37 protein-coding genes and 1 rRNA gene (1 of these 38 running past the window's edge) are annotated in these 45,302 nt (G+C 50.7%); 21 read left to right on the top strand and 17 right to left on the bottom strand.

Annotated elements, in window-relative coordinates; all coding sequences use genetic code 11:
• From rrf to CHB92_RS10030, 13 genes are all read left to right on the top strand, one after another.
• Positions 1-86, top strand: a 5S ribosomal RNA gene (rrf, locus tag CHB92_RS10090); the annotation flags it as partial.
• Between the two features lie 399 nt (positions 87-485).
• Positions 486-2,480: a BatA domain-containing protein gene (locus CHB92_RS10085; protein ID WP_089319066.1), complete on the top strand. Its 1,995-nt coding sequence runs from the start codon at positions 486-488 to the stop codon at positions 2,478-2,480.
• 1 nt (position 2,481) lies between these two features.
• Complete coding sequence (locus CHB92_RS10080) at positions 2,482-3,738, top strand: dihydroorotase (RefSeq protein WP_089319065.1); 1,257 nt, start codon at positions 2,482-2,484, stop codon at positions 3,736-3,738.
• 71 nt (positions 3,739-3,809) lie between these two features.
• Positions 3,810-4,319 carry a DUF4199 domain-containing protein gene (locus CHB92_RS10075; RefSeq protein ID WP_089319064.1) on the top strand — a complete coding sequence of 170 codons (510 nt, stop codon included), beginning with the start codon at positions 3,810-3,812 and terminating at the stop codon, positions 4,317-4,319.
• Positions 4,320-4,347: 28 nt separating this feature from the next.
• Positions 4,348-4,866 carry a DUF4199 domain-containing protein gene (locus CHB92_RS10070; RefSeq protein WP_089319063.1) on the top strand — a complete coding sequence of 173 codons (519 nt, stop codon included), beginning with the start codon at positions 4,348-4,350 and terminating at the stop codon, positions 4,864-4,866.
• 3 nt (positions 4,867-4,869) lie between these two features.
• Entirely contained in the window at positions 4,870-5,844 is a 975-nt protein-coding gene (locus CHB92_RS10065) for a glycosyltransferase family 2 protein (protein WP_089319062.1), read from the top strand.
• Positions 5,844-6,986 (top strand): glycosyltransferase, encoded by a 1,143-nt coding sequence (locus CHB92_RS10060; RefSeq protein ID WP_089319061.1) that lies wholly within the window; start codon positions 5,844-5,846, stop codon positions 6,984-6,986. The genes CHB92_RS10065 and CHB92_RS10060 overlap by 1 nt, the downstream gene beginning before the upstream one ends.
• A gap of 148 nt (positions 6,987-7,134) precedes the next feature.
• Positions 7,135-7,893, top strand: coding sequence for a hypothetical protein (locus CHB92_RS10055; protein ID WP_089319060.1), 759 nt, complete (start codon positions 7,135-7,137; stop codon positions 7,891-7,893).
• Between the two features lie 63 nt (positions 7,894-7,956).
• Positions 7,957-10,725, top strand: coding sequence for a TonB-dependent receptor (locus CHB92_RS10050; RefSeq protein WP_089319059.1), 2,769 nt, complete (start codon positions 7,957-7,959; stop codon positions 10,723-10,725).
• Positions 10,725-11,876: a DUF4249 domain-containing protein gene (locus CHB92_RS10045; protein WP_089319058.1), complete on the top strand. Its 1,152-nt coding sequence runs from the start codon at positions 10,725-10,727 to the stop codon at positions 11,874-11,876. The genes CHB92_RS10050 and CHB92_RS10045 overlap by 1 nt, the downstream gene beginning before the upstream one ends.
• 13 nt (positions 11,877-11,889) lie before the next feature.
• Positions 11,890-14,340: a hypothetical protein gene (locus CHB92_RS10040; protein WP_144266294.1), complete on the top strand. Its 2,451-nt coding sequence runs from the start codon at positions 11,890-11,892 to the stop codon at positions 14,338-14,340.
• 157 nt (positions 14,341-14,497) lie between these two features.
• The gene (locus CHB92_RS10035; RefSeq protein WP_106219096.1) at positions 14,498-15,016 is read left to right on the top strand and encodes a GNAT family N-acetyltransferase; all 519 of its coding nucleotides are present in this window, start codon (positions 14,498-14,500) and stop codon (positions 15,014-15,016) included.
• Positions 15,017-15,119: 103 nt separating this feature from the next.
• A complete protein-coding gene (locus CHB92_RS10030; RefSeq protein ID WP_089319055.1) occupies positions 15,120-15,902 on the top strand; it encodes an NAD(P)H-binding protein in 783 nt (260 codons plus the stop codon).
• A 41-nt stretch (positions 15,903-15,943) separates the two neighbouring features.
• Here the strand turns inward: CHB92_RS10030 and CHB92_RS26290 are convergent, their stop codons facing one another.
• Positions 15,944-17,149 (bottom strand): sensor histidine kinase, encoded by a 1,206-nt coding sequence (locus CHB92_RS26290; protein WP_089319054.1) that lies wholly within the window; start codon positions 17,147-17,149, stop codon positions 15,944-15,946.
• 257 nt (positions 17,150-17,406) lie between these two features.
• The gene (gene purB / locus CHB92_RS10020; protein WP_089319053.1) at positions 17,407-18,759 is read right to left on the bottom strand and encodes an adenylosuccinate lyase; all 1,353 of its coding nucleotides are present in this window, start codon (positions 18,757-18,759) and stop codon (positions 17,407-17,409) included.
• Positions 18,760-19,106: 347 nt separating this feature from the next.
• Between purB and CHB92_RS10015 the strand changes: the two genes are divergently transcribed.
• Positions 19,107-21,092, top strand: coding sequence for a biosynthetic peptidoglycan transglycosylase (locus CHB92_RS10015; RefSeq protein ID WP_089319052.1), 1,986 nt, complete (start codon positions 19,107-19,109; stop codon positions 21,090-21,092).
• Between the two features lie 95 nt (positions 21,093-21,187).
• Positions 21,188-22,246 carry a bile acid:sodium symporter family protein gene (locus CHB92_RS10010; protein ID WP_258178997.1) on the top strand — a complete coding sequence of 353 codons (1,059 nt, stop codon included), beginning with the start codon at positions 21,188-21,190 and terminating at the stop codon, positions 22,244-22,246.
• A 90-nt stretch (positions 22,247-22,336) separates the two neighbouring features.
• Here CHB92_RS10010 and CHB92_RS10005 read toward each other — a convergent pair whose 3' ends face one another.
• The 8 genes from CHB92_RS10005 to hemG form a co-directional block, all read right to left on the bottom strand.
• Positions 22,337-22,657, bottom strand: a complete 321-nt coding sequence (locus tag CHB92_RS10005; protein ID WP_089319051.1) for a DUF3817 domain-containing protein — start codon at positions 22,655-22,657, stop codon at positions 22,337-22,339.
• 111 nt (positions 22,658-22,768) lie between these two features.
• Positions 22,769-23,881, bottom strand: coding sequence for a chorismate mutase (locus CHB92_RS10000; protein WP_089319050.1), 1,113 nt, complete (start codon positions 23,879-23,881; stop codon positions 22,769-22,771).
• Positions 23,868-25,058 carry a pyridoxal phosphate-dependent aminotransferase gene (locus CHB92_RS09995; RefSeq protein ID WP_089319049.1) on the bottom strand — a complete coding sequence of 397 codons (1,191 nt, stop codon included), beginning with the start codon at positions 25,056-25,058 and terminating at the stop codon, positions 23,868-23,870. The genes CHB92_RS10000 and CHB92_RS09995 overlap by 14 nt, the downstream gene beginning before the upstream one ends.
• Before the next feature lie 3 nt (positions 25,059-25,061).
• Positions 25,062-25,937 (bottom strand): prephenate dehydratase, encoded by an 876-nt coding sequence (locus CHB92_RS09990; RefSeq protein ID WP_089319048.1) that lies wholly within the window; start codon positions 25,935-25,937, stop codon positions 25,062-25,064.
• A 308-nt stretch (positions 25,938-26,245) separates the two neighbouring features.
• Positions 26,246-27,337: a chorismate mutase gene (locus tag CHB92_RS09985; protein WP_245842439.1), complete on the bottom strand. Its 1,092-nt coding sequence runs from the start codon at positions 27,335-27,337 to the stop codon at positions 26,246-26,248.
• A 330-nt stretch (positions 27,338-27,667) separates the two neighbouring features.
• Positions 27,668-28,612, bottom strand: a complete 945-nt coding sequence (locus CHB92_RS09980; protein WP_089319047.1) for a TerC family protein — start codon at positions 28,610-28,612, stop codon at positions 27,668-27,670.
• A 186-nt stretch (positions 28,613-28,798) separates the two neighbouring features.
• Positions 28,799-29,533, bottom strand: coding sequence for a polyprenol monophosphomannose synthase (locus tag CHB92_RS09975; protein ID WP_089319046.1), 735 nt, complete (start codon positions 29,531-29,533; stop codon positions 28,799-28,801).
• A 17-nt stretch (positions 29,534-29,550) separates the two neighbouring features.
• Positions 29,551-30,897: a protoporphyrinogen oxidase gene (hemG, locus tag CHB92_RS09970; RefSeq protein ID WP_089319045.1), complete on the bottom strand. Its 1,347-nt coding sequence runs from the start codon at positions 30,895-30,897 to the stop codon at positions 29,551-29,553.
• Positions 30,898-31,016: 119 nt separating this feature from the next.
• Between hemG and CHB92_RS09965 the strand changes: the two genes are divergently transcribed.
• Positions 31,017-31,547, top strand: coding sequence for a D-glycero-alpha-D-manno-heptose-1,7-bisphosphate 7-phosphatase (locus tag CHB92_RS09965; RefSeq protein WP_089319044.1), 531 nt, complete (start codon positions 31,017-31,019; stop codon positions 31,545-31,547).
• Between the two features lie 46 nt (positions 31,548-31,593).
• Here the strand turns inward: CHB92_RS09965 and CHB92_RS25785 are convergent, their stop codons facing one another.
• Both CHB92_RS25785 and CHB92_RS09960 read right to left on the bottom strand, forming a co-directional pair.
• The gene (locus tag CHB92_RS25785) at positions 31,594-31,758 is read right to left on the bottom strand and encodes a hypothetical protein (protein ID WP_179223004.1); all 165 of its coding nucleotides are present in this window, start codon (positions 31,756-31,758) and stop codon (positions 31,594-31,596) included.
• Positions 31,759-31,850: 92 nt separating this feature from the next.
• A complete protein-coding gene (locus tag CHB92_RS09960) occupies positions 31,851-33,245 on the bottom strand; it encodes a type III PLP-dependent enzyme domain-containing protein (RefSeq protein ID WP_089319043.1) in 1,395 nt (464 codons plus the stop codon).
• Positions 33,246-33,409: 164 nt separating this feature from the next.
• On the opposite strand from CHB92_RS09960, the gene rocF reads away from it, so the two are divergent.
• From rocF to CHB92_RS09940, 4 genes are all read left to right on the top strand, one after another.
• Positions 33,410-34,396 carry an arginase gene (rocF, locus tag CHB92_RS09955; RefSeq protein WP_089319042.1) on the top strand — a complete coding sequence of 329 codons (987 nt, stop codon included), beginning with the start codon at positions 33,410-33,412 and terminating at the stop codon, positions 34,394-34,396.
• On the top strand, positions 34,396-36,186 hold the full coding sequence (gene argS, locus CHB92_RS09950) for an arginine--tRNA ligase (protein ID WP_089319041.1): 1,791 nt from the start codon (positions 34,396-34,398) through the stop codon (positions 36,184-36,186). Before rocF ends, argS begins: the two co-directional genes overlap by 1 nt.
• A 129-nt stretch (positions 36,187-36,315) precedes the next feature.
• A complete protein-coding gene (locus CHB92_RS09945; RefSeq protein WP_089319040.1) occupies positions 36,316-36,918 on the top strand; it encodes a glutathione peroxidase in 603 nt (200 codons plus the stop codon).
• A gap of 107 nt (positions 36,919-37,025) precedes the next feature.
• Positions 37,026-37,958, top strand: a complete 933-nt coding sequence (locus CHB92_RS09940) for a 1,4-dihydroxy-2-naphthoate polyprenyltransferase (RefSeq protein WP_089319039.1) — start codon at positions 37,026-37,028, stop codon at positions 37,956-37,958.
• 131 nt (positions 37,959-38,089) lie between these two features.
• Here the strand turns inward: CHB92_RS09940 and CHB92_RS25495 are convergent, their stop codons facing one another.
• From CHB92_RS25495 to CHB92_RS09920, 5 genes are all read right to left on the bottom strand, one after another.
• Positions 38,090-38,443 carry a hypothetical protein gene (locus tag CHB92_RS25495; protein WP_144266293.1) on the bottom strand — a complete coding sequence of 118 codons (354 nt, stop codon included), beginning with the start codon at positions 38,441-38,443 and terminating at the stop codon, positions 38,090-38,092.
• A 163-nt stretch (positions 38,444-38,606) separates the two neighbouring features.
• Positions 38,607-41,069, bottom strand: coding sequence for an outer membrane beta-barrel protein (locus CHB92_RS09935; protein WP_089319038.1), 2,463 nt, complete (start codon positions 41,067-41,069; stop codon positions 38,607-38,609).
• A gap of 364 nt (positions 41,070-41,433) precedes the next feature.
• On the bottom strand, positions 41,434-42,045 hold the full coding sequence (gene pncA, locus CHB92_RS09930) for a bifunctional nicotinamidase/pyrazinamidase (RefSeq protein WP_089319037.1): 612 nt from the start codon (positions 42,043-42,045) through the stop codon (positions 41,434-41,436).
• A gap of 58 nt (positions 42,046-42,103) precedes the next feature.
• Positions 42,104-42,571, bottom strand: a complete 468-nt coding sequence (locus CHB92_RS09925; protein ID WP_089319036.1) for a hypothetical protein — start codon at positions 42,569-42,571, stop codon at positions 42,104-42,106.
• A 146-nt stretch (positions 42,572-42,717) separates the two neighbouring features.
• A complete protein-coding gene (locus CHB92_RS09920) occupies positions 42,718-44,121 on the bottom strand; it encodes a DEAD/DEAH box helicase (protein ID WP_089319085.1) in 1,404 nt (467 codons plus the stop codon).
• A gap of 705 nt (positions 44,122-44,826) precedes the next feature.
• Between CHB92_RS09920 and CHB92_RS09915 the strand changes: the two genes are divergently transcribed.
• A protein-coding gene (locus tag CHB92_RS09915; protein WP_089319035.1) for a YebC/PmpR family DNA-binding transcriptional regulator crosses the window boundary here: on the top strand, positions 44,827-45,302 show its 5' portion. The gene runs 286 nt beyond the window's last position; only the first 476 of its 762 coding nucleotides appear in the window; it begins with the start codon at positions 44,827-44,829; the stop codon falls past the right edge of the window.

Here is a 45,302-nt window from a genome sequence, read left to right as displayed (position 1 = left end):
CCTCTTCCCATCCCGAACAGAGAAGTTAAGCCCGGACGCGCCGATGGTACTGGTGTCACAGCCGGGAGAGTAGGTGGCCGCCAACCCCAACAACCAGCACCCCCTCCGCCAATGCGGCAGGGGGTGTTTGCTTTTATAGCCACCTGGAAAGGACCGGTACCCGCACTGGGAGAGGATACAAACGGACGCTTGTGCTAATAGCTGTATTTTGCAAGCCGTTTATACCGAGATCTAAAGATATTTTTAAAAAGCCAAGTTTGTATTGTCCACAGCTTCGTGTGCTCTTTTCGGCTCGTGCCATATGATTGTTGGAGATGATAAAGGAGCAGTAGACAAAAGCAGGAAAAGTTCGGCTTAAAATAAGGGGTTGCTATAACAAGTGCCAAGTACGTGGTTGCCCGCTTCGCATAAAAACAACTGCAGCACGTTTATAGTATAGGTAAAGCGCAACTTGCTTTTCCTTTCCACACTCTATACATTGTGCTATGGCTCTACTGTACCCTTCTTTCCTGTATGCTCTTGCTGCTGTGGCAGTACCTGTTGTACTTCATCTGGTGCAGTTAAGAAGGGCTAAGCGGGTAATGTTTAGTAACGTTAGGTTTATTCAGGCCTCCAAAGATCTTACAGCTAGCCAACGTAACTTAAAGCAACTACTCATTCTCCTGTGCCGGGTATTGTTTATTATATTCCTTGTCTTAGCCTTTGCACAACCTTTTTTACCTGCTGCCGAGTCAACTGCACCTGTTGATGCTTCTAATGTGGCCATTGCTGTGGATAACTCTTTTAGCATGCAGAATGTGCATGAAGGGCAGGACATTCCATTGGTAAGCGCCGCCTCAGACCGTGCGAAAGGAGTTGTAGAACTGTTTCCTGCCTCTACCTCATATACTTTATTTACAGACGGTACAGCGAAGGGAGCCGCTCAAGCCACTGAGGCAAAAGCGTACCTGGATGAATATGCCTTTTCTTCTCGCTCAGATGTCTTACCGTCTGGATCAAGAGATAAAGCATCACACCTTTTTTTACTTTCTGATTTTCAGAAGAGCACCTTTAAGCCTTCAAAATTAAAACAATACGACAGTAGCACTCAAATTCACTTACTACCGTTGGCTGCAGCTGGTACAGCTAACATAGCCGTAGACTCTGTGTATTTGGAAGATGAGTTTATTCGTCCTTCTGGTGATAATATCCTACACGTACGCGTCACAAATACGGGAACAACGGCTGTGGATAATGTTCCGGTAAAGTTATTTATAGAAGATCAGCAGGTAGCGGTCCTGAGTCTGGACTTACCACCACAGCAGCAGACAGAAGCAGTCCTTAACTTTAAGTTTAATGGTACAGAAACAAAGAGGGCGTATGTGTCAGTAGAAGACTACCCAGTCGAGTTTGATAATACCTATTTTTTTGTTTTATCTCCCTCTGCTCCTATCTCTATAACTGAAATTACCGATGCGGTTCATGCCAGTCCCTTGCAGCGCCTGTATCAGAACGAGCCCCTCTTTTATTATACAGCTTATTCCACGGATAATATCAACTTTGCAGAGGCAGCGGCATCTGACATCCTCATATTAAACGGAGTAACAGACTTCAATGCGGCCTTAGCCACTACAGTGTCTAATTTTGTACAAGATGGAGGCACGGTGGCCCTGATACCACCTGGAACTGGAGACAAAGGAGGATACGCTACGCTATTCCAGAACCTAAGCATTTCAGGAAGATTTACGGGAGGTGGTAGCAAAACAAACATAAGTGCACCAGATCCTAACAGTCCTTTTTTCAGAACGATTTTTTCCGACTATGATCCCCAAATGCGAATGCCAGAGGCTTCCCGCGCATTGGCCTGGAGCAGGGCCTCAGAAGACATACTAGAGTTTAGAGGGGGGGCGCCGTTTCTATCACGGTTTGATAGAGGGCGGGGAAGCATTTATGTGCTAGCCTCTCCCTTAGAAGAAGAATACAGCTCTCTGGCAAACCACGCGTTGTTTGTTCCCATCATGTATAAAATGGCGATCAGTAGTTACAAGCAGGAGCAAGCCTTGGCTTATTCTATTGCCGATAATACCATTCAAGTGCCTGCTTTGGGCAACAAGCGCAAAGAGGGGGTGTATAAGTTGCAGAAAGACAGCCTGGCATTAATACCAGAGCAGCAGGTTAGAGGAGGTAAGCTCTATTTCAGTCCTCCTGCCAGCATGCAGGAAGCAGGCTTTTATACTTTGCAGTTGCGCGACTCTGCCTTAACAACGTTGGCCTTTAATTACGGAAAAGAGGAGTCGTACCTGGAGCAGTTTTCGCCGGATGAGTTACGAGAGCTGATAGGCGAGGGCCACTCTAATGTGCATGTGTACGACTATGGAGACAGCTTTTCTGTGAAAGGAGAATTTGAAAAAAGATATTTTGGCGTAAAGCTTTGGAAATATTGCCTAATATTGTGTCTGTTTTTCCTGATGGCCGAAATAGCACTTATTAGATTCCTCTAACATGAAAGTACTTCTCCGAGCAGCAACTATCTATAACCCCCAATCAAAGTTTCACTTACAACAGCAAAACATCCTTATAGACAAAGGCTTCATTGCCTACATAGGACCAGACGAGCAGGAAGCCGATAAAGTCATTGCGGCGGAGGGCTTATGTGTATCTGCCGGTTGGGTGGACTTGCATGCCTTTGTGGGCGAGCCTGGTTTAGAGTTTAAAGAAGACTTTGAAACTGTAGCTGCTGCTGCGGCGGCTGGTGGCTTTACCGGAATTGTTTGTTTACCGAACACAGAACCTGTGGTGCAAACAAAGGGAGCCGTTAATTTTATCAGAAACAGATCACAGCAACTGCCTGTCACTTTATTGCCCACAGCAGCTATCACAGTGGATGCACATGGCAAGGACCTGACCGAAATGATAGACCTGCAGCAGGCAGGAGCTGTTGCCTTTACGGATGGTACCAACCCCCTGCAGGGGGCAGACGTTTTGCTGAAGGCCCTGCAATATGTGCAAATGTTTGATGGCTTGCTCATGAACAGACCGGAGCATACCCGCCTGACAGAGAACGGACAAATGCACGAGGGGGAAGCAAGTACACGCCTTGGCCTAAAGGGCATTCCCTCATTGGCAGAAGAGGTAATGGTAACCAGAGACCTGCAGCTGCTGCGGTATACGGGTGGCAGGCTACACTTCTCTTTGATATCTACAGCACCAGCCATTGAAGCTATTCGGCAGGCCAAGGCAGAAGGTTTGCAGGTGACCTGTGATGTAGCCAGCTATCAGGCAGCGGTGACAGACGAAACAATCGTGCCTTTCGACACCAATTATAAAGTGACTCCTCCTTTTAGAAGCGAGGTGGATGCGGATGCTATCAAAAAGGGCCTTCAGGACGGTACAATTGATGCGCTGGTATCGGCCCACATGCCACAGGACGTAGAGGCCAAAAAACTCGAGTTTGACCTGGCGGACTTTGGCATCATTAACCTGGAAACAGCTTTTGCAGTGGCCTGCACTACCTTAGCGCTGAGTACTGAACAGCTCGTGGAGAAGTTCTCTACCAACCCCCGCCGTATCCTGCGTTTAGAGGAACCCCGCATTGAAGAGGGACAATTGGCCAACCTGACGCTTTTTAACCCGTCGCAAACCTGGGTGCCTACTGCAGAAGAAAGCAAGTCGAAGTCTAAAAACAGCCCATTCCTGGGGCAGGAGCTGAAGGGGCGTGTGCTTGGCACGATTCATAAAGGGCAGGTCGTACTGCATTAATCTTTTTTATATATTTAGATAGAGGGGAGGCAGAGGCCAGAAAGGAACTGCGCTTTCCATGAGAGGTAATAATGTTTAACCAAACTATCATAAGGGTAGGCGTACGCTATGGCGTATTGTGCGGCATAGCTTGTTTTGTATTAGTACTGGCGCTGTACTTTATAGACATGAATCCGTTTGGGGATATAGGCCGCATCACCTACCTGCCAATCCCTGTTTTTATATTCCTGGCCATCCGGTATTTCAAGCTTTTTAACGAAGGCGACTTGAGCTTTGGTAAAGGCTTCCGGGTAGGGCTATCTGTGGCTTTTTATACGGCCTTATGCACAGGCATGCTCGTGTTCCTCTTTATCCTGCTGGCAGGGCCGCAAGTGATACAGAACCACGTGGCCGAAATGAAGGCACTCCTGGATGAAACGCGGGAAGAGCAGGTAAAAGTAATAGGAGAAGCCTTCTTTGAGCAAGGATATAAAGCGTTGGATTCCATCACGCCCAGTATGCTGGCAGCCGATGATTTTGTGAGACGAGTGGTAGTGGGAGGGGTGTTTGCGTTAGTGGCGGCGGTGTTCTTCCGTAAGTAGTACACGTAAAACTTATAAAACCAATACCATGACTGAGAAAGAACCTTCTGTTGTTTCCGTTGCCTTTAAGTATGGCTTTATATTTGCCCTGGTAGGCGTGATCTACTCCCTTATTCTGATGGTGTCGGATTTGGGGGATAACCGCTGGCTGAGTAGTCTGGCCTACCTGATCCTCATTGCTGGCATTGTGGTGGCCATGAAGAGCTATCGAGAAGATAACCATGGCTACATGTCTTATGGGCAGGGGCTGGGCATAGGCACTATTGTGGCGGCCGTGTTTGGCTTCCTGAGCGGGCTCTTTACCTGGCTTTACACGGAGTTTGTGGATACGGAGTATATGGCCCGCATGATGGAAAAGCAGCGGGTGCAGATGCTGGAGCAGGGGTTGAGCGATGAGCAGATCGACGCCGGGATGGCCATGGCCGAGAACTTTCAGGGCCCGCTGACCATGATCCTGGGGGCTACGTTTGTTACGTTAATAATTGGTTTTATCCTGTCGCTGGTTATTTCTGGTATTATGAAGAACAGCCGGCCGGAGTTTGAATAGAAGATGCAATATCAATATGATATCTCGGTAGTGATTCCCCTCTTTAACGAGGAGGAGTCGTTGCCGGAGCTTGTGCGCTGGATAAAGCGGGTCATGCATGCGCATGAGTTCTCCTACGAAGTGATACTTGTTGACGACGGCAGCACCGACCACTCTTGGGAGGTAGTGACAGCCCTTGGCGCCGAAGACAATACCGTGAAAGGCATTAGTTTTAACCGAAACTATGGGAAGTCTGCCGCCCTGAATGAGGGCTTCCGCCGCTGTTCAGGGGAGGTGGTGATTACCATGGATGCCGACCTGCAGGACAGCCCGGAGGAAATCCCCGGCCTGTATGACATGATCAAGCGCCAGAAATATGACCTGGTAAGCGGCTGGAAGAAAAAGCGTTTCGATCCGCTGAGCAAAACGATTCCTACGAAGTTTTTTAATGCTGCTACCCGCAAACTGTCCGGCATACAACTACACGACTTTAACTGTGGTCTGAAAGCCTATCGCCAGCTGGTGGTAAAGAGCATCGAAGTACACGGGGAGATGCACCGCTATATCCCGGTGATTGCCAAATGGCATGGCTTTACCCGCATAGGCGAGAAAGTAGTACAACACCAGGAGCGGAAGTACGGCTCCACAAAGTTTGGCCTGGAGCGCTTTGTTTACGGCTTCCTGGACCTGCTCTCCATTACCTTTGTCAGCCGCTTTAAAAAACGCCCCATGCACTTCTTCGGCACCATGGGCACAATCATGTTTGTAGTGGGCTTAGGCATTACCATTTGGATCATCCTGCAGAAAATGATTGGGATATATCAGGGAGTGCGGGTACGCGATGTGGTAGACCAGCCCATGTTCTTCCTGGCACTCGTAACCGTGGTTCTGGGAGTACAACTGTTTCTGGCAGGCTTCCTGGCCGAGATGATTGCCATTGCCTCCAACAAACGAAACGAATACCTGATCCGGGACAAAGTAGGCCACTTAAGAAGGTAATGGGACGACGGGTCATCATCGTCGGACCGGCATACCCACTGCGCGGAGGAGGCATGGCCACCTTCAACGAGCGCCTGGCTTATGCCTTTCAGGAAGCCGGCGATGAGGTAGAGATTGTTACCTTTAGCCTGCAGTACCCGTCCTTTTTGTTCCCTGGCAAAAGCCAGTATTCAGAAGAACCAGCCCCTGAAGGTCTCCGCATTAAGGTGCTGATCAACTCTGTGAACCCCATCAGCTGGTGGCGCACGGGCAACTATATCCGCAAGCAAACCCCTGACCTGGTTATTTTCCGCTACTGGCTGCCCTTTATGGGACCTGCACTGGGTACTATTGCACGCATCGTCCGTCAGAACGGGGGCAGCCGTGTTTTGGCCATCACCGATAATGTAGTACCGCACGAGCAGCGCCCCGGCGATGTGCCTTTCACCAGATATTTTCTGGGGGCTTGCCATGGCTTTATTACGATGTCTAAAGCCGTGCAGCAGGACTTAAAGCAGTTTGCTCCCCAGAAGCCAAGCTTGTACCTATTCCATCCCCTGTATGATAACTTTGGGGAGGCCGAGACAAAGCGAGCAGCCTGTAAAGCCCTTCACTTAGATCCACGCTATAACTACATCCTGTTCTTTGGCTTTATACGTGCTTATAAAGGCCTGGACCTGTTGCTGCAGGCCATGGCAAGTCCGCTGCTGCAAGAGCGTAAAGACTTGAAGCTCATTATTGCCGGGGAGTTCTACGAGGACGAAGCCCCTTACCGCCAGCTAATAAACCAGCTGCGCTTACATGACCGCCTGGTGCTTCGGACGGATTTTATTCCGAATGCCGAAGTGCGCCACTACTTCTGTGCAGCCGACCTGGTGGTGCAGCCTTATAAACATGCTACGCAGAGCGGGGTAACACAAGTGGCCTATCATTTTAACAAGCCCATGGTGGTAACGAATGTTGGCGGACTAGCCGAACTGGTGCCTGATGGGGAGGTAGGGTATGTGGTAACGCCTGAACCGGAGGATATTGCCAATGCCATCTCACGGTTTTATCATGCTGATGCGGCAGGCAATTTTTCTCAAAATATAGCCACTTACAAGCAGCGCTTTAGCTGGGCACACTTCGTGAGGGCTATCTGGGACCTGGCAAGCCAGGTGTGAGTTCTTTCAGGCTCTACTCCTTCAGTGGGCTTCCTAAAATATCTTTAAATTGTTTTGTTTAAACTTTTTGTTTGTTGGTGTCAATCCGCTACCTTACTAATTGTTTAAACACTATGTCTGAATATGTTTCAGGCAAAAACACCCTTACATGAAGATCAGGATACTCCTCGGTTTGTTGTCCTTGTGCAGCGGCTTGTCTATAGCGCCATCCTTCGCACAGGCTGTAGAGCCAGACACCGCTTTTTTGCGCAGTGCTGTTAAGAATGCGGTTGCTCTATACCGGCAGTCCATCGGCAAGCAGGCTCATTTGTATAATGGGTTAGAGTATGTCGATCATCGGAAACACTACTTTGAGGGGCATCAGTTCTTAGATTCAAACGAGTTTAGCCAGGGTGCCGTGTTTTATGAGGGGGGATGGTATGAGCAGGTGCCCATGCTGTATGATCTGGTGACAGACGAGATAGTCATTAAGCATGAGGACAGTGGCCTGAAGCAGCGGCTGATTTCAGAGAAAGTGGATACCTTCAGTCTCTACGGGCACACCTTTGTACGCCTGGGCAAAGACAAGTCAAGTAGCACTTCCTTACCACCAGGCTTTTATGATCTCATCCACAGTAATAAAACAAAGGTGTTGGTGAAAAGAACCAAGAGCCCGCAGCAGAAGGCAACCAGCACCGGGATGGAGGGATGGTTTGACGCAGGGGAGAAGTATTATGTATGGAAAGAGGGCACCTACACACAGGTGTCAAGAAAAGGGTCTGTCTTAAAGGTATTTGAGGACAGGAAGAAAGCGTTACAGAAGCACCTGAGAGCGCAGAAAATAAAGTATCGGAAGAATCGGGAAGAGGCGATCCGCGAGTTGGCAAGCTTCTACGACGGCCTGGAGGCGCAAACATCTGCGGAGTAACTGTTTCCTGGTACATCTCTTCATTACTCATTCTAAGCTATTGCATCATTTTACCCTGCCTATATGCCCCATTTTTACCGACGTTTCCTTTTTCTGATAGCTTTCCTTGGTTGCTGCCTGCAGGCGCATGCCCAACAGGCACCCTTGGTGATTAGCGGAAATTTCACGCATGTTTCCTTCGATGCCTTTGTGCAGACAGTGGAGGACCAGACAAGCTACCGTTTCTTTTACGACCCTGCAACAGTAGACAGCCTGGAAGTAAACCTGCAGGTACAGAAGCAGCCCCTAGAAAAAGTGCTGCAGCAGGTGCTGGCTGGGACAGCGCTAAAGTTTGCCATTAGTGGCACAAACCAGGTGTTTATAACAAAGGGCAGCCCGATACAGGTGGCTTTGCCGGACGGGTTCTTTGAGAGAAGGGCACCAGAGGCCGTGCAGTATGTAGCCCCACCGTTAGCCCAGGCAGGCAAGCAGAGCAAGAAAAAAGCAGCCTCTGAGTTAAAGCTTTACGAGATAGGGGTAAGGCGGGAGAACCCTACTGGCAAGGCAAGCTTAGCGGGTTACCTGCGGGATGCCAAAACAGGGGAAGCCCTGATTGGCGCATCGGTATACATTGAGTCTCCCCTGATTGGTACCACCTCAGACCAGTATGGATATTATGCCCTCACTTTGCCGGTGGGCCGGCACCAGCTGAACATCAAGGGCATCGGCCTGAAAAATACCCGCCGCCAGATTATGCTGTATTCTGACGGAAAGCTGGACATTGATATAGAGGAAGACGTGCGCTCCCTGAAAGAGGTGCTGGTTGAGGCAGAGAAGGATAAAAACGTGTCGGGCCTGCAAATGGGCGTGGAGAAGCTGGATATCCGTACCATCAAACAAGTGCCAACGGCCTTCGGTGAGGCCGATATCCTGCGGGTAGTGCTCACCTTGCCCGGAGTAAAGTCAGTAGGAGAGGGAAGTACCGGTATGAACGTACGGGGTGGCTCCACAGACCAAAACCTGATCCTGTTTAACGATGCCACTATTTACAACCCCTCGCACTTGTTCGGCTTTTTCTCTGCTTTTAACCCCGACGTGCTAAAGACGGTAGAGCTGTATAAAAGCGCGGTGCCAGCCAAGTATGGCGGGCGCCTGTCATCGGTGCTGGAAGTGACTACCCGAGAGGGTAACAAAAAGCAGCTGACTGGTTCCGGCGGCATTGGTCTCTTAACAAGCAGGCTGACCCTGGAGGGCCCTATCGTGAAGGACAAGACTTCGTTTATTATCGGTGGCCGTTCCACGTACTCCAACTGGCTCCTGAAGCAGTTGCCGAACAAGTCCTATAATAAAAGCTCAGCCTCTTTTTATGACCTGAACGGGCAGGTGACGCATGAGATAGACAGTAAAAACACCCTCTACCTGTCAGGCTACCTGAGTAAAGATAAGTTTAAGCTAAGCGCTGACACGCTGTACCAGTTCTCGAACCGGAATGCGAGCATTAAGTGGAAACACAACTTCCATAACAAGCTGTATGGTGTACTGACCGGTGCGTACAGTCATTACGATTATGCCGTGACCAGTGAGAAGAACCCGGTAAATGCTTCTGAACTAACGTATGGTCTCAACCAGGCCAACCTGCAGGCCGACTTCAGTTACTTCCATAACGCAAAGCATACCGTAGACTTTGGGGCAAGCTCCATCTTATACAACATTGCGCCGGGTAGCTTAAAGCCTTACAGCGATGAATCGCTGATCGCCGCTGATGCCCTACAAAGGGAAAGGGCCGTAGAAAGCGCCCTCTATGTTTCAGACCGCATCGACTTTAGCCGTCGCTTATCGTTATCGCTTGGTCTGCGCTACTCATTCTTTAACGCCATGGGCCCACGGGAGGTATTTGCCTACGCCCCGGGCGCCCCACGGTCAGAGGGCTCTGTGCAGGACACCCTCTCTTATAAAGCAGGGGATTCCTTTGCCTCTTACCACGGGCCGGAGTATCGCCTGTCAGCAAGACTGGGGCTAACCGATAACTCCTCTGTGAAGCTTAGCTTTAACAGGCTGCGGCAGTACATCCACATGCTGTCTAACACTACCTCCGTGTCTCCAACAGACATCTGGAAGCTGAGCGACTCCAACATCAGGCCGCAGGTAGGGAACCAGGTAGCCCTGGGCTATTACCAGAACTTTAGAGCGAATACCATCGAGTTCTCTGTAGAGGGCTATTACAAGACCATGCAGGACTTTCTCGATTATAAGAGCGGGGCTACGCTGGTAATGAATCACCATATCGAAACAGACGTGGTAAATGCAGAGGGTAAAGCCTACGGGGTAGAGCTGATGCTGCGTAAAATGACGGGTAAACTAAATGGCTGGGCAAGCTATACCTATTCGCGCACCTTGGTGCGGGTAAACAACCCCGAAGCAGCTGAGGTCATCAACAATGGCGAGTACTATCCAAGTAACTTCGATAAGCCGCATGACTTTACCATGGTGAGCAACTATCGCTTTAGCCAGCGTTTCAGCACGTCCCTGAACTTTACCTATAGCACGGGCAGGCCTATTACCTTGCCACTGGCGAAGTACTATGATGGCAATGTGCAGCGTATCCTTTACTCTGACAGAAACGCGTATAGGGTGCCGGACTATTACCGCGTAGACTTTGCCATGAACATCGAGGGGAACCACAAGGTGCGGAAGCTGGCGCACAGCTCCTGGACCCTGGCCGTTTATAACCTGACGGGCCGCAGAAATCCTTACTCCATTTACTTTAAATCAGAGGACGGAAAGGTGAAAGGGTACAAGCTCTCTATTTTTGGCAACCCTATCCCTACTGTTACCTACAACTTCAAATTCTAATGAGCATGATTATCCTGAACTGGAGAAAGAGCGTTTTTTGGGTCCTGATGTTACTGTTAAGCAGCTGTGTGGAGCCCTATGAGCCAGAGGTGATACAAGCCAGGAACAGCTTTTTGGTGGTGAGCGGCTTCCTGAACGTGAACGGGCCGACAACTATTCAGCTGTCGCGCACACAAAATCTGTCGGACCAAAGCATGCCCATTTTTGAGGAAAGAGCGAGCGTTTTTATCGAAGAGGAGCAAGGGGGGCAACACAGGCTGTGGGAGCTGGGGAGTGGTACCTACACAATTAGCGGTTTAGACCTTAACGTTGGCAGCAAGTACCGCCTCTTTATCCGGACGGCCGCTGGTAAAGAATATGCATCAGACTACGTAGCCGTAAAGCAGACACCGGCTATAGACGAGGTGAGCTGGGAGGCAGGCAGTGAGGGACTGGAGATATTTGTCAGCACACACGACCCTAAAAACGATACCTGGTACTACCGGTGGGAATACGAAGATACCTGGGAGTACACCTCTGCCTACGATACCAACCTGAAGTTTGTGAACGGGGAGGTTGTCTACAGAGAGTATGGGGAACTGGGCATCTACCGCTGCTGGCGAACAGAAGCGTCTAAGACAATCAAGCTGGGTACTTCTACCAAACTGAGCCAGGATGTGATCCATGCCTATCCACTGCTGTCCGTGCCTTCCAACTCTTCCAAACTGTTGTATAAGTACAGTGTGTTGGTAAAGCAGTATGCGCTCACGCGGGAGGCCTACCAGTACTGGGAAACGCTGAAGAAAAACACGGAGAGCATCGGCACCTTGTTTGATCCTTTGCCATCGCAGCTGACGGGTAATATTCATAGCCTTAGCGATCCCTCAGAACTTGTAGTGGGCTACATTGCGGCTTCTTCGGTTCAGGAGAAAAGGCTTTTCGTTAGCAATGACGAGCTTCCGAAAAATTGGAGGGGAACATACCCTACCTGCGTGCTGGATACCATTCCGGTAGCGGAAGCTCCGGACTATTTTGAGACGGGCTATAACATGCCGGTGGGAGAGATTATGCCGCCTATGGGAACCGTGGTGACGGACTATACCTACGCCAAAAAAGAGTGCGTAGACTGCCGCTTGTTCGGCACTAATATCAAGCCTGATTTTTGGGAGTAATAAAGCCTGCCTTGTGAGAAGAACTAATATACCAAAAGAAAGAGCAAGTACCCGTGCAGCCTGTGTACGGATGGTCAGCTGTTTTATCTTAGGCCTCGCCAGCACCGTGCAGGTGTTTGCCCAAGACGGTGCTATAAAAGGCATCCGCCAGAGCTTTGACTCCTACCGCAAACACGCCTTGCAGGAAAAGCTGTACCTGCATATCGACAGACCTGCCTATGTGTGCGGAGAGACCATGCGGTTTAAGGTATACAACGTAGACGGTACCCTGCATCAGCCGTTGAGCATGAGCAAAGTGGTGTATGTGGAGGTGCTCGACGCCGCTCAACAGCCCGTACTCCAGGGGAAGGTAGCGATGGAAGAAGGGACGGGCAACGGCTCTTTTGTACTGCCCGTTAGCTTAAACTCCGGCAACTATACGGTAAGGGCCTATACTAATTGGATGAAAAACTTCAGCCCGGAGTTTTACTTTCAGAGCCCGGTAACGATTGTGAACACATTCCGAAACCAGGAACAGGAGCGGCATGTTGCACAAAAGCCTGGCACTTATGCTTTGCAGCTTTTCCCGGAAGGCGGTAACCTGGTGGCGGGAGTGTCTGGGAAAGTGGCTTTTAAAGGGGTAGACACGCGCACAGGGGAAGGAACAAGCTTCGAGGGAGAACTGCGGGACCAGGATGGAAATTTGATCATTACCTTCCAGCCACTGAAGTTTGGCATCGGACATTTTACATTTACGCCGGAGCGGGATCAGGTGTACACGGCTTTACTGAAGATAGACGGGAAGCAAGTGGCCGCACAAAAATTGCCCCAGGTGTATGTGCAGGGCTATGGCCTACAGGTAGAGGACCTGAACGACAGGCAGCTAAAAATAACCCTGGCTGCCCCAGCCTTGCCAGCTGAACAGGTCTACCTGCTGGGCCATGCCCGGCAAATGATCGCCACCAGTGCCTCCGGAACGCTAACGCCTGCAACTCCCGCTACCTTTCTCGTGGACAAAAGTGCGCTGGCAGATGGGATCACACATTTTACGGTGTTTAACAGTCAGAAACAGCCAGTCGCGGAGCGCCTGTACTTTAAGCGCCCCACAAAGGAGCTACACCTAAAGGCGAGTACAGAAAAGAGCAGCTACGCCACCCGTGAGAAAGTAAGCCTGGAGCTGATGTCAGAAGCAGTTCCGGAGCATCCGGCCTCTGCTAACTTGTCGCTTGCCGTTTACCGGCTCGACTCCCTAGCCACGGTGCCCCCAGCAGCTATAGATGCTTACCTGTGGCTGAGTTCTGATCTGAAAGGGATCATCGAAAACCCCTCATATTACTTTGATACGCAGAACCCGGATGCAGACGAGGCACTGGACAACCTGATGCTTACCCACGGGTGGAGCCGTTTCCGTTGGGAGGATATCCTAAATGGTAAAGAACCTGCCTATGAGTATGTGCCGGAGTATGCCGGTCATTTAGTGCGGGGCAAGGTAACAGATAATGAGACAGGGGCTATCGCAAGCGGGATAAAAGCTTACCTGGCAGCGCCAGGTAAGCACATCCGGATGTACAACGCGACCAGCGACGAGAAAGGGCGGATACAGTTTGAACTGAAAGACTTCTACGGTCCTAAGGAAATTGTGGTCCAGACCAATACCCAGAGAGACAGTACCTACCATCTGGAGATCTTCAATCCTTTTTCGGTGCAGTACAGCCCACTGGAGCTGAAAGAGCTAGACCTGACGGAGCGTTTGCGGCAGGCCTTAACAGAACGGCACCTGGCGGTCCAGGTGCAGCATGCTTATCAGGAGAAGTACCTGAACCTGTTCAGAAACCCGGGTGTGGACAGCGTGGCATTTTATGGGAAGCCCAACGAGCAGTACAAGCTGGACGACTATACCCGCTTTAAGGTAATGGAAGAAGTGATGCGCGAGTACGTGCCGGGGGTACAGGTGCGCAAGCGCAAAGACGGCTTTCACTTTATGGTAAAAGACAGCCCGAATGGCAACCTGTTCTATGATAATCCGATGGTGCTGCTGGACGGCGTGCCTGTTTTCGATATTGATAAAATCATGGCCTTTGATCCTCTGAAAGTGAAACGGCTGGATGTGATGACGGGGAAATACTTCAACGGCCCCCTCACATACAGCGGGCTTGTGAGTTATGCCACTTATAACGGCGACCTGGCTGGCTTTCAGCTTGATCCACGTTCCTTGCTGCAGGAGTACGAGGGGCTGCAGTTAGAGCGCGAGTTTTATGCGCCTGTTTATGAGGAAGCGCTGCAACAGCAAAGCCGCCTGGCCGATTTCCGGAACCTGCTGTATTGGGCACCGGACATTCGCCTGCAGGCAAACAGTGGTGAGAAGTTAAGCTTTTATACCTCGGATCAACCGGGCACTTATGTGGTGGTGGTACAGGGTGTTTCTAAAGACGGGCGTACTGGTAGCAAGACCTTTACCTTTAAAGTAAACCAACAGCCCCTCTAAGCCCGGCAATAGACGCTTCTGCCCCCTATAGGCATCGTCCAAGACAAAAAAGGGGCTACTATACATAGCTAAAACAAGGCAGGTCCTGGTAATTCTACCAGGACCTGCCTTGTTTTTAGGCGCACTTTTATCAACTTCGCGCTTCATTACAATAGAGATGATCAGGATTTACAGGCAGGAAGAACTGGGGCAGCAGCTAAAGACCAGTTTGCAACACCAAATAACAGAAGCCTTCGGACAGGTCCCTTTCGTGCAGGAGCGTGTGTGGGCCGAGCCGGATTGGGTGATGGTGAAACATGAGCAGGATGCTGTGGCTACTTTTTATGGGGTGGTGGTACGGGAGGTAAGCATGGACGGGCAGAGCTACAGGATTGCCGGCATCAGTAACCTGATTACACCACACGCTTTCCGGGGCAAGGGTTATGCCTCTGAGCTGCTTTCTGAAACACGCGACTTTCTCTTTAAAGAGTTAGGCTGTGTTTACGGATTACTGCTTTGTGCCGACGCCCTGCTTCCTTTCTACAGCCGGTTGGGTTGGTACAAGCTGGAGGCAAGACTGTACTACGACCAGCCTTCCGGCAAGCAGCTTTATGACTCCAATGTCCTGCTGTTAGCACCGTCTACTCAGGCGGCGGGCTATCCGCAGCACATCGACCTGAATGGATTGCCCTGGTAATTGCTTTGTGTCGTGCCCACCTTGCTTCCTGTCTGTAGGAGAGCTAACCGTACCTGACGATTCCCTTACTTGCCTCCTCTAACGCTCAAAGCACAAAGAAACGATGACCCAGGATAACTATACGCTGGTAATGGGAGCCTCCGGAAACATTGGGGGCAAAATAGCACAGGAACTGCTGGCACTAAAAGCAAGCATTGGGGTGGTAGGCCGTCATGAGGCACGACTAAAGCAGTTTGAGGCACAGGCCGATCTGTGGGTAGGGGAGTTTGGAGATGATGCCTTTTTGCAACATGCTTTGAGCAAAGCAAGCAGCCTTTTCCTGACAGTGCCTGATGAGTTCCTGATAGACCCTGCCACGACTGCTCAACGCCTGGGGCGCTTGCTGAAAGACTCACCTGTTACGCACATCGTGAACATCAGTAACTGTGTTGTCCAAAAAGGGGGAGTAGCTACTCGCCTGGTTGCCCTGGAGGAAGAGCTGAATAAGCTGAAAGGCCTAAACCTGATACACCTGCGGAGCGGGAACTTCTTTGAGAACCTGAACTGGGGCTTGCATACCCCTTATCGGCCTGATTTACAGCTACCCTATATCTCCTCTTATGAAGTAGCCCACATAGCGGCGTATCACTTGTATAAACGGGACTTTGAGGGGCAGGTGGTAGAGGTACTCGCCGGGGAGCGGGACTACTCAATGCAGGAGTTGGCCGCCGCCGCAGGGATAGCCTACCAGCAGTTGCCGTACACGCCAGAGAACATATCTTTCTACAAGCCCTTTAATGAGGGCGACTTTGAGGTAGCGGCCAGAACGGGGAGAGGCACAGCTGCTTCTCTAAATGAAAAGTTTACCCTGGCGTACTTTCTGCAGCATGACCTGCGGTTAAACTAAACCAGCTTAGCTTCCAGGAGTAGGAAAAGGAGTGGCAACTTCTAAGCAGGCCAGGTAAAGAAAAAGGTGCTGCCCCGGCCCAAGTCAGAGTCGATCCAGATGCGACCTCCCTTGTCTTCCACTATTTTCTTTACGGTGGCCAGGCCAATACCGGATCCTTTGGTGCTGTTGGCATCGCGGAGCAGGCGCTCATACATGCCAAAGACTTTTTCGTGGTGCCGTGGCGCAATGCCAGGGCCATCGTCCCGTACCTGGAACGTATAGGTGTTTTCTTGTTTCGCTGCCTGCACCCAAAGATTTCCCTTGCCTGTGTGGTGGTACTTAAAGGCATTGGAGATGAGGTTAGCAAACACCTGTTGCAGGAGCACTTTCTCCGTCTGCAGGGTTGGTAAATCCGGGGCCAGGTGCACGTGGAAGCCCTGAGAGCCACTGTGGTTCTCCAGGATTCCCTGTAACAGTCTCTGTACGTTTACTTCCTCTTTCGGCAGGTCCTGTACCTGTGCGAAGGCATACTGTAGTAAACCCTCTATGATATCCTGCATGGCGTCTGTCCGCTCTTTAATCAATTGCAGGTTGTCACTCAGGCCCGAATAGTCCTGCGCTTCTAAGTCGTCCTGAAGCCACTCTGTGACGGAACTGATGTTCATCACGGGCTCTTTAAGGTCGTGCGAGACCATGTGCACAAACTGGTCTAACTTTTTATTTGCTTCTTTCAGCTGTTGCTTCTCCTTCTCTAGTTCCTGCTGCTTCAGGCGCAACTCAAAGTTTGCCACTACCTGCTTGGCAAGTACGCTCAAGGCGTACTTCTGCTCTTCTGTAAGTGTCTTAGGTACTGTATCAATTACGCACAGTGTACCTAGTTTATGCCCGTTAGAGGCAACGAGTTGGGAGCCTGCATAGAACCTGATGTTTGGAGAGCCTGTTACTAGCGGGTTATCCTGAAAACGCGTATCGGTCATGGCATCTTTTACCTCAAAGATCTCATCCTCCAGGATTGCATGCTGGCAGAAGGAGATAGAGCGGGGCGTTTCAGGTACGTCAACACCTGTCCTGGATTTAAACCATTGCCTGTCGTGGGTAATGAGGGTAATCAGTGAGATGGGCGTACCACAAATGAGGGAGGCAAGCGTGGTGAGCTCATCAAACTCCTGTTCAGTAGGGGTGTCTAGGATGTTATAGGCTGCTAAGGTCTTTAACCTCTCCTGTTCTTGTATGTCGCTTGGCTGCACTTTGTCCTCATTAACCATTTCTTAATTTCACCTCTTCTTTTAGCTACAAGCATATAGCAAGCTAGAATAGTACTACTTATAAGTAGAAACGCATGGGATGGTTGCATTAGTATATACGCCAAAGGGCAGGTAAAGGGGCAAACGTGGGCACAGGAGTTAGGAAAGGCCTTTGAAAAAAGTGACAACACAGACAGGAGCTATTCTTTATGCTTTATAAAAAGCAAAGGTCCCTGGAAATTCGTTTCCCAGGGACCTTTGTTACATGGAGCTCTTTGTTATACCAGGTCTACCCCCGTGTAGTTGAAAGGTGTAATGTTCTTTAGCTCCTGCTTTACCTCCTCATTCACCTCCAACGTATCGATAAAGCTGTGGATGCTTTGTTCGGTCATTTTCTCATTCTTGCGCGTCAGGGCCTTCAGAGCCTCATACGGCTGTGGGTACCCTTCACGGCGCAATACCGTCTGGATGCCTTCTGCCACCACGGCCCAGTTATCCTCCAGGTGCCGCTGCAAGGCCGCTTCGTTTAGTTCGAGCTTGCCGATTCCTCTTTCCAATGATTTTAAGGCCACCACAATGTGGGCCAGCGGTACGCCCACGTTGCGCAGCACAGTAGAGTCCGTCAGGTCGCGCTGCAGGCGCGATACCGGAAGCTTGGCCGAGAGGTGCTCCAGCACCGCATTGGCGATGCCCAAATTGCCTTCTGCGTTCTCAAAGTCAATGGGGTTCACCTTGTGGGGCATGGCGGAGGAGCCGACCTCGCCGGCTTTGATCTTCTGTTTAAAGTACCCCATGGAGATGTACTGCCACACATCGCGCGAAAAGTCCAGCAGAATGGTGTTCAGGCGTTTTAGGCCATCAAAGTAGGCTGCCAGGTTATCGTAGTGCTCAATCTGCGTGGTGTACTGGCTGCGTTGCAGGCCCAGGGCTTGCTGTACAAAGCGGTTACCGAAATCCGGCCAGTTAACTTGTGGGTATGCTACATGGTGGGCATTGAAGTTACCCGTAGCACCGCCGAATTTGGCTGAGAAGGGCACCAGGCCCACTTGCTGCAATTGTACCTCCAGGCGCTCCGCGAAAACCATAAACTCCTTGCCCAGGCGGGTAGGGGAGGCGGGTTGCCCATGCGTGTGGGCCAGCATCGGGATATCCTTCCAGGTCTTAGCCAGTTGTACGAGCATATTGTGTAGCTGCCGGTAAGCTGGTAGTAATACCTTACTGTTTGCCTGTAACAGAGACAGCGGTATAGCAGTGTTATTCACGTCCTGCGAGGTAAGGCCAAAGTGGATAAACTCCTTTGACTCGCTCAGGCCCAGGGCTTCAAATCTTTCTTTCAGGAAGTACTCTACCGCCTTCACGTCATGGTTCGTCACTTTCTCCGTCTCTTTGATTTCTAGGGCGTCTTCCTCGGAGAACTGTTCGTAAATGGCCCGCAGCTGTGGGAAAAGAGCCTTGTCTACCTGCTCTAGTTGCGGCAGGGGCAGCTCGCACAGGGCGATAAAGTATTCCACCTCTACCAGGACACGGTAGCGGATCAGGCCAAATTCAGAGAAATAACCGGCTAGCTCAGTGGTGTGGCGGCGGTAGCGGCCATCCACTGGCGATATAGCAGTAAGCGTTGTTAAGTTCATGGTGAGGGTGATTAAAGGGCAAAGATACAGAGGTTTGCCACAGGAAGCCAAAAGGGACAGCCAGTTTTACGACACAGCCGTCTAGAACAGGAATTTAGGTCACCTGATGAACTACAAGAGGTTGGTTTATAGTTGTTTGCTAACAAGAAGGGAGCAGAAGCCCTTTCGGGAGTTTGGCACCATGCTTGTATAAAAGTATACCCAAATAGGTATACTGCCGTAATAGGGGTGGTATGTCAAAAAAATTACTGACCCGTTTTGTGACGCTGGCTTTAGATATGTTTGCGTCACGTTTTTAGATACAAATCTTATTAGTTAATTCGCACCGGAATATTTTGGATAAGCGTTTGAGAAATAGAATCCTTGCCTGGTTTGGCGGCCTGATAGCTTTTTTCCTGCTACTTGTAGTGCTGCTTTATGTATTTAGGAGCAGGGTATTGGACTATACCATTGAGCGGGTGATCGCGAAGGTGGAAAATAAGTATCCGGTTGATTTTAGTATTGGCAGTGCGGAGTTCGTGGACTGGAATACCGTGCAACTGACGGATATTGCCCTGGTACCGCACGGGCTTGACACCTTATTTACCACCGGAAGTGTGCAGGCGAGGGTGAGCGTGGGTTCCATTTTCAGAGGGCGCATTCTGTTTCAGCGTCTGGAAGTGATCAATGGCTACCTGACTGCGGTGAAAAGGGACGATGTGACCAACTTCGGCTTTTTGTTTAAAGACGAAAACGAGGCGGCAGCAGAGCCCGTGGATACCACCGAGGGACGCAATTACGGAAAGCTACTGAACCGTGTCATCGAAACGGCCTTTGAAAACGTGCCGGACCAGGTGGATTTCAAAAATCTGAATGCCTCTTACGTTTCCAACAACCGGGAAATAGATGTGAAGATGCCCTACCTGCTGATGGACGACGGGCACATCGACACAGAACTTTCCATCCGTGCCGATTCTATTGTTAATAACATGCGGGTAACCGGCACCATTGACCCGGACAATTATAGAATAGCCACGAGCCTGTATGGCTTTGACGATAATGGCATTCAATTACCCTACATCAAGGAGAAACTGGATGGGGAGGTGGCTTTTGATACGCTGCACCTGAGCCTGGAGGATAAAGAGTTCAGGAATAACAAACTGACAGTGCGAGGCAGCGCCATGGTCGATGATCTCATCATAAACCACCCGAAGCTCGCGACAGAGGATATACATGTAACAGAAAGTGCTGTTGACTATGTTGTTACGCTTGGGCCGGATCTCTATGTTATAGACAGCCTCACAGAGGTGCGGGTAAATAAAGCAAAAGCTAACCTGTACGCCTCTTACCAGAACAAAGACGCTAAGATCATTGACCTGAAGGTGAAGACGGAGCAAGTGGCGGCAAACGACTTCTTCGAGTCGCTTCCACAAGGCCTGTTCGAGAACCTGGAGGGCATCAGGGCGCAGGGGCAGTTACAGTATGACCTGAATTTCCACGTGAACATGGACAGCCTGGAGCAGGTTGTGTTTAACTCGGACCTGGATGCCTCGGAAGACTTTAAGATACTGGAATGGGGCAATACGGATATAGAGAAGATCAACCGCTCCTTTAGCCATACCGTGTATGAGTACGGAGAGCCGGTGCGTACCTTCACTGTCGGGCCTTCCAACAACTTCTACAGCCCTATCCACGAGATATCCCCTTACCTGCGCAATGCCGTACTGACCGCCGAGGATGCTGGTTTCTACAGCCATTCTGGCTTTCATGAGGAAGCATTCCGGCAGGCCATCATCAAGAACCTGAAAGAGGGAGAGTTTGCCCGCGGGGGTAGTACGATTTCTATGCAGCTGGTCAAGAACGTGTTTCTTACCCGCAAAAAGACGATTGCCCGCAAGGTGGAAGAGGCCATTATTGTGTGGATGATCGAGAACCTGGACCTGGTATCGAAGAACCGTATGTTCGAGGTCTACCTCAACATCATTGAGTGGGGGCCGGACGTGTACGGTGCCAAGGATGCTTCCCGTTTCTATTTCGGAAAGCAGCCGTCTGAACTAAACCTGGCAGAAGCCATCTTCCTGACAAGTATTATCCCAAGCCCGAAGCGGTACCGTGCCTCTTTTGACAGCCAGGGAAACCTGCGTAGCCATAAGAGTGGGTACTACCGCCTGATTGGCGGGAACATGCGCCGGCGCGGCCTTATTTCGCAGGAGGAGTATGAAAACCTGTACCCGAACGTAACCCTCTACGGGCGTGCCCGTGATTTGATCGTCACTGATCCGGATACGGCAACTTATATAGAGGAGGATACCAGTCAGTACGAGATGGAAACTATAGATCTGCTAAACTTCTAAGTATTAGAAAGACATAGAAAAGACAAGGGGCCCTGTAAGATTTACTTGCAGGGCCCCTTGTCTTTCCTCGGAAGCAGAGATAATACTTAATTTGCATGATGGAAGATAAGCGGAATAGAGAACAAGAGCCAGCCCGGAAAGCTGTTGGGCTAGTGCCACGGATAGGAGCCCTGGCAGCACGCACCGGGCTCGACTGGTTCCTGTTGGCCCTGATCGGTATGATTGTGCTGGCCTATTTGTGGCCGCAGGGAGGGCTGGACTACAAGCCCCTTTCTTTAGGGGATATTGCCAGCTACGGTGTTTCTGTTATTTTCTTCTTTTACGGGCTGCGGCTGAGCCCCGAAAAGCTAAAGGCCGGGCTAAGTAGCTGGCGCCTGCACCTGGTGGTGCAGTTCAGCACTTTTATCCTCTTCCCGCTGCTCATATGGCCCCTGCATACTTTTTTTGAAGGTACACAGGAAGAGCTACTGTGGTTGGGCACCTTTTACCTGGCGGCATTGCCCTCAACGGTGTCTTCATCGGTTGTGATGGTTTCGATTGCCGGGGGCAATATTCCGGCAGCCATCTTTAATGCAAGCATCTCCAGCCTGCTCGGTATTTTTATAACGCCCCTCTGGATGGGGCTCTTTCTGACGGCCAGCAACGAGGGTTTTGATCTGGGGAGTATTATGGGGAAACTCATGGTGCAGGTGCTCCTGCCGGTCGTGTTAGGCATCCTGCTACACCGTTTCTGGGGCAGCTTTGCCGAGCGCCATAAACAAAAGCTGCGGCTTTTCGATCAAAGCATTATCCTGCTGATCGTTTACACTTCCTTCTGTGAGTCCTTTGCCCGGGAAATGTTCAGTGGCTTTAGTATTACCAGTGTTCTTGTACTGGGGGTAGCCATGATGGGGCTGTTTTTCCTGGTGTATGGGATCATCACCGGTGTTAGCAAGCTCTTAGGCTTTAAACAGGAGGACAGGATTACAGCGGTCTTTTGCGGCTCCAAGAAGTCCCTGGTGCACGGAACGGTTATGTCGAAAGTGCTTTTCCCGGATGCCAACATGGTCGGCATTATCCTGCTTCCCATTATGATGTATCATGCCCTGCAACTCTTAGCAGCCAGTATCATTGCGCAGGCAGCGGCGCGTAAAGCAAGGATTGCTGAAGAGTAACGCCTTGTAACTTTATAATGCAAATAGCAAAGCCCGTTGAGCTACCTTACTCAACGGGCTTTGCTGTGAATAAAATATTAGAACGGTTTGCTAGGCTACTTGCTTTTGGCCCTTCGGTTTCACTTCTTCTTCGCGTAGTAGCTTTTTATCTAGGATAAACGGGCCAAAGGGCAGGAGTGAGGCGATCACACCGGCTGCTACTTTAGCAACAGACCAGCGGTGCACCAGTGTTACCTGCAGCAAGGCCACCATATACAGTATAAACAGTACGCCATGCGCCCAGCCCACATATTTCACTACTTCCGGTATGCCTAGCATGTACTTTAGCGGCATGCCAATGCCTAGCAGAAGCAGGTAAGAGATTCCTTCGTAAATGCCAACCGTGCGGAGGCGGGAAATAGGAGTTTTCATGAGAGATAATTAAATGCTTTCTTGATGCTGTTATGCAACAGCACAAAGGTAGAAAACGTGCCTTTCCGGCCCCAACTAAATGGGACTTAATCTGCTACAAAGGCTTGCTGTTTACTTTACAGCTTCCTTCTTAACTGAAGCAGGCGTATTCATGACCTCGTTCTGCACGCCGATAGAGTGTTGGTGGATAGCATCTAGAATGGCTCTGATAAAACTCTCATCCACACCAATCTCATTCGCCAGTCTCAGCCTGTCTTCTACTACCTCGCTCCAGCGGCCTGCCTGAAAAATGTCCAGGGCGTTGGCGCGCTTGTACTCTCCGATCCGCTTCGATACATCGGAACGCAGGAACAACAGGTTGATCAGGTCGTGGTCCAGGCGGTCAATCAGGGTACGCAGATCCTGTAGTTGTTCTTTACTTGCCACATGCTCATGATCCAGGTCCAGGGCATCCAGCAATTTAGTAAGCCCCGCTGGCGTTACCTGCTGTGAGGCATCGCTCAGGGCCACATCCGGATTGATGTGCGACTCGATCATCAAACCATCCACGCCTAAGTGCAGGGCCTGCTGGCTCACAGTTTCCAACAGGTCACGACGACCGGCAATGTGGCTTGGGTCGCAGAACAGCGGAATGCCAGGGGCCAGGCTACGAATCTGCTGAATGGTCTCCCATTTCGGATGGTTGCGGTAAGGCTTATTGTTCGGCGTAGAGAAGCCCCTGTGTATTAAACCTAAGTCCGTAATGCCGGCCCGGTTCAGGCGCTCCAGGGCGCCTAACCACAACTGGATGTCCGGGTTCACCGGGTTTTTCACCAGTACTGGAATATCAACACCCTGTAGGGCATCGGCTACTTCCTGCACTGAGAAGGGGTTTACCGTCGTGCGGGCACCCACCCACAGAATATCAACGCCATACTCCAGTGCCTCTTCCACGTGTTTTGTGTTAGCGACCTCTACTGCAGTAGGCAAGCCTGTTTCCTGCTTTACAGTACGCAGCCACTCTAATCCAACTCTGCCCACCCCTTCGAACAAACCCGGACGTGTGCGTGGCTTCCAGATACCCGCTCTGAAAATATGCACCCGGTGGTCGTTGATCAGCCCGCGGGCTGTCTGAAGCATTTGTTCTTCACTCTCGGCGCTGCAAGGGCCGCTGATAAGTGTCGGTATTGAAGTGCTCTTCAATATTTTTGAATTGGAGGTTAGGTTTAAGTTATTTGAGCTCATGGCTAACGGTAAGTATAGTATGTTGTTTAATTCTTTGGATGGCTTCTTCTAGTTGGGGCGCTGATACACAAAGCGATACGCGCAAGTATCGTTCCCCCTGTGTGCCGAAAATTTTGCCGGGTGTGATAAAAACCCCTGCTTCGTAAAGGATCTCGTCCAGGTAAGCTTCCACGTCTGTGATCGCATCCGGTACCCGGGCCCAGACGAACATACCCACGCTGTGCGCCTGGTAATGGCACTCCAGCATATCCAGCAGTTGGTGCACGAGCACCTTGCGCCGGGCATACTCTTCGTTGCGGGCAGCGTGCCATTCACTGTCATTTTGCAGCGCCTCGATGGCCGCTTGCTGTACAGGCAGGAACATGCCGGAGTCCATGTTACTCTTCACTGCCAGGATGGTAGCGAGGTACTCGGTGTGGCCCAGCACCATGCCAACGCGCCAGCCCGCCATGTTATGCGACTTGCTCAGGGAGTTCAGTTCCAGGCAGCATTCCTTCGCACCTGCTACGTGAAGCAAACTCAGCGGCGACTGGTTCGGCAGTACCAGGCTGTAAGGGTTATCGTTGATGAGCAGAATCCGGTGCTTCCTGGCGAAGGCTACTAACCCTTCAAACAGTTCGGCTGTGGCCTCTGTGCCGGTAGGCATGTGCGGGTAGTTGATCCACATCAGCTTTACGCCTCCTTGCGCTATAAGCTGAAGCAACTCTTGCTCCTGTGGCTGCCAGCCGTTTGCTTCGTCTAGCGTATAGGCAAGGGGTTCGGCACCAGCCAGGCGGGCAGCGGAGGAATAAGCCGGGTAACCGGGGTTGGGCACCAACACCCTATCGCCCGGGTTCAGGAAGGCCATGGAAATGTGGGCAATGCCTTCCTTGGAACCCATCAACGGGAGTACTTCTGCCTCTGTCAGGGCTACCCCATAGGCCTGGCCATACCAGGTGGCAATAGCCTCGCGGAGCGATACAATGCCGTTGTAGGACTGGTACCCATGGCTCTGTGGTGCTTCTGCGCTGTTCGTGAGTGCCGCCACGGTTGCCGCAGAAGGCAGCTGATCGGGGTTGCCGATGCCCAGATTAATAATCTGCTTTCCTTTGGCGGCAAGTGCCCGTACCTCGGCCAGTTTCCTGGCGAAGTAGTACTCCTGCACGTTCTGCAAGCGGTCTGCTTTTGGTATAATCATGGTCTAATGCTGTAAAGCGTTTACCTTTTTCTTTGGGTTCGGATGCTCCGGATACTTTGTCTTCTGATAAAGTCCCAGGAGCCGCTGATACTCAACTAATGGTTCCAGTTTCGTAATGGTCTCCTGCAGGTTATGGCTGTTTTCTCCCTCCAGCTCGATCACCATGTAATGGGCATGGCTGCGGGCTGTGGCCGGGAGTGTCTGGATCAAGGCCACGTGTATATCGTGTATATGCAGTTGCATAAACACATCCGCCAAAGACCTTTCGTGCGACACTTGCAGGAGGAGGGTGGCTTTGTTGGCCGCCTTATTTTCCGGTGCTTGTTCCTGGCCCACTACCAGAAAGCGGGTGAAGTTATCGCGTCTGTCTTCGATATTCTCTGCCAGCATCTCGAGGCCGTACAGGGCGGCTGCCTGCTTACTGGCAATAGCGGCTACCCCTTTCAGGTTTTTCGCTCTTATCTCTTTTGCGCTGTCGGCCGTGTCGTGGCTCTCCTGTAGCTGTAGTTGCGGTTGCTGTGTCAGAAACTCCATGCACTGGTTCAGCGCCATGGGGTGCGTCACAACCTTTGTCAGGTCCTGCAGTTGCTGGCCGGGTAGCGCCATCAGGTTTTGCTCGATCGGTAGCCAGAGCTCTCCTGTCACGAACAGGTTGAACTGGTGTAGCAAATTATAGTTAGGCAATATACTGCCGGCGAGCGTGTTTTCAACGGCCATAACGCCCTGGTCGGCCTCGCCTTGCTGTAGTACTTCGCATAATTGTCTAAAGGACTGGCAGGGCACACTGTCTACGTCATACCCCGGGAAGTACTGCTGGGCGGCCACTTCGTGGAATGAGGCCGGTCCTCCCTGAATTGCTACTTTTAATTTTTGTACCATAGCGTACCATAAAGAAAAAGCCCCGCTGTAGGCGGGGCTTTCAGGTTTATACTTCGATGCACTTACACAACAGCATACCTCTGGAGCCCCGGCGGAGTACCAAAAAAGTAATAGCTAAAGTAAAATGTGTTGTGCTGAATCATTGTCTTATGTAAAGCTAATAACCAAACGTAAGGAAGAATTTCTGATATGTCAAGAAATAAGCTTAAAATTTTTCGCAATGCTAAAATAAGATGGCGCTGCTGCACGAGAAGAAGTATTTATCCGGGGCAGGCGAGACGTACTGTTTCCCTGCACCAGACAGACGTTTAGGCACGGAAGCGGTAGGTGTGGGCATAATGCTCCCGCACTACCTGGAACATGTTCTGCACGAAATCCTTGTCTACCCCTACCTCGTTGGCCTCCTTCATCAGGTTCTCAAACACATGCTCCCAGCTTACGCTTTCCGGGGCACCCTTTATGTTTGTCTTCTGATAAATTCCCAGTTTAGCAGAGACCTCGGTACGGCGTAATAGCAGCTCCAGCAAGGCGTCGTCCAGGCTGTCCATCTGCTGGCTCAGCTCGTCCAACTGCTTTACTAACTCATTCGTGCCTTCTAACTCAACTTTTGTCTCGATGGCGTTTACCAGCAAATCCAGCTCCTGCGGCATCAGCTGCTGCTGAGGGCTGCTCATTGCCCGGGCCGGGTTGTGATGGGACTCAAACAGCAAGCCGTCCACGCCTAAGTCCACGGCCTTCTGGCTCACCGGGTACAGCAGGCTTCTTCGGCCTGCAATATGGGCAGCATCGCAGAGGATAGGCAGCTCCGGGAAGAGTTCCTTCAGCTGTAGCATGTGGTCCCAGCGTGGGTGGTTGCGGTAGATGTACTGCTCATCGGCCGTGTAGCCCCTGTTAATCACCCCCAGGTCTGTGATCTCTGCCTGTTGCATCCGCTCGATGGCCCCGATCCACAGATGCAGGTCGGGGTATACCGGGTTGTTCAGCAACACAGACGTGTTTGTCCCTTTTAAAACGGCGGCAATTTCCTCCAGGGCAAAGGGGTTCACCGTTGCCCGGCCGCTGACGGTCAGGATGTCTACACTGTGTTTCAGGGCTTCTTCGGCATGCTGGGCATTGGCTATCTCGCAGGCGGTGTGCAAACCAGTTTCCTTTTTTACCATTTCAAGCCACTGTAGCCCCATGGTGCCCACGCCTTTAAAGCTGTTTGGGCGTGTGCGCGATTTCCAGATGCCCGCCCGGAAAACGGAGATCCCCTTCAGGTTCTTAAGCTGTTGGGCGGTCTTCAGCATCTGTTCCTCACTTTCGGCGCTACACGGTCCAGCAATAAGCACATGCTTGCCGTCTGTGCGGCGGAAGCTGGACTGTGGTGCTACATTGATGGTTGTTCTACTTGCTTTCATGGTTAATTCATTAAAATGCTAGTGTTCCTGGTTTTGCTAGATCTTTTGGTTTAACATAAGTGGTAAAAACAAAAAAGCCCCGCTGTTCGCGAGGCCCCTCTGGTTTCTTTATTTGCAAAATTCACGCAATATCCTACCACAGGAGCCTCGGGTAAAGGACCTTCTTGGAGTTTGTAAAAATATTCGCGAGAATTCTGGGCATGGTCTTGTTTATTTGTTCGTAAATTAAGTTTTAATTTATTAAAAAAGCAAACCTAAGGCAATAATTTTATCAATACTATAAGGCATTGCAGGGAGCCTGCTGTTATTGCGCTCCTTTATAAGGCTGGCTTACTTCTGTACAGGCGGCTGAGGAAGTTCGCTTTCTTTCTTCGGGAACAGTAGCGAGAGGATAACAGACACAGTCAGGATCACCCCTACCACACCCAGGGCATAGCGCATGTCAATTTCGATAACGTCACTCAGGAGCAGCTTGGCCCCAATAAACACCAGTATAAGCGACAAGCCATAATGCAGGTAGTGGAACAGCTGCATGATGCCGGCCAGCGCAAAGTACAGGGCCCGCAGCCCCAGCAGGGCAAACACGTTGGATGTGTATACAATGAAGGGGTCTTTCGAGATGGCCAAAATGGCAGGGATAGAGTCCGCAGCGAAAACCACATCTGTGCTCTCCACCATGATCAGTACCAGGAACAGGGGAGTAGCGTACAGCTTGCCATTCTGTTTGGTGAAGAACTTGCCTCCCTCGGGTGTTTTGGTGATGCGCATGTGGCGGCTGACCCATTTCACCAGCGGGTTGTTTTCAGGGTGCACTTCCTCATCGCTGTGCGAAAATGCCATTTTGATCCCCGTGTACACCAGGAACAGCCCCAGAATGTAGATGATGAAGTGGAACTTGGCAATAAGGGCCACCCCGACGAGTATAAAAATGCCGCGTAGCACCAGTGCCCCAATAATGCCCCAGAAGAGGATCTTGTGCTGAAACTTGAGGGGCACCTTAAAGTAGCTGAAGATCATGATGAACACGAACAGGTTATCCACGCTCAGTGACTTTTCAATCAGGTAGCCTGTCAGGAATTCCAGGGCAGGGCCAGGGCCTTGCCAGTAGTAGATCAGAGCGTTAAAGGCCAGGGAAAGGACGATCCAGAAGAGGCTCCAGAGCAGGGCCTCCTTTATCTTTACCTCATGCTCCTTCCTGTGAAACACAAACAAATCCAGCCCCAGCAGCAGGAGTACAAAGGCGTTAAAAATAATCCAGAAGAGAATACTATCCATATAAGAATGCGCTTGGCGCAGTGCGGTGAATAATGCGCCGCAAATGTAATCGGAAAAGATTACAGTTGGTGCTCACAGTACCTTTAGGCGGACGCTTATTTTTTTGGAAAAGGGCTGTCAGCAGAAAGGCTGTGCCGAGGGGGCAAGGCGTAGCCGCTTGCTTTCGCTTAGCTGAAAGAAAAAAGGTTAATACCTGTCGAAGTGGCGAAAATAGCTGGATACTTTCATCTGAAGTACGCCCAGCACTGCCTCTTTAAAAATACCGGATGACATTTTCGACACGCCTTTGGTGCGGTCTGTGAAAATGATAGGCACTTCCTTTATTTTGAAGCCATATTTGTAAGCCAGGAACTTCATCTCGATCTGGAAGGCATAGCCGACAAACCGGATTTTGTTCAGCTGTATCGTTTCGAGCACTTTCCGGCGGTAACATTTAAAACCTGCCGTGGTATCGGCGATAGGCATGCCCGTGACCACGCGCACATAGGAGCTGGCGAAGTAAGACATCAGCACCCGGCTCATAGGCCAGTTTACCACGTTTACTCCCTGTATGTAGCGGCTGCCAATGGCAACATCATACCCCTCAATGGCGCAGGCCTCGTACAACCGCACCAGGTCCTGGGGGTTGTGCGAGAAATCGGCGTCCATTTCAAATATATACTCGTAACCATGCTTCAGGGCATACTTAAAGCCGTGAATGTAGGCGGTGCCGAGGCCAAGCTTGCCTTGGCGAGATTCCAGGTGCAACCTACCGGTGTAAACTTGCTGCAAGGCCCTGACAATGTCTGCAGTGCCGTCTGGTGATCCGTCATCCACGATTAAAAGGTCAAAGGGGTGACTAAGAGAAAGCACCTTCTTGACCATTGCCTCAATGTTCTCTCGCTCGTTATATGTTGGGATGATCACCAACGAATCTTTCATGCTTCAAATATAGTTGTTCAGCTATTCAGGACCTGAGGACGCTTTAAAATAATTTTGTAGGCCAGTTCTTTGGCATAGTGAATACAGGTGGGTACTGATACCCCCGAATGCCAGTTAGCGGCGACAAAAAGGCCCTCCTGTTCCAGGCTCTTCGCAATTTCATGGGCATCCTCAATATACAGGTCATACTGCGGCAGGGAATGCTCCCAGAGGTGTACATATTGGAAAATTGGCTTGTCGGCGGAGATCATGTGGAGGGCTTTCAGCTCTTTATGCACCTGCTCCTGTAGCAGGGGCGGGGCAGTAAGGGCATGTTGCGCACATTGGCTACCGCCAATAAAAGAGGTAAAGAGCACCTCGTGGGGGCGGCAGCGCCCCTCAAAGATGGAACTGCTCCAGACAGCACCGCAGGCGAAAGGATGCTCTACCTGCGGGTGCATGGCACCTAACCCGTGCAAGGGGTGAGCCACCTCCTTTTTGTAGTAAACAGAATGCACCACCGCGAGGGGCGGGTACTGTATGTTTTGTAAGGCCGCCGCCATGCCCGGGAAAGTAAAATGCAGTAAGTCCGCCGCTTGGTGGGCAGGTAGCGCCAATACTAACAGGTCATACTCTTCGGTGTCGTAGTCGCCAGAGGAGGTGCAGGAAACAACATACTTGCCTTGGTTCCGGGTGATCATCTCCACGCGATGCTCTGTATGGAGCGACACCAGCTTGCCGGCGATAGCCTTGGGCAGCGTGCTCATGCCGTTTACAAAGGAAAAGGCTTTTGCCCGTGACACACTCCCCGGGTGCCGTGCCAGTCCCTTCAGGACAGAGCCGTGTTTCAGTTCCAGCTCTTTGAGTTTCGGCAGCGCCTTTTTCACCAGCAGCTTTTCAGGGTCTCCGGCAAAGAGACCTGTCATGTAGGGGCTTACACCGTAGTCGATAACGCCTTTGCCAAAGCGCCGCTCAAAGAACTGGCTAACCGTTTCGTAGGCAATATCAGCAGGTGGCACATCTCTTTCTTTCAGAATCCGGAACTTTGTTTTCCAGGAAAAGAAATTGTTGGCGAGCAGGGAAAAGGGAGTGTCCGGTAGTTTGTGGTAGTCCCCGTCCCGTAACACATACTTGTCTTCGTGGGCATGGGAGGCCTGCATTACCTGCGGGCCAAGCTTCAGCTCCTTTATCAGATCATCCAGTTCAGGGGACGGCTGCAGAAAATTAGGGCCCAGCTCTAGCAGGTAATCCTGTACGCGGACAGTCTGGATATTACCGCCCACGCGGGGACTTGCCTCGAAGAGGTCATAGGCAATGCCCAGCTTTTGTAAGTAATAGGCCAAGGCCAGCCCCGAAATACCTGCTCCTATAATCGCTACTCTCATCGCTATGCTCCTCTGTCGCCCCCGCTACTGTTTATTTACGGAGCCGGGGGCGTTTAAAGGTGTTGTTTTCACCTAAGCAAAACGCATAAATTTTTAATTTAGCGCCCAAAGCCAAAGCCATGCAAAAGCAAAAGTGCGTTTTTCTGGACCGCGACGGGGTATTGAACCGTGAGCGCGGCGACTATACCTTTCGTTTAGAGGACTTTGAGGTGCTGCCCAAGGTGCCGGAGGCGCTGGCTCTGCTAAAGCAAAAGGGCTTCCTGCTGATCGTAATCACGAACCAGGCCGGGGTAGCCAAGGGCCTATACCAAAGAACCGATGTATTGGCCTGCCATCAGAAACTGCAGGATGCCTGCGGGAGCCTGATCGATGCCATTTATTACGCGCCCGGGCACCCCAGTTCTTCCGAGTCTCTCTCCCGAAAGCCGGACAGCCTGATGCTGGAGAGGGCAATAGCAAGGTATAACATCGACCCCGGTGCCTCCTGGATGGTGGGAGACTCTATGCGCGACTTAGAGGCTGCCGCTAAAGTAGGGGTAAAGGGTATTCTGGTGGGGGAGAAGTACGGGGCAGGAGCGCACAGTGTACAGGTAAAAGATTTGCGGGAGGCTACTGAAAAGATCATACAGGAAACAAAAAAGCCGGCGTAGGGCCGGCTTTTTATATGTGTAGGTGCTCTGTCCTGTTCCTGTAGAATTAGCTCTTCGCCAGATCAACTGTCTCATCAGCTACGGCTGCGGCTGTTACTTTTGCTTTTACCGGGGCCTCAACGTTTGCATAGTTGTAAGCAGGGCAATACGTCTTGCAGGACGCCATGCCAAGCGCCAGGATAAATGTGCCCATCAAAATTACCTTCTTCATAACAGTATCTTTTTTGGAGGATTTCAGAATTAAAAATAGTCTTATTACTTGAAAAGTAAAAGATCGTTGTTTAAAATTTAAATTAAACCGTTTTACACTTCATAACCTAACGTTCGAAGCATCGATTCTGGTGTCTGCTCCGGTGCGAACTGCCACGTCTTCAGGTCACCGTTCTCATCCTTGTCAATCAGGATGTGTTGCGGCGACGGAATGAGGCAATGCTTGATGCCGCCGTAACCGCTTAGCTGCTCCTGGTAAGCCCCTGTATGGAAGAAGCCAATGTACAGCGGCTCATTCTTCGGGATCTTCGGCAGGAACACCTGGAAGGAGTGCATTTCCGAGTTATAGTAGTCCTGGCTGTCGCAGGTCATGCCGCCTATCTGTATCTTCCGGTATTCCTTATCCCAGTGGTTTACAGCTAACAGCGGCCAGCGCTGGTTCAGGGCCCAGGCATCCGGCAGGTTCGTGATGAAGGAACCGTCGATCATGTACCAGAGCTCCTTGTCGTTCTGCAGTTTTTCGTCCAGGATGGAGTAGATGTTAGCTGCGCTTTCGCCCACTGTAAAGATGCCGAACTCCGTAAAAATGTTCGGTTCCGGTACACCTTCTTCTTTACAGATACGCTGAACAGTACGCAGGATCTCCTCCGTCATGTACTGATAATCGTAGTCTGCCTGAATAGAGGTTTTGATCGGGAAGCCACCGCCGATATCGATCGTATCCAGCTCCGGGCACACTTTTTTCACCTCGGCGTATTTGTGCACAAAGCGGCTAAGTTCCGACCAGTAATAGGAGGTGTCCTTGATGCCGGTGTTAATAAAGTAGTGCAGCATCTTCAGCTCAAATCTTTCATCAGGCTTAATCTGCTGCTCGTACAGGTCTATCACGTCGTTGTAGCGTACTCCCAGGCGCGAGGTATAGAACTCAAACTTAGGCTCCTCGTCGGAAGCCAGGCGTATGCCTACCTTGGTCTTTACCTTAATGTGCTCTTTGTAGTAATCTATCTCGCCCAGGTGGTCGAGTATGGGCATGCAGTTAACAAAGCCCTCGTTCACAAACTCAGAGATCCACTGGCGGTAGCGCTCACGCTTAAAGCCATTGCAGATAATGAAAACGTTCTTGTCTATTTTGCCTTTCTTGTACAGCGCCTTTACGATCTGCATGTCGTAGCCCGATGACGTTTCGATGTGAATGTCATTTTTCAGTGCCTCCTCCATAACAAAGGAGAAATGCGAGGCCTTGGTGCAGTAGCAGTATGTATAAGTGCCCTGGTAGTCCAGCTTTTCCATGGCCTGCTTAAAAAAGCCCTTGGCGCGCTGAATTTGAGAACTGATCTTCGGTAAATATGTTAATTTAAGAGGAGTACCGTACTGCTTGATGATGTCCATCAGCGGAATACCGTTAAAGTACAGTTCGTTATTTTCGACGGTGAACTCCTCCGTAGGGAAATCGAATGTTTGGTGGATGAGATCTGTGTATTTATCCATTTATGGTGTTGGTATTAAGAAAACATGCAATATTGTTCGTTATTTACCATCTTTGCAAAAACTTTGTTCAGATTATAAGTGCCCTGCCTCGTTTTACTTAAAAGAGGCTAAAAAAACTTAGTAAAAGCACAGGGCCACAGCGCGATAACTACAATTAATACTACATGAAGAAAATTAAACTGATAGAAGTGAGGTCTGAGTTGGGAGCCGGTACACGCGGCGCCAGCATGGGTATTGAAGCCCTGAAAGTAGCCTGTTGGGATAAAGGGTCTGACTACTTTAAGCGCTTCAACTCTGTCAGCGTTCCGGACTTAAACTATACTTTGTTTGATCCGGATGTGTTTCCGAATGCCCACCGCATCGATAGCATCCTGACGGTGCAGAAGAACATTGCCAGAGCCGTAGAGCAGACCATCGACATGGATATGTTCCCCTTGGTACTGGCCGGGGATCATTCCAACGCACACGGTACCATAGCTGGCATAAAAGCCGCTTACCCGGACAAGACCTTGGGCGTGATCTGGATAGACGCGCACGCCGACATCCATTCCCCCTATACCTCACCATCGGGCAACGTGCACGGTATGCCGTTGGCGATGGCCCTGAATATTGATAACCTGGACCGCCAGATCAACGATCCGGCGCCGGAGACTGTTTTCTTCTGGAACTCCTTGAAAAAGCTGGGCTATGATGGCCCTAAGCTGAAACCGGAGCACCTGGTCTACATCGTGGTGCGCGATACCGAAGAACCCGAGGACTATTTTATCCAGAAAAACGGTATCAAGAACTTTACCTATGCCGAGTTTACTCAAAAAGGTGCAGAGAAAGTAGCGGAAGAGGCACTGGAGCGTCTGAAAGACTGTGATATCCTGTATGTGTCCTTCGACGTAGACAGCCTCGACTCTAAGTTCTCAAAAGGCACAGGCACTCCGGTAGAGGTAGGCCTGACGGTAGAGGAAGCTAAGCAGCTGAATTACTGCCTGCTCCAGGACCCGCGCGTGGTTTGCTACGAAATGACCGAGATCAACCCTACACTGGACAGCGAAAATACCATGGCGGAAAATGCCTTCGAGATACTGGAAACAGCCACAAACGCCATTTTGCACCGAGAATCTAAAAGTACAGAACCAAAAAGTACAGCCCTAATTTAATGCAACTTCAAAACGCCATTAGCCAAAGCATCAGCCAAGCCCTGCAGGCTGTGTTCGGAATAACTGTTGACGCCGCTCAGGTAGCCCTGCAACCTACCCGCAAAGAGTTTGCCGGTTCCTTTACCTTTGTTACCTTCCCGTATACCAAGCAGGTAGGCAAGGGACCGGAGCAGATCGGGCAGGCCCTGGGGGAGTACCTAAAGGAGCATGCGGAGGAAATCCGTGACTTTAACGTGGTGAAGGGCTTCCTGAACCTGGAGGTAGAGGAGCAGGTGTGGCTGCGCCTGTTTCGGAACCTGATGCAGGACCAAAGCTATGGACAGGGCGAACCAAGCGGCCGGAACGTGATGGTGGAGTACTCTTCGCCTAACACCAACAAGCCGCTGCACCTGGGGCACCTGCGGAATAACTTCCTGGGCTACTCAGTGGCAGAGATCCTGAAGGCCAATGGACATGAGGTGATGAAGGTGAACCTGGTAAATGACCGGGGCATCCATATCTGTAAGTCGATGCTGGCCTATGAGAAAATGGGCAACGGCGAAACGCCCGAGAGCAGCGGCATTAAAGGCGACCACCTGGTGGGTAAGTACTACGTGCTGTTCGACAAGGCCTACAAAGAGCAGGTAGACGAACTGGCGGGGCAGGGCATGGACAAAGAAGAGGCCAAGAAAAAGGCCCCGCTCATGCAGGAGGCACAGGAGATGCTGCTGAAGTGGGAGCAGGGCGACGAGCATGTTGTAAACCTCTGGAAGAAGATGAACGGCTGGGTGTACGCCGGCTTTGAGGAGACCTACCGCAACATCGGCGTTGACTTTGATAAGTATTACTACGAGTCTCAGACCTATACTTTAGGCAAGGCACGGGTAGAGGAAGGCCTGCAAAAGGAGGTGTTTTTCAAGAAAGACAATGGCTCGGTGTGGGTAGACCTGACCGAGGAAGGCCTGGACGAAAAGCTGTTATTGCGTGCTGACGGTACTTCGGTATACATTACCCAGGACTTGGGCACGGCTGAACTCAAGTATAACGATTTCCCCTATGACCAGTCGGTGTACGTGGTGGCCGATGAGCAGAACTACCACTTCCAGGTACTGAAAGCAACCCTGAAGAAGCTGGGCAAAGCCTACGCCGATGGTATTTACCACTTATCGTACGGCATGGTGGACCTGCCTTCCGGTAAAATGAAATCTCGTGAGGGTACCGTGGTGGATGCGGACGAGCTGGTGCAGGAGATGATTGACACGGCACGTCAGCAGACAGAAGAGTTGGGCAAGATTGAGGGCTTTACCCAGGAGGAGGCAGCGCAGTTGTACCATACGCTGGCAATGGGCGCCCTGAAGTACTTCCTGCTAAAAGTAGACCCTAAGAAGCGGATGCTGTTTAACCCGCAGGAGTCCATCGATTTCCGGGGCAATACAGGGCCGTTTATCCAATACACGCATGCCCGTATTTCGGCTATCCTGCGCAAGGCGGCAGAAATGGGACTAGCGGTAGACGTAACTTCTTTTGACCAGGTAGGAAACCTGCATGAAGCCGAGCAGGAGGTGATTACGCAACTGGTCAATTATCCGGCTGTCGTGAAAGAGGCGGGTAACCTGTATGCCCCTTCGGTTATCGCCAATTATGCCTACGAGCTGGCCAAAGCCTATAACCGTTTCTACCAGGAAATCTCTATCTTTAACGAGACGGACGAGCAGGCACGTAACTTCCGTATTGCCCTGTCGGCCATGGTGGCGCGTTTTGTGCGTGAAAGCATGAAGCTGCTGGGCATACAGGTGCCGGAGCGCATGTAAGACCTTGTCGAGGAATTTTTGCCAGTTTAAAACCAAAACGTCCACTAGCTGTTGTCAGCTTGTATTTTGTTTATCTTGTTCGTTGTAATTGTAACCAGCGGTATATGCTGAAGTATAACCTGTAGTAACATGCGTCAAAACATTACTTTATTAGGTGTGGCCGCTGCGATGGCGTTTGCCTCCTGCTCTAAAACAAACCAGGCCACTGATAACCCGGAAACGATGACTATGGCAACAGAAACCACTACAAACGACAACACACAGACAAGTGACTTTTACAACTTCACCGTGAAATCACTTGATGGAAAAGACGTAGATTTTTCGCAGTACAAAGGCAAAAAGGTGCTGCTTGTAAATACTGCCTCTGAATGTGGCTATACGCCACAGTACGCTGACCTACAGAAACTGCACGAAACACATGGCAACGAGGTAGTGGTGCTCGGTTTCCCTGCCAACAACTTCGGCGGACAGGAGCCAGGTAGCAACGAGCAAATAGCTAGCTTCTGCCAGAAGAACTATGGTGTCACTTTCCAGCTGTTTGAGAAAGTGTCGGTGGTAGGGGACGACAAGCACCCGCTGTTTGTGTGGCTGCAGCAGCATGCGCCGAACAATGAGGAACCAAGCTGGAACTTCTCGAAATACCTGGTAGATGAGAACGGACAGGTAGTGGCCTTTTACCCATCTAAGGTAAAGCCAATGGACCAGGAGATATTGGCAGCTATTAAGGAATAACAATTTAATTGACTTTTCACTGGCGCAAGCGTCCGCTTGTGCCAATAAGGAAGCGCCATCAAAGCACAAGCGGACGCTTGCGCCAGTGAGTAGCATATTCTAAAAAGTTGAATACCACCGAACATACTTCTCCGAATCCAAGTCTTGTGAAGGCTTGGATTTCGGCTTTTAGGCCCCGCACGCTTCCTTTAGCGCTTTCCTGTATCGGCATGGGCGGCTTTATCGCGGCGGCCAACGGTGCCTTCGATGGCACCATTGTAGCCCTTTGTGTGCTCACTACCCTCTTTCTGCAGATACTCTCGAACCTGGCCAACGACTATGGAGACTCCAGGCACGGGGCCGACAGTGTGCACCGCGAGGGGCCTATGCGGGCGGTACAGGCCGGGCATATCAAAGCAGAGCACATGAAGAAGGGCATGGCAGTCTTTAGCCTGCTCTCACTGGTATCTGGCCTATTACTGCTGTGGGTGTCATTCGGGACAGAAGGGCTTCTGCTGTTTCTCGTGTTTCTGGCCCTCGGCCTGGCCTCGATCTGGGCAGCCATCAACTACACAGCAGGCGACAAGCCCTACGGCTACGCCGGTTTGGGAGACATCTTCGTTTTCATATTCTTCGGCCTGGTCGGGGTGTTGGGTACCTATTACCTGCAGGTGCAGGAGCTAGAGGCAAGTGTCGTGCTGCCCGCCTTAGTGTGTGGGTTCTTCTCTACAGCGGTACTAAACGTAAACAACATTCGCGACATTCATTCTGATCTGCTGGCAGGCAAGCAGTCTATTCCGGTGCGCATCGGGCCAAAGCCGGCCCGCGTGTATCACCTGTGCCTGTTAGCTGGAGGGGTTTTAAGTGCCATCCTATATGTCTTACTGAATTATAAGAGCATTTGGCAGTGGCTGTTCTTGCTGGCACTGCCCCTTGTGATAGTGAATGGCGTAAGCGTCTGGAAAAAGCAGACGTCTAAAGAACTGGACCCTTACCTAAAGCAGATGGCCCTGACGACTCTGGTGTTTGTGCTGCTGTTTGGCATCGGACAGGTGCTGTAAGGAACGCTGTTATAAACTAAAAAGGCCTCTAGTACTGTTAGCGTACTGGAGGCCTTTTTAGTTTGTAACGAACTGGCATAGCAAGTTGCAAAGTGTAGCCGAGCATAAAGGCTAAACTGTTTGGGAGAACGTTATGATTCCCTAACGAAATTCAGGCTTTTGATGTCCCTATAGTCCTGTTCAGGTACAGTTATCAGAATCCTTTTCCCTGTTCCACAGCCACAAGACTCACACAGTGAACCTAACTTCGATCTGTTGTCAAACTTTACATTTAATACACTGACTCCTTTGTCTTCCAGGTATTTAGTGACTGCAAGAATTGTTTCCGTGTTAGTGTTGTTTTCACCTGTTCCCCAAGGGTCTGAACATTTTGTTTGTTCCCAATAAAATTGAGTAGAGCTTTCTTCTTTTTCACAGGAGGCTGCCAGGACTGCAACTACCAGAAAAGTCGCTGTACAAATGCAGTTATTCAAATAAGTTTTCATTTATAATTTATCAAATTATGTAATCCAACTATGGCATAACAAGAGGCCTACTCCTGCTAGCTGTACTATGGTTATTCAACAAAGTAAGTTAGATAAACAAGTATTAATAACATAGCCCCGCTACTTGAAGAGGTAACGGGGCTATGTTGTTCATAACTAGCCTTTAGTTCCCGTTCCCGCCGCTGCTATTGCTGTCTCCCCCGCTTTTCAAGTCATCATTCTTGATACCGCGTCTGGTACGCTTAATGTCTTCTTTCAGCTTGCCGAACTTGTAGTTGACGCCGATGCTGATCCGGCGACGTATGTTCCGGTTTTCGCTGCGTTGGTAAAAATCAGGTCCATTCAGCTCATTGTAATAGGTAAAGTACTTGTTGAGCGGGCTCTGCACAGATAGGCTTACGCTGGCTTTCTGGTCCTTCAGGAAGCTCTTGCTCACCGAAACACCGTTCCAGAACTGCCCCGACGACTTGCCCTGGAGCAGCACACGCGGTGCATAATAGCCCAGGTTCACACTGGCGCGCCAGTTTTTCTCGAAACGGTAGCTGGCATAGCTGTACATATAGCCGCTGATGCCGCTGTTCTGTAAGTCCTGACCACTTATGTTCCCGCTCAAATCGCTGTAGGAAAGGGAGCCGTTCAGGCTTAGGCTTAGCTTTTTAAACGCTGTAGCGTTGCCGCTGAGCGAAAGCGTTGTGGTGCTGTTTTTGCCGATGTTGCCATAAGTGCTGCTACTTACCGAGTCGGCAGAGTTATAGGTCGTGTAGTTTTGGATGGCGTTGTTGGTAAAGGCGTGCGTCAGGGTGGTGTTTAAGGAGTTGCTACCTTTAAAGAAGCTATGGGCCAGGCTAAACACATGGCTGGTCGCCGCTACCAGGTTTGGATTACCGTAGGAGATGCTTTTTTCGTTTATCCTGTTTACGTAGGGGTTGAGGTAGTACAGGCTAGGCCGCTCAATCCGCTGCGTGTATGAGGCCTTTAAGCTAGCCATGTTCTTTAAGGTGCGGGTAAGGGTCAGGCTCGGGATCAGGTTTACGTAGTCCTGTTCTGCCACGGATCCCGATGACTTGAAGTTCGCATCCACCACGGTCTGTTCCAGGCGCGTGCCCGCCCGTAGTCCCCATTTCTCAAAGCGAAGGCTGGCAGATGTATACGCTGCGTAGATGTCCTGGCTATAGTCGAACTCATTGCTTAGCCCCGGCACTTCCTCATACGTGTCGCTTTCCGGGTTATAGTTGCGGTAGAAGTAATCACTGCCATTGTCCCGGAGGATGGTTTTAACTCCTATCTCCAGGGTATGCTTCTTAAAAGGGTGCACGTAGTCGGCCTGGTAGGTCTGCTCCATCGATTGGCCATCGTTGAGCGTCCGGGTTTCCAGGGGCCCCCGGTAATTCAGGACGCTGTTAAACAGCAGGTCAGATTCGCTGCCGTTCTGTTCGTTGCCAAGCTTGTAAGAGAGCGTCAGCAGTTGATTTTTGTTGCGCTTAAAAGTATGCTGGTAGTCGAGGCCTGCTTCATAATTATACCAATGGCCTGCGCTAGGCGTAATGCGCTCGTAGCCCAAGGTGGGCACGCCTGCTCCGTTTAGCTCCTCTAATAGCTGTATGCCCTCAGACGCGTAATCGCTCCCGTTCAGGCTGAACTTGGCAGAGAACAAATTCAGGGTATCCAGTTCGTAACTCATCTCCGCATCCACATAGTTAAAGCGGCTCTCGTTATCGCCGCTACCTGTTTGCGCTACTCTTGCCCCTGTGTTCTTGTTAAGGCGCTCGAAAGTGGAGGTATAGCGAGGGCTGACAAACTTATTCGTGCCGCCATAAGCCGACAGCCCGAACTTGCCTACTTTCGCCGTAACGTTGGCAGACCCGTACCGGCTGTTGGGGGTGCTTTGCGAGAGGTACACGCTGCCATTGTAGCCATTCTTAGGCTCGTTGTGTGTAATCACGTTGATAATACCGCCTATTCCCTCGGCGTCGTACTTAGCAGGCGGGTCTGTAATAACTTCGATACGCTTAATGGTATTGGCAGGCATGCTCCGGAACACATCCTTCGGATTGCGGGCAAAGAGGGTCGAGGCCTTGCCGTTTACCAGTACTTTAAAACTGCCGCTGCCGTTTAGCTTGATGTTCTCTTCAGAGTCGAGGCTGAGCATGGGCACTTTGCGCAGCATATCGAGGGCGGTGATCGTTTTGCTTTCCGGGTCAAACTCTACATTGTAGCTGATCTTATCGATGTCCTGGGTAATGAGCATCTTTTCGGCCGTTACCTCTACTTCCTGTAGCTGTTTGGCAGAAGGGGCAATGCGGATCTGCCCCAAGTCTGCCACTGTTCGGCCTGCCTCTAGGGCTGGTACCTGCATAGAAAAGGGCTTATAGCCCACATAGGTAAGGATAAGCTTGTAGGTTGCCAGTGGCAAACCGGTGATTTCAAACGTGCCCTTGTCCTGGGTAAAGGTAGTTTTAATAGGTTCATCTTTATCTGGCAGGCTGGCGACGACAGTTACGTAACCGAGGGGCTTCTGGCTGACAGAATCGACCACCGTGCCTTTGATGGTGCCGCTTGCTGGGCTTTGCGCCCAGGCTAAAGAGTGGATTACCAGGCATAAAGCCAGTAACAGAGTTTGTTTCATGCGTATAGGTAGTTTTAGTGAGCACGCTAAATATTCTGTTGCGTGTAGTCTGTGCCAACACGCTCACTTTCAGGTCTCACACTTCTCCTTTACACATCAGGCAGGTTTGCCCGGCTTTGTCCTAAAAGCACTAGTAAATTGGGAACTAAGAGAATTTTAATGTTCCTCTGCAAAGACAATATATAAGAATATGTCGACTAAAACTATAGGTGACGGTTATTTATTGGTTAAACAACAAAAAAGTATGGTCAGGAAACAGGCTGGCTTACAAAGAACAAGATCAAATGCCCGCAGGGCTGTTCGGGAAGCAACAGAAAAAGCCGATCCTGTTGTAGGCCGGCTTTCGTTTTTATGGTGTCTGTGCTTATGTTAGCAAAGAGGAGCTCTGGATAATACTGCCCCCCCTGCTGCTAAAATCTGCTTTGGCCGCTTCAAAGCCCTTCGCGCTTATGGCCCTTGTTGCATCCTCTAGGTAATAGGTCTCGAAGCCCTCCGTCAGGGCGTCTTTGGCAGTATAGTACACGCAGTAATCTGCAGCCAGGCCGGCAACATACACCTGCGTTATTTGTCTGCCCCGTAGGTAGTTGGCCAGGCCGGTCGACTTCAGCCTCCCGTTGTCATAAAAGCCACTATAGCTGTCTATCTCGGGGTTAGTGCCTTTCCTGAAAACTGCTTCTACCTTCCTGGTGTCCAGGTCTGCTGCGAGGGCCGCTCCAGGGGTTCCCTGCACGCAGTGGTCGGGCCACAGCACCTGCTCTAAGTGGTGCAGTTCTATCACATCAAACGGCTTTTTACCGGCATGGCTCGAGGCAAAACTCTTGTGCCCCGCCGGGTGCCAGTCCTGTGTCGCCACAACCAGGTCAAAGTGCTCCTGTAGCCGGTTGACGGTGGGGAGAATGGCATCTCCCTCAGGAACCGCCAGGGCGCCGCCCGGCAGAAAATCGTTTTGTATATCAATTAGTAGTAAAGCTTTCATAAGGTACAATTTGTGTGGTCTTTTGCTCAATCAGGTTGCAGCTGCTAAAAAGCAGAACTTATTTTTCTACGGTGTAAACATCTGTCCCTCTGTCTTGGGGCACCTGCTCTCCATTTACAAGAAAAGACTCCAGAGGGTGAGAAGTGCAGCAGTCGCTGGACTTTGCAACAGTTTTTACATATAAGGTATCCGTGTCGTTTTGGTTTAGGTACAAATAAAAAGTATGTGCATCGGAGAGACTGAGCCAGGAAAGGTCGGAGCTGTGTATTACAGGGCCAAGGCCCGCATAGGGCATCACCTTGAACGGTACTTTCACCTGCCTAGAATCCTTTACATAAAACAGCTGTACAGAATCCGGGTGATACGGGGCGGCATTCAGCAGGTTGTCACCCGTCTGTGCAGCTATAAGTGCTATTTTAAGAGGCTGAGGAGGACTAAAGCATGCCCCGCAATCCTGTTTATGACAGGAGACAAAAAGCAGGGCTGTGCCCAAGGCACCGATTCCAGATAATAATGTCCGCTTCATGTGTTTCTGGTTTGGTGGGTGTCGGATTGTCGTAATAGCGCTTCTGAAGATACTTGCAGTAATTCTGCACTGCAGCCGTTGCTGGGCTGAGCCCCTTAACAGCGAAAGCCGCTTTTTAGCGGCTTTCCTTCTGGTGTCGTTTCTTGTTAAGAAGCCGGCTGTTGGTTTTCTCCCTGTGGTCGCTGCCCCTGGGCACCGTTGCGGTTACTGTTCCTGTTTCGATTGTTGCGTTTACGCTTTCTGTTGGCATTCCCTTCACCCGCCGCAGCACTACTTTGCCCCTCGGGGCGCGGGCCTTGGTTCGCCGCTTTAATAGGTCTGTCGTTGCCCTCCTCGTGGCGCTGCCCGGGTGGCTTTCTGTTTCTGTGGTGCTTGCTGCGGTGGTTTTTGTTGCTGCCTCCGGAGCCAGGTTTGTTACCGCCCCGGTGGCGATGGCTGCCCATGTCGTGGCGCTTGCCTGGTTCATAGGCCGGTCCTGCCCCAAAGCCGTCTGGTAAAGGCAGTTTCGGCAACTCACGCTCGATCAGGCGCTCCACCTTCTGCACACGGTACATGTCCTTCTCGTTCACGAAGGTGATCGCCATACCGGTAGAGGCAGCACGGGCTGTACGGCCTACACGGTGTACGTAGTCCTCCGCATCCTGTGGCATGTCAAAGTTCACCACGTGGCTCAGACTGTCGATGTCGATGCCCCTGGAAAGGATATCGGTCGCTACCACGATCTGGTACTGCTTGTTTTTAAAGCCCTGCAAAGCCCGCTCACGCTCGTCCTGCGTCATATCCGATTGGATACCCTCGGCAGTAAAACCCATTTTCTGCAAAGAGCGCACGATCTGGTTCACGTTTGACTTACGGGAGGTAAAGATGATCATGCTCTGCACGTCCAGTTCCCGTAGTAGGTGCTCCAGCAGGGGCAGCTTCTGGTTGTCGTAGGTCAGGTAGATGCGTTGGTCGATGCCTTCGGCTGGCTTAGAGATGGCCAGGTTTATCTCCTCCGGGTTCTGAAGGATCTGCTGTGCCAGGTCCCGGATCTTGCGCGGCATGGTAGCTGAGAACAGCAGGGTCTGGCGCTCCTTTGGCAGCTGGTTAATGATCTTGAGGAGGTCGTCCATAAAGCCCATGTCCAGCATCTTGTCTGCCTCGTCGAGCACCAGGTGGTTGAGCTGGTCCAGCTTCACATAGCCCATGGCCATGTGTGATATAAGGCGACCAGGCGTGGCAATGATAATATCGGCACCGGTGGTGAGGGCTCGCTTCTGCTGTTCCCAGTCATCCCCCTTGTTGCCACCATAGATGGCAATGGAGCTAACAGAGGCGAAATAGCCAAAGCCCTCTACCTGCTCATCTATTTGCTTGGCCAACTCGCGGGTAGGCACCAAGATAAGGGTACTGGTATGCTCGTAGCCCTCATGCGAAATACGGTCGATAAGAGGCAGAAGGTAAGCTGCTGTTTTGCCGGTTCCTGTCTGCGCGCAGGCAATCATGTCTTTGCGCTCCAGGATAAGGGGGATGGCTTGCTCCTGCACTGGTGTGGGATTATTATAGCCCATGGAGCTGATCCCGGTAAGTACGTCGTCGTGTAGGTTAAAAGAACTGAAGTCCAAATTCAAGAAGTTTAGTGTTGTACTAGTAGCCTAACGAACTGTAAGGCTATAAAGCTTTCCAAAGTAAATATACTATAAAAATGTTGTTTATACAGTGGCCTGCAACTTAACGCAACATTTAATCCCTAGGCTGTCAGGTAATAAACACCTGTACGTACGGTTAGCGGGCTTTCACGACCATAAAACGGAGAGCCCTGATCAGAGGGGCGCCCGGCAGCCTCAGTAACAATAGCATCTCTTGGTGCTACCGAAGCTCGCGACTATATATGACAACTTGTATGTGTTAATATTTATGAAAATAATCCTAAACAGCAACATCGTAAAACCACAAGCGTATGAATTTACAGGGAAAAGAAGCCCGAACGAAATCCTAAATACTTCTTTATTATATGTTTATACAGTTTAAAAGATGAAAAAACTAATACTAAGCTGGCCGAACTTCTTCTTGTTGTTGGGCCTGAACATTATAAATGCGATCTTCATGCTACTGTAGCGTAGCATCAGAAACAGAGATAAATAGTTTTTACAGGAGCAGCCTTACGAGCCGGTAAGGCTGCTCTTTTTATGTTATTTCAGGAATTTTTGAGTTATTTTGTCCTGTTACTTCTTTGATAGTATTCCGTCTTTTGCATTAAAAAACAGTATAATTTTATGTCAGGACACAGCAAGTGGTCAACCATAAAGCGAAAAAAAGGAGCCCTGGATGCGAAGCGCTCCAAGATCTTTACAAAGCTGATAAAAGAGATAACAGTAGCCGTAAAAGAGGGAGGCGGCCCTGACCCTGACGGTAACCCCCGCCTTCGCCTGGCTATACAGGCCAGTAAAGCGGCCAACATGCCCAAGGATAACATTGAGCGGGCCATTAAGAAAGGGGAAGGCGGGGATGCCGGTGATTATACAGAGGTGACATACGAGGGCTATGCGCCGCATGGAGTTGCTGTGTTTGTGGAGTGTTTGACGGATAACATTAACCGGACAGTACAAAATCTGCGCACCATCTTTAACAAGAATAACGGCAGCCTGGGTACCAATGGCTCGGTCGACTTTCTTTTCGACCGGAAGGGCGTGTTTGTGGTAAAGCGCGACCCCGAGAAACCCCTGAACGATGAAGAACTGATGCTGGAGTT

Origin of the sequence: Pontibacter ummariensis, from assembly GCF_900188175.1 — a bacterium.
Classification (GTDB): Bacteria; Bacteroidota; Bacteroidia; order Cytophagales; family Hymenobacteraceae; genus Pontibacter; species Pontibacter ummariensis.
The sequence above is the reverse complement of the archived record's forward strand: the minus strand, read 5'-3'. Positions and strand labels throughout refer to the sequence as shown.

Coding starts and splice junctions, on each gene's coding strand:
- CHB92_RS09925 (WP_089319036.1), bottom strand. CDS start 42,571: ATGAAGCGGACATTATTATCTGGAATCGGTGCCTTGGGCACAGCCCTG.
- CHB92_RS10070 (WP_089319063.1), top strand. CDS start 4,348: ATGACTGAGAAAGAACCTTCTGTTGTTTCCGTTGCCTTTAAGTATGGC.
- CHB92_RS10060 (WP_089319061.1), top strand. CDS start 5,844: ATGGGACGACGGGTCATCATCGTCGGACCGGCATACCCACTGCGCGGA.
- CHB92_RS09920 (WP_089319085.1), bottom strand. CDS start 44,121: ATGGGCTATAATAATCCCACACCAGTGCAGGAGCAAGCCATCCCCCTT.
- CHB92_RS09980 (WP_089319047.1), bottom strand. CDS start 28,612: ATGGATAGTATTCTCTTCTGGATTATTTTTAACGCCTTTGTACTCCTG.
- CHB92_RS09965 (WP_089319044.1), top strand. CDS start 31,017: ATGCAAAAGCAAAAGTGCGTTTTTCTGGACCGCGACGGGGTATTGAAC.
- CHB92_RS09945 (WP_089319040.1), top strand. CDS start 36,316: ATGCGTCAAAACATTACTTTATTAGGTGTGGCCGCTGCGATGGCGTTT.
- CHB92_RS25785 (WP_179223004.1), bottom strand. CDS start 31,758: ATGAAGAAGGTAATTTTGATGGGCACATTTATCCTGGCGCTTGGCATG.
- CHB92_RS10000 (WP_089319050.1), bottom strand. CDS start 23,881: ATGAGCTCAAATAACTTAAACCTAACCTCCAATTCAAAAATATTGAAG.
- CHB92_RS10065 (WP_089319062.1), top strand. CDS start 4,870: ATGCAATATCAATATGATATCTCGGTAGTGATTCCCCTCTTTAACGAG.
- CHB92_RS10055 (WP_089319060.1), top strand. CDS start 7,135: ATGAAGATCAGGATACTCCTCGGTTTGTTGTCCTTGTGCAGCGGCTTG.
- CHB92_RS26290 (WP_089319054.1), bottom strand. CDS start 17,149: ATGGTTAATGAGGACAAAGTGCAGCCAAGCGACATACAAGAACAGGAG.
- CHB92_RS10085 (WP_089319066.1), top strand. CDS start 486: ATGGCTCTACTGTACCCTTCTTTCCTGTATGCTCTTGCTGCTGTGGCA.
- argS (WP_089319041.1), top strand. CDS start 34,396: ATGCAACTTCAAAACGCCATTAGCCAAAGCATCAGCCAAGCCCTGCAG.
- CHB92_RS09960 (WP_089319043.1), bottom strand. CDS start 33,245: ATGGATAAATACACAGATCTCATCCACCAAACATTCGATTTCCCTACG.
- purB (WP_089319053.1), bottom strand. CDS start 18,759: ATGAACTTAACAACGCTTACTGCTATATCGCCAGTGGATGGCCGCTAC.
- CHB92_RS10075 (WP_089319064.1), top strand. CDS start 3,810: ATGTTTAACCAAACTATCATAAGGGTAGGCGTACGCTATGGCGTATTG.
- CHB92_RS09975 (WP_089319046.1), bottom strand. CDS start 29,533: ATGAAAGATTCGTTGGTGATCATCCCAACATATAACGAGCGAGAGAAC.
- hemG (WP_089319045.1), bottom strand. CDS start 30,897: ATGAGAGTAGCGATTATAGGAGCAGGTATTTCGGGGCTGGCCTTGGCC.
- CHB92_RS10050 (WP_089319059.1), top strand. CDS start 7,957: ATGCCCCATTTTTACCGACGTTTCCTTTTTCTGATAGCTTTCCTTGGT.
- rocF (WP_089319042.1), top strand. CDS start 33,410: ATGAAGAAAATTAAACTGATAGAAGTGAGGTCTGAGTTGGGAGCCGGT.
- CHB92_RS09985 (WP_245842439.1), bottom strand. CDS start 27,337: ATGAAAGCAAGTAGAACAACCATCAATGTAGCACCACAGTCCAGCTTC.
- pncA (WP_089319037.1), bottom strand. CDS start 42,045: ATGAAAGCTTTACTACTAATTGATATACAAAACGATTTTCTGCCGGGC.
- CHB92_RS10005 (WP_089319051.1), bottom strand. CDS start 22,657: ATGAAAACTCCTATTTCCCGCCTCCGCACGGTTGGCATTTACGAAGGA.
- CHB92_RS25495 (WP_144266293.1), bottom strand. CDS start 38,443: ATGAAAACTTATTTGAATAACTGCATTTGTACAGCGACTTTTCTGGTA.
- CHB92_RS09990 (WP_089319048.1), bottom strand. CDS start 25,937: ATGGTACAAAAATTAAAAGTAGCAATTCAGGGAGGACCGGCCTCATTC.
- CHB92_RS10030 (WP_089319055.1), top strand. CDS start 15,120: ATGACCCAGGATAACTATACGCTGGTAATGGGAGCCTCCGGAAACATT.
- CHB92_RS09935 (WP_089319038.1), bottom strand. CDS start 41,069: ATGAAACAAACTCTGTTACTGGCTTTATGCCTGGTAATCCACTCTTTA.
- CHB92_RS10035 (WP_106219096.1), top strand. CDS start 14,498: ATGATCAGGATTTACAGGCAGGAAGAACTGGGGCAGCAGCTAAAGACC.
- CHB92_RS10080 (WP_089319065.1), top strand. CDS start 2,482: ATGAAAGTACTTCTCCGAGCAGCAACTATCTATAACCCCCAATCAAAG.
- CHB92_RS10045 (WP_089319058.1), top strand. CDS start 10,725: ATGAGCATGATTATCCTGAACTGGAGAAAGAGCGTTTTTTGGGTCCTG.
- CHB92_RS09995 (WP_089319049.1), bottom strand. CDS start 25,058: ATGATTATACCAAAAGCAGACCGCTTGCAGAACGTGCAGGAGTACTAC.
- CHB92_RS10010 (WP_258178997.1), top strand. CDS start 21,188: ATGATGGAAGATAAGCGGAATAGAGAACAAGAGCCAGCCCGGAAAGCT.